The 57,671-nt window shown below is 49.1% G+C and carries 37 protein-coding genes (1 of these 37 running past the window's edge); 29 read left to right on the forward strand and 8 right to left on the reverse strand.

Features of this window, described 5'->3' with window-relative positions; translation table 11 throughout:
- Nucleotides 1-602: IS110 family transposase (locus DFP97_RS15045; protein ID WP_147275060.1), on the reverse strand; the 602-nt coding region annotated here is incomplete at its 3' end.
- Between the two features lie 451 nt (nt 603-1,053).
- On the opposite strand from DFP97_RS15045, the gene DFP97_RS15050 reads away from it, so the two are divergent.
- The 4 genes from DFP97_RS15050 (at nt 1,054) to DFP97_RS15065 (ending at nt 4,010) form a co-directional block, all read left to right on the forward strand.
- Nucleotides 1,054-1,590 carry a nucleoside/nucleotide kinase family protein gene (locus DFP97_RS15050; protein ID WP_114381025.1) on the forward strand — a complete coding sequence of 179 codons (537 nt, stop codon included), beginning with the start codon at nt 1,054-1,056 and terminating at the stop codon, nt 1,588-1,590.
- Between the two features lie 294 nt (nt 1,591-1,884).
- Nucleotides 1,885-2,646, forward strand: a complete 762-nt coding sequence (locus DFP97_RS15055; RefSeq protein ID WP_114381026.1) for a metallophosphoesterase family protein — start codon at nt 1,885-1,887, stop codon at nt 2,644-2,646.
- A gap of 246 nt (nt 2,647-2,892) precedes the next feature.
- Nucleotides 2,893-3,402, forward strand: a complete 510-nt coding sequence (locus DFP97_RS15060; protein WP_114381027.1) for an SMI1/KNR4 family protein — start codon at nt 2,893-2,895, stop codon at nt 3,400-3,402.
- Nucleotides 3,403-3,701: 299 nt separating this feature from the next.
- A complete protein-coding gene (locus tag DFP97_RS15065) occupies nt 3,702-4,010 on the forward strand; it encodes a VOC family protein (protein WP_147275061.1) in 309 nt (102 codons plus the stop codon).
- A 323-nt stretch (nt 4,011-4,333) separates the two neighbouring features.
- On the opposite strand, the gene DFP97_RS15070 is transcribed toward DFP97_RS15065, so the two are convergent.
- Nucleotides 4,334-4,705 (reverse strand): IS110 family transposase, encoded by a 372-nt coding sequence (locus tag DFP97_RS15070; protein WP_245976271.1) that lies wholly within the window; start codon nt 4,703-4,705, stop codon nt 4,334-4,336.
- Nucleotides 4,706-4,772: 67 nt separating this feature from the next.
- On the opposite strand from DFP97_RS15070, the gene DFP97_RS15075 reads away from it, so the two are divergent.
- Together DFP97_RS15075 and DFP97_RS15080 are read left to right on the forward strand one after the other, a co-directional pair.
- Nucleotides 4,773-5,852 carry a VOC family protein gene (locus DFP97_RS15075; protein ID WP_114381029.1) on the forward strand — a complete coding sequence of 360 codons (1,080 nt, stop codon included), beginning with the start codon at nt 4,773-4,775 and terminating at the stop codon, nt 5,850-5,852.
- Between the two features lie 371 nt (nt 5,853-6,223).
- Nucleotides 6,224-7,474, forward strand: a complete 1,251-nt coding sequence (locus tag DFP97_RS15080; protein ID WP_114381030.1) for an ATP-binding protein — start codon at nt 6,224-6,226, stop codon at nt 7,472-7,474.
- A 391-nt stretch (nt 7,475-7,865) separates the two neighbouring features.
- Here DFP97_RS15080 and DFP97_RS15085 read toward each other — a convergent pair whose 3' ends face one another.
- Nucleotides 7,866-8,660: an AraC family transcriptional regulator gene (locus tag DFP97_RS15085; RefSeq protein ID WP_181873535.1), complete on the reverse strand. Its 795-nt coding sequence runs from the start codon at nt 8,658-8,660 to the stop codon at nt 7,866-7,868.
- Nucleotides 8,661-8,882: 222 nt separating this feature from the next.
- Between DFP97_RS15085 and DFP97_RS15090 the strand changes: the two genes are divergently transcribed.
- The 6 genes from DFP97_RS15090 to DFP97_RS31925 all read left to right on the forward strand — a co-directional run bounded on the left by DFP97_RS15090 (nt 8,883) and on the right by DFP97_RS31925 (nt 21,018).
- The gene (locus tag DFP97_RS15090; RefSeq protein WP_147275062.1) at nt 8,883-11,402 is read left to right on the forward strand and encodes a hypothetical protein; all 2,520 of its coding nucleotides are present in this window, start codon (nt 8,883-8,885) and stop codon (nt 11,400-11,402) included.
- Between the two features lie 672 nt (nt 11,403-12,074).
- Nucleotides 12,075-13,646, forward strand: coding sequence for an extracellular solute-binding protein (locus DFP97_RS15095; RefSeq protein WP_114381033.1), 1,572 nt, complete (start codon nt 12,075-12,077; stop codon nt 13,644-13,646).
- A gap of 89 nt (nt 13,647-13,735) precedes the next feature.
- On the forward strand, nt 13,736-13,894 hold the full coding sequence (locus tag DFP97_RS30760; protein WP_181873536.1) for a hypothetical protein: 159 nt from the start codon (nt 13,736-13,738) through the stop codon (nt 13,892-13,894).
- A 92-nt stretch (nt 13,895-13,986) separates the two neighbouring features.
- Nucleotides 13,987-16,953, forward strand: coding sequence for a glycoside hydrolase family 78 protein (locus DFP97_RS15100; RefSeq protein ID WP_245976273.1), 2,967 nt, complete (start codon nt 13,987-13,989; stop codon nt 16,951-16,953).
- Nucleotides 16,954-17,055: 102 nt separating this feature from the next.
- On the forward strand, nt 17,056-20,790 hold the full coding sequence (pelA, locus tag DFP97_RS15105) for a pectate lyase (RefSeq protein ID WP_114381034.1): 3,735 nt from the start codon (nt 17,056-17,058) through the stop codon (nt 20,788-20,790).
- 93 nt (nt 20,791-20,883) lie between these two features.
- The gene (locus tag DFP97_RS31925) at nt 20,884-21,018 is read left to right on the forward strand and encodes a hypothetical protein (RefSeq protein WP_281270974.1); all 135 of its coding nucleotides are present in this window, start codon (nt 20,884-20,886) and stop codon (nt 21,016-21,018) included.
- A 69-nt stretch (nt 21,019-21,087) separates the two neighbouring features.
- Here DFP97_RS31925 and DFP97_RS15115 read toward each other — a convergent pair whose 3' ends face one another.
- Nucleotides 21,088-22,080, reverse strand: a complete 993-nt coding sequence (locus DFP97_RS15115; protein WP_220271163.1) for a pectinesterase family protein — start codon at nt 22,078-22,080, stop codon at nt 21,088-21,090.
- Nucleotides 22,081-22,287: 207 nt separating this feature from the next.
- On the opposite strand from DFP97_RS15115, the gene DFP97_RS15120 reads away from it, so the two are divergent.
- Nucleotides 22,288-23,325 carry an alpha/beta hydrolase family protein gene (locus DFP97_RS15120; RefSeq protein WP_245976275.1) on the forward strand — a complete coding sequence of 346 codons (1,038 nt, stop codon included), beginning with the start codon at nt 22,288-22,290 and terminating at the stop codon, nt 23,323-23,325.
- A 70-nt stretch (nt 23,326-23,395) separates the two neighbouring features.
- Here the strand turns inward: DFP97_RS15120 and DFP97_RS15125 are convergent, their stop codons facing one another.
- Nucleotides 23,396-25,696, reverse strand: coding sequence for a helix-turn-helix domain-containing protein (locus DFP97_RS15125; RefSeq protein WP_181873538.1), 2,301 nt, complete (start codon nt 25,694-25,696; stop codon nt 23,396-23,398).
- A 198-nt stretch (nt 25,697-25,894) separates the two neighbouring features.
- Here DFP97_RS15125 and DFP97_RS15130 point away from each other — a divergent pair, with 198 nt between their 5' ends.
- The 13 genes from DFP97_RS15130 to DFP97_RS15190 all read left to right on the forward strand — a co-directional run bounded on the left by DFP97_RS15130 (nt 25,895) and on the right by DFP97_RS15190 (nt 49,419).
- A complete protein-coding gene (locus DFP97_RS15130; protein WP_114381036.1) occupies nt 25,895-27,415 on the forward strand; it encodes an extracellular solute-binding protein in 1,521 nt (506 codons plus the stop codon).
- A gap of 310 nt (nt 27,416-27,725) precedes the next feature.
- Nucleotides 27,726-29,279: an extracellular solute-binding protein gene (locus DFP97_RS15135; RefSeq protein ID WP_114381037.1), complete on the forward strand. Its 1,554-nt coding sequence runs from the start codon at nt 27,726-27,728 to the stop codon at nt 29,277-29,279.
- Nucleotides 29,280-29,357: 78 nt separating this feature from the next.
- Complete coding sequence (locus DFP97_RS15140) at nt 29,358-30,311, forward strand: ABC transporter permease (protein ID WP_114381038.1); 954 nt, start codon at nt 29,358-29,360, stop codon at nt 30,309-30,311.
- Nucleotides 30,312-30,335: 24 nt separating this feature from the next.
- The gene (locus tag DFP97_RS15145) at nt 30,336-31,214 is read left to right on the forward strand and encodes a carbohydrate ABC transporter permease (protein WP_028608956.1); all 879 of its coding nucleotides are present in this window, start codon (nt 30,336-30,338) and stop codon (nt 31,212-31,214) included.
- A gap of 28 nt (nt 31,215-31,242) precedes the next feature.
- Nucleotides 31,243-32,643, forward strand: coding sequence for a family 43 glycosylhydrolase (locus DFP97_RS15150; protein WP_114381039.1), 1,401 nt, complete (start codon nt 31,243-31,245; stop codon nt 32,641-32,643).
- Nucleotides 32,640-33,755 (forward strand): prenyltransferase/squalene oxidase repeat-containing protein, encoded by a 1,116-nt coding sequence (locus tag DFP97_RS15155; RefSeq protein ID WP_114381040.1) that lies wholly within the window; start codon nt 32,640-32,642, stop codon nt 33,753-33,755. The genes DFP97_RS15150 and DFP97_RS15155 overlap by 4 nt, the downstream gene beginning before the upstream one ends.
- Nucleotides 33,752-35,002 carry an MFS transporter gene (locus DFP97_RS15160; protein WP_114381041.1) on the forward strand — a complete coding sequence of 417 codons (1,251 nt, stop codon included), beginning with the start codon at nt 33,752-33,754 and terminating at the stop codon, nt 35,000-35,002. Before DFP97_RS15155 ends, DFP97_RS15160 begins: the two co-directional genes overlap by 4 nt.
- A complete protein-coding gene (locus tag DFP97_RS15165) occupies nt 34,989-36,095 on the forward strand; it encodes a glycoside hydrolase family 88/105 protein (protein ID WP_114381042.1) in 1,107 nt (368 codons plus the stop codon). Before DFP97_RS15160 ends, DFP97_RS15165 begins: the two co-directional genes overlap by 14 nt.
- Nucleotides 36,096-36,801: 706 nt before the next feature.
- On the forward strand, nt 36,802-38,913 hold the full coding sequence (locus DFP97_RS15170; protein WP_114381043.1) for an S-layer homology domain-containing protein: 2,112 nt from the start codon (nt 36,802-36,804) through the stop codon (nt 38,911-38,913).
- A 223-nt stretch (nt 38,914-39,136) separates the two neighbouring features.
- The gene (locus DFP97_RS15175; protein ID WP_114381044.1) at nt 39,137-39,679 is read left to right on the forward strand and encodes a fibronectin type III domain-containing protein; all 543 of its coding nucleotides are present in this window, start codon (nt 39,137-39,139) and stop codon (nt 39,677-39,679) included.
- 63 nt (nt 39,680-39,742) lie between these two features.
- Nucleotides 39,743-41,884, forward strand: a complete 2,142-nt coding sequence (locus DFP97_RS15180) for a pectinesterase family protein (protein ID WP_114381045.1) — start codon at nt 39,743-39,745, stop codon at nt 41,882-41,884.
- A 128-nt stretch (nt 41,885-42,012) separates the two neighbouring features.
- The gene (locus DFP97_RS15185) at nt 42,013-48,258 is read left to right on the forward strand and encodes a pectinesterase family protein (protein ID WP_114381046.1); all 6,246 of its coding nucleotides are present in this window, start codon (nt 42,013-42,015) and stop codon (nt 48,256-48,258) included.
- A gap of 135 nt (nt 48,259-48,393) precedes the next feature.
- Complete coding sequence (locus DFP97_RS15190; RefSeq protein WP_114381047.1) at nt 48,394-49,419, forward strand: SGNH/GDSL hydrolase family protein; 1,026 nt, start codon at nt 48,394-48,396, stop codon at nt 49,417-49,419.
- Between the two features lie 421 nt (nt 49,420-49,840).
- Here the strand turns inward: DFP97_RS15190 and DFP97_RS15195 are convergent, their stop codons facing one another.
- Entirely contained in the window at nt 49,841-50,122 is a 282-nt protein-coding gene (locus DFP97_RS15195) for a pectinesterase family protein (RefSeq protein WP_114381048.1), read from the reverse strand.
- Nucleotides 50,123-50,347: 225 nt separating this feature from the next.
- On the opposite strand from DFP97_RS15195, the gene DFP97_RS15200 reads away from it, so the two are divergent.
- Both DFP97_RS15200 and DFP97_RS15205 read left to right on the forward strand, forming a co-directional pair.
- A complete protein-coding gene (locus DFP97_RS15200; RefSeq protein WP_114381049.1) occupies nt 50,348-51,451 on the forward strand; it encodes a glycoside hydrolase family 88/105 protein in 1,104 nt (367 codons plus the stop codon).
- Nucleotides 51,452-51,471: 20 nt separating this feature from the next.
- Entirely contained in the window at nt 51,472-53,046 is a 1,575-nt protein-coding gene (locus DFP97_RS15205; protein WP_114381050.1) for a glycoside hydrolase family 43 protein, read from the forward strand.
- 122 nt (nt 53,047-53,168) lie between these two features.
- Here DFP97_RS15205 and DFP97_RS15210 read toward each other — a convergent pair whose 3' ends face one another.
- Both DFP97_RS15210 and DFP97_RS15215 read right to left on the reverse strand, forming a co-directional pair.
- On the reverse strand, nt 53,169-54,017 hold the full coding sequence (locus tag DFP97_RS15210; RefSeq protein WP_114381051.1) for an AraC family transcriptional regulator: 849 nt from the start codon (nt 54,015-54,017) through the stop codon (nt 53,169-53,171).
- Nucleotides 54,018-54,311: 294 nt separating this feature from the next.
- A complete protein-coding gene (locus tag DFP97_RS15215; RefSeq protein ID WP_114381052.1) occupies nt 54,312-55,238 on the reverse strand; it encodes a helix-turn-helix domain-containing protein in 927 nt (308 codons plus the stop codon).
- Between the two features lie 231 nt (nt 55,239-55,469).
- Between DFP97_RS15215 and DFP97_RS15220 the strand changes: the two genes are divergently transcribed.
- Nucleotides 55,470-57,671 carry the 5' portion of a pectinesterase family protein gene (locus DFP97_RS15220; protein WP_245976277.1) on the forward strand. 795 nt of this gene lie beyond the right edge of the window, so 2,202 of the gene's 2,997 nt are visible here — the first part of the coding sequence; it begins with the start codon at nt 55,470-55,472; its stop codon lies off the right edge, out of view.

The following is a 57,671-nucleotide window of genomic DNA, read 5'->3' on the forward strand; positions in this document are numbered from 1 at the left end:
GTAGCTAATGAACGAGGGCTAAAAATCTCATCGAACGCTTGTCTGTATTCTGGAAAACGGATATCCAGCCAGCGGTGGATTCTGTTCTTAATCCGCCCTGATTTAACAACCCAGTGCTCTCTGTTTGTAACAATAACCCGGATGCGGCGGAATGTTTCTTCCTTTGGAGAGAAGGGCGTGTAGAACCCGCGGCTCACTGCATCGGCAATGACCAAAGCGTCCTTTGGGTCATTCTTTGAGGGGGAATTGTCTCTGTTCTCCTTATTGCGTTTGGTCGTCATTGGGTTGACAAGAACAACTGAAACCCCTTGTTTCATTAACCAATTGGCGATATTGAACCAGTAGTGAACGGTACTTTCCATTCCCACAACGACGTCATTCAAGTTGTGCATTTTCTGTAATTTACGAATGCTGCTTATTAAATGCTCAAAGCCCGCATGGTCGTTCGAAAACATAATTGGGCGCTTGGTGAGGACAATACCTCGGAAGTTAATAGCTTGAGCAGCATGTTTCTCCTTGGCAATGTCGATGCCTATGACAAGGGTGAAAGTAGAAATACGTTCTACACGTTGATTTTGAGCTTTAATTAGTCTAGACTTCATGTTAACGCCTCCTAAGGTGAGTTCTGAGGGCTACAACCCAGTACATACTCATCCTAGCGGGGCGTTCGTTTTTCTGCAAATCGAATCTACTAACACCTACAGGAATGTTAACGGGTACGATAGCACCATGACGAGCAGGCTGTCGGAATCATCGGCAGCCTGCTCAACTATCGGGCAGTGTAGAATTTTAATGGGCAATGGAAACTAGCATTAGAAAACTTTCTGGAGCACTTATAGTCTCAATGGGTTGTTCCGCTAACGGTTTACGATAGCACCATGACGAGCAGGCTGTCGGAATCATCGGCAGCCTGCTCAACTATCGGGCAGCAGGATAGTTTAATTCACTTCGCCAATACTTTAAATATAGAAAGTTCACGAAGTTCGTAAATAAGACGTTAGACGAAACTCTTAAAATAAAAATAAAGCAGTATGCCCCGGGGTTTGAAGAACAATGGAAAATATAAAACCTAAAATAATTGCAATTGCAGCAGTATCAGGTGGAGGTAAAACCACTATTACATCCCGTTTGAGTCAAGTGCTAAATAACTCAAAGACTTTATTTTTCGATGAATATGACTTAACAGGACCCGACGATATAATAAACTGGGTTACGCGGGGTGCTGACTGTAATGAGTGGGACTTAGAGCCATTAATTTCTGATTTGAGGAATCTTATTTCTTCAGAAGATATTGAGTTCATAATATTAGATTATCCATTTGCAAGACTACACGATAAATTGAAAAACATTGATCTGACTATTTTCATAGATACACCTCTTGACATAGCAATGGCAAGGAGAATATTAAGAGATTTTAGAAACATGAATGCAGATGCTATTTTAGGTGATTTAAGTAATTATTTATCTCGCGGGAGAAGCGGATATGAAAGTATGTTGAAGACTACAAAACCGAGTTCGGATCTGATTATTGACGGCTCACTACCTGTTGAGGAAATAGTTAACATAATATGCAGTGAGATAAATAGCTGATGTCAAGCATATTCGAGGATGCCAAGAGCTTCGTCTAACACCGCATTCACGTTTTGGGCTGACGCCCTTGGTCTGCCAGAGGGATTTTCGAGGGAGCGGAAACAGGCAGACAACCCTGCACTGGCTAAGTCTGATGACCCGGCAAGACCGATCGCTTCGCTAGATCGGACGGCAGCTTAAGCCGTTCGTGAATGCAAGAACGTTACACGCAAGCGGCCCAAAACCAGAAAATCAAAACCTTAATATCGCGCGCAAAAACCACACCTCGTCATCACACAGATTAGGAGGCTTGAAATGAATCATTCCTCGTCATATACAGTTGTAGTAATCGCAGATATTCACGGCAACGTGGCTGCACTCAACGCTGTTCTTGAGAATCTTCAAAACCGACCATATGACAGTCTGGTGGTCGCTGGCGACTTAGTGCTGAACGGACCACGCCCCGCCGAAAGTCTTGACATGATAAGGAATCTGGGCGTTCCCACGATTTACGGGAACACAGACCTGTTGGTCTTTGATAAACAGTACTCCGAGGAAAGACTGGACTGGGTGAGAGAGAAGTTAGGAACAGATGGCTTGAGCTATCTGAAGAGTCTGCCCTTTGAGTACAGAATAACTCCACCAGGAGGGCAGTCTCCGGAAGATGATCTTCTCATTGTGCACGCAACACCTACTGATGTGACCGGTATATTGGTTCTTCAACCTGTTCCGTTCAGTCTTCGGACGATGACTCCAGAAGAGGAGGCCAAGACACTTCTGGGGGATGCGAAGGCCAATCTGATTGTCGCAGGACACCTTCACTACGCAGCCTATGGCGTTCCGTGCGGTCAGCGATATAGCATCATTGATTCAGTTGGATTTCCATTTGATGGAGATCATCGAGCCGGATATGCAAGTGTGACATGGAATGGACAAAAATGGAATGTAGAGAATCACAGGTTGAGCTATGATTACCACAGAGTTGTAGAGGATGTCCGGCAATGTGGTGCGCCTTTTGGTGAGTCGTCAGCTCAAAGGATTCTTCAAGCCCGATTCAGACCGATCTTAGAGAATTAAAGACGGTAATGGTGCGCGCTTGCGGTAATTGGACTGGGATTTAGAGAAACACAAAGAAATTATGGAGAAGCTAAAGAATAAATTAATAGAACTGATGGATAAATACTATTTGTAAGCAAGCAAGAAGGCAAGTCCTTCATATAACACCGCCGCGGCGGGCTATTATCGACGACCTATAAAAACTTGCCTTCTTTGTCGCTCAACTAACGGATACGATAGTGTAAACCTGGAGAGGAATGAAATCGCCTGAAGAACATAGAGGAATTATTACGACAAATAGCTAGCTTACCAAACTGCAGAGTCAGTCCGCCAACTGGTTTGCCGCGAACAGATGAAGGATATAACCTTCCTCCAGATCTTAAACGTTTTTATGAGCTTTGTGGAGGCGTGATGCTTTTTGAAAACAAAGATTATAACTGCCAAATCGTTCCGCCTAACGAGTTCACCTTATCCAATCCAGTCATCGTAGGAGAACATGTTGAGGGGGACATATCTTCCCATTGGTTTATAGTTGTCCATGACGGAAATGGTGACTACATTTCTATTGATTTACATCAGAAGCGACTAGGGAAGTGTTACGATAGTTTTTGGGATAGACACGGAGTTGTGGGAGAATGTCCCGTAATAGCTAGATCGTTTACTGAATTACTGAATCAATTGGTTCAAAATAACGGTGAACGATGGTACTGGCTGAAAGAGGATTTTGAATCACTTGGAGATGCTTATGATGATATTGATGATGGATCGTTGCGCTAACGGGGAACGATAGTGGAATGAAGCAGATTGCAGCGGCAGTCTGCTTTTTTTCATTAAAGTAACTGGCAGTTATGTTCAATAACTCATAAATTCCATCTTCCTATATATTCCATCAATTGTTATAGTATTTGTATTAAACTGCGTGATAGCTTAATAGCTCTATTCGATCTAAAGTAGAAAGAGGAATGTAATGATGAGTATTCAGACAAATGGACCCGTTCTAAAGGGATTAGCATGTATCTACATCCCAGTATCAAATCCGTATGAATCTGCTCTATGGTACATAAAAAAACTTTAACATGGAAGTAGCTGGATACTCTCAGCCACTTATTCCAGGAAAGGATATGGTTTCGTTAAGAACAGGTTCAGGATATAATTTTTTCTTAATTAAAAGTAATGATAAGAGACCATTAAGTTTTCACAATAAAGAGGGGTATCATCAGCCTGCATTTTGCATACTTGTTGAGGATAGACAGGCTGTTTTTAAGAGTTTGAAAGCCATTAATGTAGAATTTGGAGATATCGTTTTAAGGGATAGAGATAGCTGCGGAACAGACTTAGAAATTTTGGACCCTGATGGTAACAAGTTTCAACTTTGCCAGCAATAATTATAAAAAAAGACAATTTTTTTATTGAACTACCATGAAAATTCATATCGCAGTGACTAGTAAAAAAGGCAAAACTAAAGAGAGACGCAGTTCGTTAATTTTTTAAAAAGTACAGCGCCTGAATGAAATCAATATTACTTTAGGTGAATTAAGGGTTAGGAAACCTCTGAAATGGTAACGGCAAACCCTAAGCTTTCTAGTCTTCGAACCGAATTGCATACAACAGCTGCTTGCTTTTTCTTATCAAAATAGTCTTCGCCTAAGTCCACATACATTTCTTTCTCGTCAGAAGGTAATACGCAATCGTAATATGGCTTGCACAACTACAATAGCTGCTCGTTTCCTTCCTTTTTTAGCAAGTGCTCGCCGATACATCGCACCAAGGTAGTTTTTAGATGCCCTACTGAATGCGCTGCTTCTGTTAATGCAGATCTTAAATACTTGTTTCCCTTTTTGCCTTTGGAAGACTTTCGTTTGCCTGCGCTCTCATTATGCCCAGAGACTAAAGCTGCCCAAAAACATAAGTGAGCGGCGCTTGGAAACTGTTTCTCAATGTTTGTTCCGAGTTTAGCTAGGATCTGTTCAGCCATCCGAGGAGCAATTCCTGGTATGGAGTCCAGGCGTTCAACGTCTTCCTGATATGAACTAACTCTCTTGGCAACCTCTTGATCTAACATTTCAATTTGTTCAGTCACCAGTTATGATTCCAAAAACGGTAAATTGATAAATCAAGAAAAAATATTCGAAAGGAATGATCGCGAAATGATAAATGCAGATTTGTCGTTGAATACGAAAATCGTATTTAATAGTGTAGGGTGTCTTTATTTACCTGTTGATGACAGCGAAACCATATCTAACTGGTATGAGAATCTATTCAACTCAGCGGGAACACGAACATGCGGCGTCATTTGGGAGACTACGAAAGAAAAAGGGTTGACCTGCAATTTCATGACGGATGAATGGGTTCCAGGAGAGCCTTATGAAATGTTTGCCGTACGTTTTGAAACTGATGCGATTGAAGAATTATACGCACGTCTGACCGAGGCTCAGGTCGAATTGGAGCCGATGCAACGAGACGAGAGCGGAGCCTCTTTCATTTATCGAGATCCTCAAAGAAACAAGTTTCAGGTATGGCAGCGTGCTGGCGCGGAAACACAACCATTAAGGGATGGTGTGCCGGCGTTTATAGGAGTTGCTATATTATTTTTCCCGGTTACTGATCCTGAAGTTACTCGCAAATGGTACGTCAACCTGGGTGTAAATATAAACGACTCGGGGCAACCCGTAACCGGACGCGGGGAAGAATTTCATTTTCTGAGATCGATGGAACCGGGGAAAACGCTGAATTTCTATACTGGCGCGGGGGAAATCCAGCATATGGCGATTGCCATGATCGAGATCAATGAGCTGGAAATGACGCATGGCCAACTCAAAGCGCAAGGCCATAAAGTCCAGGAACACATTCTGGACCGGGAAGGCTGCGGTTATCAATTCCAGCTTTATGATCCGGATGGGAACAAGCTGGATATGTGGGATTTGCAAACAATGGTTAGAAGAAATTTACAAAACCTGAACAGTCCAAATTGGAAGGACCGTTATATATTTGAAAACTGTTGTTTTTGGGTCGGTATCGACGATTTTTTCGCAATGACGCTCGAGCACGCGCCGGGGACTAGACACAAACGGATCACGGTTGTAAATCATGCCGTTATACATGAGACGGATCCTGACGGATTATTGGAGCTAGTGAAAGCGGTGGAAGCGTTTGGAGCACAATATGCGGAATGGGCGTTTGAAATCGTATATAAGGAAGGCGCAGGCGAATATGCTCATTTGGCATAAACTCTGCTAGGTTGAGGCAGCCGACCACAATGAGACGGCCACTGAAAAAGTAGGACGCCATATAAAAGTTGATGCAAATAGATCGTTTTTTGCCTGTGAAATGGCTTTAAACGGTCTTTTGTATGTTTTCTTTTTTCTTCAGAGTAAAAAATCAGCGGTGCTCAAAAAAATCTAGGACTTTTTTAGTGGCCTGCTTCAAAAGCGGCCTTTTTGTTTTGAGTAGAGAGGAAAAGGCAACAGGGCAGACTACAACCGTCCTTTTCTACATTCCACGACTATCAGTAACATTTTTCCAAAAAACTGTTCGACAAAAACTTCCACAATTCTGTTATAATTCGGTAAGCTGATCAATTTCCCGAGGAGCAACGTTGATGATAAAAGAACTGATTGTGAACGTTGGTATAGTGCTATTGCCGATTTTGGCTTATCAATTGGTTTTTATGGAAATTCGCCCCTTGAAAAAAAGGAGCCATCAACAAATTGTGATCGGCTTTTTTGCGGGAATTACGGGCATTTTGTGCATGAACTTTCCTTTGCATCTTAGTGAAAGTCTTATTCTGGTGGATATGCGGTGGATTCCTTTCACTATCGGTTTTTTGTACGGAGGCATTTTGGGGGGCGGGATTTCAGCGTCATTGATTTCGATTTATCGGCTCTCCCTGTTGGCGGGATTTTATCCAAGTCTAGGATTTTTGATAGCCTCGTTGCTCATCGCGGCGCCTTGTATTTTTTTGGAAAATAAATACACGCAATCTGGACGTTTTCAAAAAATTGAAATCGGTGTTGGACTGATTTCTTACGCTTACTTTTTAAGTCTCTCCCTATGGTATTTTTTCTCAGAAAGAACCTTTTTCGGTTGGGGATTTTATGCGGTGTTATTTTTATTTGCCTGGTTGTCGATTGTGCTCACTATTAACGTCATTGAAATTATTAGAGAGAATTTTTCTTTGAAAATGCAAATGCATCGATCCGAAAGGTTTGCCCTCATAAGCGAGATGGCGGCTTCCATCGCGCATGAGGTTAGAAATCCGTTGACGGTCGTCCGAGGTTTTCTTCAGCTTGGAAAGAGTTCAGCTGACGAAAAGCTTCGCAGGTACATGGAAATAGCCATTGCGGAATTGGATCGGGCCGCATCCGTGCTGAGCGATTACTTGGACTTTGCGAAACCGCAGTTAAATAATGTCGGTAAAATTAGCGTTTCAGAAAAAATGACCAGCGTTTTGAAAATCGTTTCGTCGTACGCATCTATGAACCGGGTGGAGATAACCAGCGGGATTGGCGAAAACCTGTACGTAAGCGGCGACAAAAGCAAGCTCAAGCAAGCGCTGATCAACATTTTAAAAAACGCTATCGAAGCCATGCCTGACGGAGGGACGCTTCATGTGGAGACATGTTCGTCGGGCGGAAAAGTGAGTGTGTTTGTTTCCGATTCAGGGGAAGGAATGACTTCAGAGCAACTCCAAAAACTCGGAAGCCCATTCTATACGACGAAGGCACAAGGAACCGGTTTAGGGCTGATGGTGACATTTCGCTTGCTGGAGGCGATGAACGCCACGCTGAAGTACGAGAGTGAGCCCGGAAAAGGAACTAAAGTGTGTATCGTCTTTCCGGAAGCTGAATGAACTGAAGAGGAGACAGCCCGCATTCGCGGGCTTTTTTCATTGCCAAAAAAAGAAGCGGATCGGATCCGCATTTCTCAAGGTTTCTTTGCGAGCACCATAGACCATGCGGTTTTTTATCATTTTTGTGAATGTTGAACAATGAAAACGGTATGAATGATCAGCCCATTGTTGCGCTAACGGTAGTTTAACGCAACCCAATCGTAAATAGATACGTCTAATTATGGTGAAGGAAGTATGGTAGAGATGGAGTAACACCGATTGCAAGTCAAAAGAAAAACTGTCGAGGTGGCTGGTCTTGCAAATTTAGCAGGACCAGCCTTTGTTTTGTAATTATAATTGAGCCAAACTTTTGCAATTCCTTTTCCCTCTCCTCTTTGATTGAAGGGGGAACTTATATCACCTCCTGGGCGTTCCTGCGGTATTCATTGGGTGTGATCCCATACTCCTTATTAAAGGCACGATAAAACGTACGCAAACTGTTAAATCCTGAGTCGAACGCTATCTCAGTGACCGGGTTCGTGGTAGATAGCAGCAGCATCTGGGCAAGGGCTACCCGCCTGCCATTCACATAATCACGAAATGATGTATGGAGTTGGTCAGAGAAGATTCGTGAGATAAGAAATTTGCTGATTCCCAATTCTCTTGAAACCATATCCAGGGTTACAGGCTCCAAGAAGTGAAGGTCCACATAGGCAAGAATTCTTTGAATACTATCCAGATATAGGGTGTATTCTATTTTTTTCAGGGATAATAACGGCAGAACATGTCCTAATATGACAGAGGTGTAAGCCTTGAGTAAACGGTTATCACAATTTTCCGTATAACGTTCGTATAATGCTTTCAGCATGTTCGAGACGTTATAAACCAAGTCCTCCTTGGGAACCATCGGGTTATTTGGAATAAGCTTCGTTAAATCTCCCGTAAAATCCCCCGGGAATGCAGCATCGAAAAAAACCAGCAGGATCCGACTGCTCTCAGTTGTTTTGTAGCTGTGGGGTTGATTGGGGAAAATAACCACTATGTCTCCTTCAGAAAGAAGATATTCCTTCTGATTGATGGTTATATAAATCTTGCCAGATAGGACTATTGTGATTTCAACATGTTTATGCAGATGAAGGGGATAGGTATTATCGGAGGATATAAATGTGTGAAACGATTGATGGCGATGCTGGTATTGGATTTTCACTTCTAAACCCCCATAAAGGTAATCGGATTTCCCTATACGCAGTGAAGTGTTTCTCATCTCTTTTCATAAAACCTTAATTCTATACTACAGCACAATGGACCAAGTACAAGAATTGGCGCAAAAAAATTTTTTTTTGGCAGGTGCGAAATACCTGAAAGGTATAAAATGATTGAAAGTAGCAGCGTGAAGCTTACTACATTATTGAAGGGAGCAGAAAACCAGATGAAAAGTAAGATTAAGGGATTCAGAAGAGCCTTGGCCGTCATCATAAGTATTGCGATTGCATTTTCAATGGGCTCGGTACGACCTGGCAGTTTGATTTCAGCACTGTCTAATGAAAGCGATTTCTCGGGGGCTTCCATCGTCGCTTTTCCCGGTGCAGAAGGTGGTGGCGCCTATACCAGTGGTGGTCGTGGCGGAGACGTATATATCGTAACCAACCTTGAGGATTATAACAAAAATGATGAACCTATCGAAGGATCCCTTCGTCATGGGATTGTAACTACCCCAGAAGAGGGCCGAACGATTGTTTTTAACGTATCAGGAACAATTGAACTGAAGGATGCCTTAAGATTTGCTAACATCAAAAACCTGACCATTGCCGGACAAACAGCACCAGGTAATGGCATTACCGTCGCAGGATGGGAAACCAATATCAGTAATTCAGAGAACATCATAATCCGGTATTTGTCTTTCCGTCCGGGTGCATCGAATGTATATAGCGGCAGTGATTCCATGGATGCTCTTTGGGGAAGAGACAACAACTACTTCATCCTTGATCATTGTTCCTTTAGTTGGAACACGGATGAGACCCTTTCCACATACAGGGGCGAGAACGGTACAATTCAGTGGTCTATTATTTCAGAAAGCTTGACGCTCTCGGGACATTCGAAAGGTAGACATGGCTACGGTGGTATTGCAGGCGGAGATAAAACCACCTTCCATCACAATCTTTATTTGAACCATACCTCACGTAATCCAAGACTCGGCGGCGGATATGGCGGTGCTGCAGATGCAAACCATGTAGCCGTGCTTCAATTCTCCAACAACGTGATCTATAACTGGGGCTTTAATGGGGTTTATGGCGGAGGCTATAATTTTACTAATTTTATGAACAATATTGAGATTGCGGGACCGGGTACAAGAGACAGTGTTGTCAATCAGGTTATTGATGCAGGCGAATCTAAGAAACTTGGCGGTTTCTACATCTCTGGGAATATGATTAACGGTGAGAAGACAGGCTTGTTGGGTGGAACGTCAGAGTACGTCAAGAATTCCGGCGACACCAGCGGTGACAGTATAACAACCTTTGCAACAAAACCGTATCTTTCCGCGGACAGCACAGGAGTCAATAACGGGATTACCAATCCAGCGTTTGACGATTATGTTCTAAACGGTGTTCAGGATGCTAGTGACCAATTGCTGAACACCATTTTACAGCAGGCAGGTGCAACCTATCCACGTCGTGATGCCATTGATGCAAGAATTGTTGCAGAAGTGGAAAAGGGACTCGGAAGATATATCAATACCGAGCATGAGGTTGGCGGATACATCTCGGACTTTGGTGTCATTGAAGAACAGCATGCCTCAGATTTTGATATGAATCAAAACGGTATTGACGACAAATGGGAAAAGGAAAAAGGGATCTGGGACACCGAGAATGCATATAAAATTATCACAGACAGCGGCTATACCTGGCTTGAGCTTTATCTGAGCGATCTTGTAGATATGGGTCACGCAGCTGAAAACCCTGATGCAACAATGACGAAACCGGCGAACAATGCGCAGTTCCGATTAAGCAAATCGATACCTGTGGAAATTAAAGCATCTTCCAAATTCGGACATCGTATTGATAAGGTAGCGGTATACAATGGCTCTGATTACCTGGGTGACGCTGTGTTAGATGGTAACAAGTATGTATATACCATCGAGGGACTTCAGGATGCTTCTTACTACATTTCTGCTAGAATTACGGACTCAGAAGGAAATGCGACTCAAACCACCGCAGCCAACATTCATATCAACACAGATGAGAGTACATTAGCTGATGGAGATTGGTCATCAGCCGACATCGGTACTCCAGACATCCCAGGTTCTGCAAGCATGACAAACAAAGTGATCACCGTAAAAGGGAACGGAAAACTTGGCTTGAGCGAGGGCAGCACGGAACAATCTGAAGAATCGGATGCTTCCAAAGATGACTTCCATTTTGTCTATAAGAAAGTGACTGGAGATATGGAGATCACTGCTAAGCTAGAGGAAATTGGATCCGTTGACAACCATGCGTTCAACGGCCTAATGTTTCGCGATGGCTTGCAAGATGACAGCGCAACCGCAGCCCTGGGACTTTCCTGGGTGAAGATCTCCAAAGCTTACTGCTGGTCAGTCTATTTGGCAGGAAGGGAAAAAAAAGGTGGAAACTTTAACGAATTAACCGAAACACTGGACAGCGCTTCTAAAGCCGAGAAGGCAGGCATTCAGCTTGTACCGGACATTCCATTCAAGCTCAGCGGTGTCGAACAGGGTTACTGGCTCAAGCTTGGCCGCAAGGGAGATACCTTCTCTGCTTATGGCTCAATAGACGGTAAAGAATGGACACTAATCGGTGAGAAAACCGTAGCGATGAAGGATTCGGTGTATGTTGGTTTTGCCGTAGACAGCAATGATATTGCAAATGATATTGAGCAGTTGAATTATGCGAAGTTCTCAAATGTTAGCTTTAAGGATAGCTTAAACCCATAAGCAATGAGGTTGAAATGGGATCACTTTAGCAGCCTCGACTACTCATTCAATCCTACGGCGTTTTGGATTCCTAACAACAAAAAGGTCAACCGGACCATTTCTCCGGTTGACCTTTTTGCTTGAACGCGTTCACCCGCTAATTGTCGCCAATGTCGAACATGAACATAAATCGTATTCGTAATAATCCATCAACATTTATTCCAAATTAATTATATTTCCTTAAATTGACTTTTTCCTAATATGCGAAAACTTAATTACTTTCTCAACTGATTTGAATGCATATTTTTGTTTCTAAAGATTTTAACACGGCGTCCTTTATCTTTATTACCTGAATTGCTGATGAAATATCGAGAAACTCACTTTTTTTGTTATTTTCCAAACAATCCTTAATATGATGAATAACTTGCTCAAAATCATCATTTATTATGGAAAATTTGTATACCTTTCAACAACTGCGAATTTATCTTCATAATTTAACGTTGTGATTACAACACCCCTTCAGGAAAAAACTGATATAACCGGCATAATCATTTCATCATTTTTGTCTGGAAACCCCGCAATGGATACAGGAATGCAAATCTGCGGATTATAGGCGTTTTCTCTTTTCTTGCGTACGATAGGGTGGTAAGTCAAGCATCCTATTGTCCATTGAAAAGAGGGGGTCACTAACGAATGACGAAAACAAGTAACGACCGTAAAAGAAGCTGGCAGTGGGTCGCGCTCGTAGGTTCTCTTGTATTGCTGGTTATAAGTGCGGCTTGTTCGGGCGGCGCCAAACCGGCGGACCCAGGCGGGAACGCAGATTCGAAGGCGGAGAGCGGACAATCTACACCCGATAAGCCTTTCGAACTGAGTATCATGACCGTGCTTCACACGCCGGAGCTTCCGGAGGATAAAGTTCTACGGTTGATTGAGCAAAAAACGAATACAAAGTTGAAAATTAACTGGGTGCCGAATGCCGCATATGAAGAAAAGGTGCTTTCGTCGATGGCTACCAATACTATGCCTCAAGCCATTTATGTAGGGAACGTGGCGATATACAACAATTTCAAAAAGCCGCTGCGCGAAGGACAATTTTGGGAAATCGGTCCTTACCTGGAGGAATACCCCTATTTACGCAATCTGGATCCGGCCGTATTGAAGAACAGTTCTGTAGACGGTAAGATTTACGGAATTTATCAGGCCACGCCTTTATCCAGGCAGGGGGTTATTTACCGGAAGGATTGGGCGGACAAATTGGGTCTGAAAAGGCCGGAATCAATCGATGATCTTTACAATATGATGAAAGCGTTCACAGAGCAAGATCCCGACGGCGACAAGCAGAAGGACACTATTGGTTTGGCGGACAGAAGCGACCTCGTGTACGGCGCATTTAAAACCGTCAGTTCGTACTTCGGTACACCGAATAACTGGGGGGAGCAAAATGGGGAGCTTCGACCGGAATTTATGTTTCCGGCTTACATGGAAACGATGAAATTTTTCAGAAAGCTGCAATCCGAAGGCTTAATTAATCACGATTTCCCGGTTACGAGCAAGCCGGATCACGAGGCTTTGTTCAAGTCCGGGAAAGCCGGCATGTTCATCGGCTGCATCTGCGCCGCCCCGGGGTATCAGCGGGACATGACCGCGTCGATGCCGGAAACCGTCTTGGATGTTGTAAACAGGATCAAAGGTCCGGGAGGAGAAGTTGGCGTATGGTCCGTTCCGGGGTATGGGAACATGGTCTTATTCCCGAAATCGACAGTGAAGAGCGAAGAGGAGCTGAAGAAAGTATTGGCTTTCTTCGATCAACTGATGAAACCGGAAATTTATAATTTACTGAATTACGGGATAGAGGGAGAGCATTATGAGATCGTAGACGGACAAGCGAAGGTGTTTAAAGACCCGGAGAAAGCGGCGATCAACGATCGGGAGGTTCGCCCGCTGCTAAGCTTGAGAATCGGCGGTCCGGATACAGTCGACGGGTTGGTCGGTTACGCGGATACGGAGTTGGCTCAATTGACTAACAATTCGATGGCCGACAATAACAACATTCTGATTAACGACCCTGCGGTGGCTTTCGACTCCCCGACGAGAGATCAGTCGGGTGTTCAACTCCAGCAGATTATAACGGATGCTACTTACAGATTTATGATGGGCAACCTGGACGAAGCGGGCTTTCAGGCTGCGATTGATAAATGGTTGAAAGACGGCGGCGGCAAAGTAATTGAAGAGATCAATGAGCAATATCGGACAACAAAATAGGTGGTAAGAGAAACGCGGAAGAGAGACTCTCTTCTTTCAGCTGCGTCATATCCAAAGGGGAGCCCGCCTATCTCGCAGGCACACCATACGTGGCGGAGGAGGATCCGGGGAACGGCGGGGGCGGGGGCGAACAGCCGCCGGAACCGCCGGTAGACGTTATTTACGAAGCGGAGGATGCGACGTTATCCGCCGCGATCATTGATAACAAGCATCCGGGGTACACCGTCCACAGGCTTCATCGACTATAATCCGAACGCGTCGGGCGGATGGATCGAATGAACAGCGAACCAGCTGACAGCCGGCTGTTTAAATGATTCGATCAAGAAAGGAAGTGTAGTTGTTGAAAAAGTTCTGGCATATCGCTCTGTCATCTCTTCTTTTAGCCGCAGTCCTGATACCGTGCTTTAGTACAGAGACAGCAGCATCCATCACTGGAAATGCAGAGGGAAACACTCTTACATCATTGGACAGGTCCTACAAATTCAACTTCACAAACCAAGAAAAACCCGGGTATCAGTCTGTCACCTATGATGTGTTAAAAGGTGGGGCCCCGCTGTATGACTCATCTGTCGGATATGGTTTTGTTAATGAGACCAGCGCTATGCCGCCCAGGGAAGTTCATATCGCTACCATTACTTCGGATGGAACGGGTTTTTACATTACGGAGCCTGTTTTTTTTGCAGAACCGAGTCAAGAGAAAGCTAATTATAATAACTACGGCATGGCTTTCCGTATTCAAGCCCCTCCCGGCGCATATAGCGTGTATGTGAAAACGACATCCGACGCTGCGGACACAACGGTAGCGGTGTCGGGAATGCAGACTAGCCGTCTGCTGGGCGGTGGCTCATGGGATTCAGCCAAGCTGGTGCCCAGAAAGTATATTGTTGAAGCACGCGGCAAGGAGTGGAAGTATACGTATGTAAATGGTCGGGACTACCTGGATATTGAGATTGAGCCTAACAAAACGATGATCCCCGTTGGCATTGAAGAAATTGTTCTGCAGCCGATCCTGCCAGTGCAGCGAGAGGACGGAACTCTTCCGACGATATTCACACTCGGAGATTCAACCGTCAAATCCTACATTTTCAACGAAACGCCAATGAGCGGCTGGGGCCAAGTCATCGACCCCATGTTTAACCTGCGTAAAGTGAATGTGATTAACTACTCCATGGGCGGGCGTTCGTTCAAGAGTGCTTACACTGAGGGCCGGCTGAATGATATATTAATGAGCGGCAAAATCGGGGATTACCTGTTCATTCAGTTCGGTCATAATGATGAGAGTACAGATGAGCTCAGACGTTTTGGCAGAGGGGCGACAGAAGCGATGTATGAAACGTATATTAAAGAAATATACCTTCCTGCCATCCGCGCCAGGGGCATGATCCCGGTTCTGGTAACACCGATGTCCAGAGTCAGAGGTGATGCGGCCCCGGGATATGTCTACACGAACTCATTTATGAATCGAAAGTTCCCCGATATAATGAAAAGATCTGCGCAAGAATCGGGAGTCACGCTTATCGATCTTAATTCGGAGAGTATAAAGTATTATAATGAGATCGGTGTGGAGGCGACGACCGCCATCGTCATGTCGATTGAAGCGGGAGAAACTCCCGGCATGACGAGCGGCGGAAGTTACGCCAACGGTCATCCATCAAATAAGGTTGACGGGACTCACTTTAAAGAAGCGCTGGCGAAACAATTTGCCCGGATCATTGTTACCGAACTCGTGAAAATGGGACAAGCCGGCGATACCACGTCAGCTGCACTTGCTTCTTATCTTAAAGAGGAAGTTGCATCAGCGGCATTAACAGGGGGCTGGTCGGAGGTTTTCACCGAAATGGCTGGCGATACAACGACCGGTGAAGATGCTTATTACCGCAATCAGATTGAGAAGCTGATTCAGCTGAAGGTGATGAGCAAGGACGCTCAAGGAAACTTTTATCCGGATATGGCGATGACCGTTAGCGAGTTCGTTGTATCGATCTCCAAGCTGATGAACGTGGAAGAATCGACATTCGCCGGTTACCCAAATGGGGAACTTTCCAGGGAAGTAATGGGAGCTATTTTGGATGACGCCTATCATGCGAAGTTCACCAGTAAGCCGAAGTACATGACCGATTATAATGGAGCGTCCGAGGCGCCAGGCGACCCGTGCTATGATCCGTATCTGGATCCGGCGAGCAACTGCGTGATGTACTATCCTCTAGTTTCCTGGGAGCAGATCACGGATACCGCGCAAATTGCCCCTCACTTGGTTTCAAAAGTGAAGGATGCATATGAACTCGGCCTCATCCGCTCCGAGAAAGGAATTTCCAGGGGGAAAATGGTTAACGGAACAGAGCTTGAACCGCAATTGACGGTACCCCGGGAGAAAGCAGCTAAAACCCTGTACTTCATGTGGGTTCTCCTACAAGCTATAGATGTTGAAAACGATGTCTTACCGAATACGCCGCCGGTTACGACACAGTCATCTTATATAGACGGCCAATATTTAAATGTTAATACTCCGACATTCACGTGGAGTTTCAGTGATGCGGATGCCGGCGATGCACAGCGTGCTTATCAGGTGCAAGGATCGACGGACAATTGGCAGACGACCGCTTTTGATACCGGGGAAGTGATCGAGACCAGAACGTCCTATGAAGCTTCAGCCATGCAGGATAATGATAATTGGAGCATCCGAATTCGGACGATGGATACCCGGGGGGCTTGGTCGGAATGGGCTTATCGCAGATTAGCCATAGATACCACAGCACCGACAGCCAAGGTGGTATACAGCACAGTGGCGATGACAAACCACGATGTTATAGCCACGATCGAGCCCAATGAGCAAGTGACGATAACCAATAACAACGGGGCTTCCAGCTATACGTTCAGTCAGAATGGCAGCTTTACGTTTGAATTCATGGATAGGGCGGGCAATACAGGAACGGTAGTAGCATCAGTAAACAACATTGACAAGACGGCGCCGACGCTTCGTATCGTGCTTGACAAGACAAAGCTCTTGCCGGTGAACCATCAGTTGGAAACCGTAAATGCCAGCATCTATGCGGACGATGGCATGTCGGGGATCGATTCGGTCGTGCTGGCCTCCATAACGAGCAACGAACCGGACGACGGCTTGGGTGGGGGAGATAAGCCAAATGATATACAAGGAGCAGAGTACGGTACTCTTGATACTTCATTTATGCTGCGCGCAGAACGTGCGGCTAACGGTTCCGGTCGCGTTTACACGATTACATACACCGCAACCGATAAAGCCGGGAATGAGACGACGGTTTCGGTAACTGTAACCGTACCCCGCTAACAGTCAAACGAGAAACCGCTATTGAAGTTTGTTTCTAAAAAGTAGGTCGCGAATTGCGTGTTTTCGACATGATGTTGACTATTCATTACGAGGAGGAAGTTTATGAGAAACAAGCTGTCGGCTATTGTATGCATGCTAGTATTGTTTTCATGTATTCAAATGGGAAGCCCCGTGGCTTCGACTGTAGCGTCCGCGGAATCGGAGATCACGATTTTGTCCGGCGTGCCGACCAATCTTACGGCCAAGCCCAGAAATAGTCAGGCGGATCTAACCTGGAATCCACCGGTTGAAGAGTATCCGGTTATCACATACAAGCTTTACCGGAGCACCAATCCTGCTGGTCCCTACACGGCAGTTGCCGATGTAACGGATACCGGGTACCGTGATTTCGGACTGGACAACGGTATAACCTACTACTATAAGGTCACTTCTGTCGGTCTAAGCGGGGAAAGCGCTCCTTCTGCGGCTGCTGCTGTTGTGCCGATGGCGCCGTTAAACGCACCAACAGGTCTGACGGCTATAAGCGGCGACGGTCAGGCGACAATCCGTTGGAGCCCGGTTGAAGGAGCAGAAGCCTATGATGTGAAGCGCAGTACAGAGAATGGCAAAAACTATGAGAGGGTTGTCAGCGGTGTAACGGGAACGGAATATACAGATTCAACGGTTAGCAACGGCACAAGGTATTACTATGTCGTGTCGGCCTCTAGTCCGTCGACTGCAAGCGCCAATTCCGCATCCGTTCAGGTAGTCCCTGCACCGGGCAACGGAGCGCCTGCGATTCCCCAAGGTGTAGAAGCGATTGCCGGAGACGCCCAAGTGGGCTTGACTTGGCAAGAAGCGAATGGAGCAGAATATTATACCATCAAACGCGGAGCCTTCAACAGCGGTCAGTATGAGACCATCGCTTCCCGTATCATTGGCACACACTACCAGGATGTGGGTTTGGGCAATGGCACGACGTATGATTATGTGATTACGGCGATGAACGCTCAGGGAGAAAGCTATTCCTCCGAACCGATCGCGGTAACACCGGCGGATGTTGTGGTTGTCGCGAAAGACGGAACGGGTGACTTCACAACGGTGCAGGCGGCAGTGGATGCAGCTCCGAACTACAGTGCGAAACGCCATGTTATTTATATCAAAAACGGCGTATACCGCGAGAAGCTGAATGTTCCGAGCAGCAAGACGAATCTGAGCTTTGTAGGCGAGAGCCAGGAAGACACGGTACTTGTCTATAACGACAACGCCAACACACTCGGCCCTGACGGAGCTCCGCTGGGTACGTCCAAAAGCTCGAGTCTCTTTATTTATCCTACCGATTTTATTGCGAAAAATGTAACGATCCAGAATGATTCCGGCCAGGGTACAGGTCAGGCCGTTGCCGCTTATGTCAGAGGCGATCGAGCTTACTTCGACCATGTCCGTTTCCTCGGATACCAGGATACTTTGTTCACCAATAATGGAAGACATTATTATAATAACTGCTTCATTGAAGGGGATGTTGATTTTATATTCGGTCAATCTACAGCAGTGTTCGACCAATGCCAAATCCACAGCAAACGCAACGGAGGAATGTTGACGGCCGCAAGTACGCCGGAGGATATACCGTACGGGTACGTGTTCCTAAATTCGGAGATTACCTCTGATGAAGGGATCCAGAACGTTTATTTTGGAAGGCCTTGGCGTCCGTATGCCGCGGTCGCATTCATCGATACGAAGATCGACTCGTCAATTGCACCGTACGGCTGGAACAATTGGAGTAACCAAGAAAACGAGAAGACCGCCAGGTACTCCGAGTATAACAGCCGGGGTCCGGGAGCGAATCCGAAAGCGCGGGCGGGCTGGTCGAAGCAGCTTACGTCGGAGGAAGCAAGTCAGTACACGGTACAAAATGTATTAAAGGGCAATGACAACTGGAATCCGCTTCGGATCGGCATTATTCCGTTAAGCGATGTATCTGCCCCTGTTGTAACACTCGATCCGTTGAATACTATCGTGAACAGTTCCACATTCACCTTATCGGGACGAGTGGACAAGCAAGCAGCCGTGACGGTGAACGGTCAGCCTATCGAGATGGCTTCCGATCTGACTTTCCGAACAACGGTGATACTGGAGCTTGGAGAGAACATTTTTGCCATTCAAGCGACAGATCCCGCAAGCAACATGACGGGTGCCGTTTCATTACGGGTCGTTTATGATAATACAGCTCCTGTCATCATGTTGAATAACCCGGAAGGAGAGAAAGTCGACAATAGCTATAATACGACTTCCAATCCTTATATGGTTTCAGGCCGATTAAGTGAAACGGGAACGGTGTGGGTTAATGGCAAGGAAACCAAAGTGTCCGGGGATTTGACTTTCGCAACGAAAGTCAGTTTGCAGCAAGGGAAAAATACAATTACAGTATCCGCTAAGGATATGGCGGGCAATGCCGCCGCACCGCTTACGATATATGTCGTTCTCAAAGGGAACAGCACACCGAATGGACCTGTGCAAATGACGAGAGCGATAGCAACGGACGCCCATACGATTGAAGTCACCTTTAATAGCAAACTTAATTACTTTGACGCAACCGATTTTCAATTATTGGCAGCGATGGGAAGCTGGGAGTCTCTCAATTCCGATCTTACGCCAAATTTGACTGTCAACGAGGTCAGCACTCGGGTGAACAAAGACGGACAGACGGTTGCCGTCGTCCGTATACAAGAAGCATTAAACCCGGATGCCACATTCCAGCGGGAGATCGTAGAGAATCCGTATCGTGTTCCATATCAGACAGAACCTTACTATTCTAGCGACCCGGTAAAAAACATTAAGCAAGCCGATTATCTTCTGAGCTGGCAGATGGAGAACGGCGCCTGGTTCAAAAATATGCGGGAAAAGTATAGCCGGGCCTGGGACGGCCAGGAAGCAAAGTCCGACTGGTATTCGAGTCAGCATGGCTATATCGGCACCATTGACAATAACGCTACAACCAATGAAATACTTTTCCTGACCGTAATGTACAAAGAGACAGGGGACGAACGGTACAAGGATTCCGTACTCAGGGGATTTGAATATTTGCTGGAAGCGCAGTATCCGAGCGGAGGGTGGCCGCAAGCCTATCCAGCCAGAGGTAACTATTCCGATTATGTTACTTTTAACGATAACGCCATGATTCGGGTTATGAATGTGCTAACCATGGTATCCAAGAAGCAATATCCGTATAATTCCGATGTGGCGTCTGACGAGCTTATTGTGCGGATTAATGAAGCTTTGGGCGCAGGTTTGAATTATATTTTGAAATCCCAGATCAAGGTTGAGGGCAATCTGACCGCCTGGTGCGCGCAGCATGATCCGGTCACTTATACACCCATGGGAGCCCGTTCTTACGAACATCCGTCGATTTCGGGCTCCGAGTCTGTAGGAGTCGTGAAATATTTGATATCTTTGCCGAACCCGTCTCCGGAGGTGAAAGAGGCTATTGGCGGCGCCTTGCATTGGCTTGATCAGGTCAAGCTGGAAGGCGTAAAATATGTATCCGGCGATCCGCAAGGACAATACTTCTATGAAGATCCTTCAAGCACGACATGGTACCGGTTCTATCAAATCGGCACCAATCTTCCAATATTCTCGGGACGCGATGGTGTGATTAAACATAACATTCTGGAAATTGAGCAAGAAAGAAGAGACGGTTACCGCTGGGCGGGCGAATGGCCGAAAAAACTGCTGGAGGTAGCTCATACCACCGGTTACTATGAAAATCGCGTGTACATTAAAGTAGTTGGCAACAAGTCGAGCAACTCAGCCGGTGAAACATTGGTCATCGGCCAATTGACCAGGGTCGAAGCACAATAGAAGCGAGATGGAAGCGCTATCAATTGGTGTTGCTATATCGAAGGTGATGTGAATTTCCTCTTCGGGGGCTCCCGCGTCGTATTCGAGGAAAGCGTGATTCATTCATTGGATCGGGGCTCATCCTCGAACAATGGGTATATCACGGCGAGCACGATGATTACGGAGCCGTTCGGCTACTTGTTCTTCGCGGTCTTCAACTGGTTTGAGTATAAAGGGGAAGAGGCGTAACTGCAGGTGTCGCTCGTACGAGAGGAGGGCTGCCCGTAAGTCTATAGACTTACGGGCAGCCCTTTCGTATTATTCGAAAGGATTCCATCCGTCGTCGCCAGCCAACACTATTGCCGGAGCGTACATAGCTGCTTCGCGGTCTCCTAATCTCTTCGACCATGAGACTCTTCCTCCAGTGCCCGCACCTGGTCCGGTGCTGCCGTACTCGCAATAGCTGGCGGTCGCCTCGGCCTCTGGCTTATTCCAATTATCCCAGCCGTCTTGGTGAATCTGTTCGCCCATCCAGCAGCAGATAAAGGCAGTCTTTGCGTAATTGCGCCATGGACGGCCAAGCAGCACCGTCCGCGGCGGCGCGTCGCTTGTCAGCTTGCAGTCGAGGAATACATAGCCGTAAGGGATGTTTTCGGGCGTCGATGCGGCGGTATACCACCCGTTTATTCCGCCTTGGTCTGCTGAAAGCCGGTTTTTCGAGAACAGCTCGCACCGAAGGAAGAGAGCCGTCGCCGAACCGAAAATAAAATCAACGTCCCCTTCTATGTAACAATCCTCATAATATTGCCGTGTGTTACGCGGGGATTGCCCGCCGCGCGGACCGGTGAATGACCCGGGTTTCATAGGCTCAGGCGGGAGCGGCCCCGTAAACAGCGTGTCTTGATATCCGAGGAACCGGCATCGCCGGAATATGGCCCGATCCCCGTCGACGTAGGCCGCCAGCGCTTGGCCGACGAGCCGTCCGGGCCCCGCGCTGTTTTCGAACGTGATGAGCTCCGCCGAGAAGTGATCGGCTCCAATAAAAATAGAATAAGAGCGGAACGTGCCGTACGGTTCGCCGTCCGGCATCGTTTTGTTAGCGCAGTCGTCAAAAGTAAGCATAACCTCTTGCGCATTCTTACCTTCCCCTAATAAGGTTATGAACGGTTTAGCAACATGGAGCTTTTCTTTATAGACGCCTGGTTTAATCCGGATGGTTACAGGACTCGCGTTGTTATCCGGAACGTGATCAATCGCGTCTTGCACCTTTGTGAAATCTCCATTTCCGTCCGCTGACACTTGGATGATCATATGTACATACAATCCCCTTTCCGAATATAATGATTTTTCTTGGAACTCCTCTATTGTATCAAGAACATGAATCTTTTGATCCGTCGTTTAACTGATTCCTAATCTCCTGATTATGTACGTAATGGTCACCCCGCGATAACGTAAACATATAAATGAACAAGCGTTGCCCGCGATGGATCAGGCGGGGCTTATTCGAGAAGGAGTTTGATGGCAGCGATGTGGAATCCGGATTCATTTGTAGAACAACTGCTTAACAAAGCACAGGCTCTTCGTGATAAAAAAATGTCCGATGGCGGTGATTGGAATACGCATCGTCTCCGCCTAAGGCAGCGATTGACTGAAACGTTAGGCGACTTTTCGGACTATGCAAACGTCCCGCTCGACCCTCGTGAATTGGAAAGGGCGGAGCTTGATTCCTTCATTCGGGAGCGGGTGGAATATCGAACGGCCGATGGCTTGCTTGTGCCGGCATATGTGGTGTCAAGGAAGGAATCGACGGGTCAACGACGGCCTGCGATTTTAGCGCTTCACGGGCATGGATGGGGCAGCCGCGAGATGGTTGGTTTGCTGCCGGACGGCTTGCCGAATACGAGTGTGCCGAGCGGACATGGGGGGACGGTGCTGGAATTAGCCGCAAGAGGATTTGTTGTGCTCATCCCGGAAATTGTCGGGTTCGGCGACCGCTTGCTTCTTCGCGACGAAGGGGGCGGCGAACCGAAAGCGAATTCTTGCTTTCCGCTTGCGGCCGCGCTTCTTCTCGCAGGGAAGACGCTAGCCGGTCTAAGGGTATATGAAGCTTCGCGAGCGATTGATTACCTAGCTATGCGGACGGATGTGGACGCAGACCGGATTGGCGTCATCGGTTTTTCGGGCGGAGGTATGGTTGCCTCGCTTGCGGCTGCCCTTGATGAACGTTTGCGCACGGTAGCGATATACGGCTACACGAATACGTACCGGGGGAGCATACTAAACCGCAGTCACTGTTTAGATAACTATTTGCCTGGCGTTCTTCAATACGCGGAAATGCCGGAGCTGCTCGGCCTTATCGCTCCCCGCCCGTTGTTTATCGAAAGCGGGAAGGAAGATCCTCTATTCCCTGCCCGGCATGTGATAGACGCGGTGAAAGTACTAAAGGACATCTACCGCAGCTATGGCTGCGAAGAAAGGGTGACGCTTGACTTGTTTGAGGGGGCGCATGAAATCAAAGGGCGGGCCTCGTTCGATTGGCTCCAAGCGATGGTCTGAGCATACGAATAGCGTATAAAAAACAGCCGTTTACCTGCTGCTTTTTACACGCTATTCTTGTTTTGATACCTTATGAATCAGGCTTGGCGTATTTCGCCCGGTATTGCCCAGGGGTCATATCCTCCTGCTTGCGGAATGAACGAATAAAGTTTTGCGGGTTATTATACGTTAGCCTCTCGGCGATGTTCTTCACCGACATATCCGTTTCGACGAGCCACTTTTTGGACATGTTCAGACGGTACTGTGATAAATATTCGCTGAAGGTCATGTCGGTCTCCTTCTTGAAGACGCTGCTTAAGTAGAAAACGTTATAATGCAAGCGGGCTGCGCATTCCTCGAGCGTAATGTCGCTTTCGAACTCGTTGCGGATGATATCGATGATTTGTTCTGAAATGTTCTGGTACTGAGACGATTGCCGATCCTGGAACACACGGATCATCGGAACGATGATTCGGGTTTTGTACCAGCTTTCGATTTCCGAGTGTACATACAGCTCAAGCAGCTCTTCGTATAGCGAGCTTTCCTTGATGTCCAGCTGTTCTAATCGGATCCCGGCTTCCTGCATGACGATCATGAGCCCGTTCAACAGCCGGATGAGCGAAATCTGATATTCATGCGGCGTACGGTCCTTAAGGAATACTTGCTCGAGCCATTGCTTGAGCAGCGAGAAGGCGAGTTCCTCATCGGCGAGTTTGATCGCATCGATGAGCTGATTCTCGATCTGCATCGGGTAGAAATACACCTGCGTATGCTTGCCGGAGTTCAAGCTGAAGTAAGGGATGATTACGCCCTTGCCCAGCTTCAACCGGTGCTTAAGCGATTCCAAGCCTTCTTGGTAGGCGCGCGCTGCGCTTTTCAAGCTCTTGAACGGCAGGCTTATACCGATGCTGACATCCAGATCAAGGTAGCTGCGCATATTTTGCTGAATGGATTCCGTGAGCTTATAGATATAATCATTAAAATGATCCGGGGACATGCTCTTCCCGCCGACCAGCGTCACTTGGGTTTGATCCACGATGACGGGAGGCAGATGATCCATGGCAGGGACGATCTCTTCTATAATGTTGCCTGCAGCGAACAATAATAAATCTAAATCCTTCTGCTCGTAGCGGGTTTCCTCGAGAATGTCGATTTGAAGCGTCAGAACGGCGAGGTGACTCCATTCCGATACCTGTTCGGTATATCCGAACAGCGCAATCTTCTCCTCAATTTCGGAGGGGCCGCTTTGGCCCTGAAACAGCTTATGCAGGAAGAACGTCCGCACTTGCTGGCTGTTCTGATGCAGCTCGTGACGGAGCTTCGTATTGGAGGCGAACAGATCCTGGATATGCTCGTCGATGACTTGAAGCTCGTTCTTCTTGTTCGCTTGGGTTTCCGGCAGACGGTCGGCGATCTGTTGGAAGATGGCCCGAATCGGCGTATATACCTTGCGGCTTCCGAGCCATACGAGCAAGACGCATAAACAAATGATCAGTAAGCAGACGTACAGCGTGAACCAACCGATCGAGTGCGCTTCCTTCGTAAATTCGGACATTTCCGTGAAAGAAGCATAGGTCCAACCGTTAAACTCGGATCGGACATAGGTCACCGATATCGTCTCGTTCCCCATGCTTGTCTGGAATTGACCGGCACGTCCCGTAAAGCGGGATGCATCGGATTCATGGATTAAGTCCGTCTCTGCCAAGGTCCTGCCGAGCATCGATATGTTGGGATGCACCAGAATGTTTTGATTCTCATCAAGCACCATGACCCTGCTTCCGGGGAGCTGATTTTTCAACATTTCCGCTAAGCTGCAGCTCGGAATGGTCGCAAGGGCGATGCCCCGTTTCGATAAGGTGTGAAGCGGCATCTTCTTAACGAGCGTTAAGGTGATTGGGCAGGCGTAGCTCGATGTGTCGCTTGCTCCAAGCGATCCGGTCTTCAGCATCACCCAATTTGTGCTGCCTTCAAGCTCGAGGAGACTTGGGAGCTCCGTGCCTTTAGAGAATTTCTCGAACGAAGACAAGCCCCGGTTATGAATCACCCAGTTCGAGGAGGCGTTGGCCAGAATAACGTCGGTCACCATCATCTCCGGCGATTGCAGGAGATTCAGCTCCTTCTTCATCTGGTTATAAAGCTGAAAGTCGTTATATGTCAGCGGGCGGTATAGCGCATCCTGCACTTGATTCGTGTTAATAATGTAATTTAGCGTATAGTCGATTGTCCGCAGCACCTGCTCTATGTTCCCGTTCAGTTGATTCATCATCTGAATATTGCTCTGATTGACATGGGTTTGGATCGAATCCGATGATTTCATGTAAGAGAAAAACCCGAGCGTAATGATCGGGGCTATGCTGATGGCAAATCCGAATAGGACCAAATTGGTATACATGCTAAATTTTCTCAATTTAATAGATTCGCCGCCTTTCGATAGATAACCCCATTGTATAAGATTAATGTAAACGCTTCAATATAAAACCTTAAGTAATCCATGGATTTGATCTTGTCAGCTGGAAACAGGGTACTCATGAAAAAGAATGCAGATTATGCCATAATTGATGATATAGCCAAACACGGGAGGAACGAGCCTATGAATCGGAAACCATCGATCTTTTTTATGCTAACGATTTTAGTGTTAATGACAGTGCTTACAGCATGCGGGAATCCGCTAGCGGGGGATGGAGGCGCATCGCATGAATCCGCTAACGTTGGAGATCGGGGCACTATCACGATGATGGCGAATCTTCATACGCCGGAAGTGCCGTCCAAGAAGATTCAACAACGGTTAGAAGAGATGATTGGCTCTGAGCTCGACATTCAATGGATACCCGATGGCAGCTACGAGGAGAAATTTAATGCTTCCATGGCTACGGAATCGCTGCCCGAGGCGGTATTTTTAAAGAATGCCGACATGCTGGACAGGCTGCGGGATCCGATCCGGAACGGGATGTTCTGGGAGATCGGGCCGATGCTCAAAGACTTTCCCAATTTGCAGAAGCTTAAGCTCGAGGTGCTGCAAAACACTTCAGTAGACGGCAAAATATACGCCCTATATCAAGAACGTCCCTTATCTCGCCAAGGACTGATCTATCGGAAGGATTGGGCGGACCGTCTCGGCCTAGAAGCGCCGCAAACGACTGACGAGTTCTACCATATGCTGCACCAATTCACCTTTGGCGATCCCGACGGAAACGGTCTGCAGGATACCTTCGGATTAACGGATCGAAGCGATCTGGTCTACGGCAGCTTCAAAACCGTCTCGACTTACTTCGGAACACCGAATGGCTGGGGTGATGAGGCCGGTAAGCTTTTACCTGAATTCATGTTCCAAGAATATAGGGATACGATGAATTTCTACCGTAAGCTGCATCAGGAGGGGATGATGAATCAAGACTTTCCTGTGACGGCAAAAGCAGACCAATTGGATCTTTTCATTTCGGGAAAAGCCGGCGTTTACATCGGGGCGATGGGTGACGTTTATAATCTCCAGATAAAAGCGACAGAAGTGAACCCTCTTGCTGTATTTGATGTACACAACCGAATCGCCGGACCTAAGGGAGAACGGGCATGGGCTTCTATGGGCTTTGGAACGGTTGTTTTGTTTCCGACCTCGTCCATACAGACTGAGGAGGAACTGCGGGAGGTCCTCTCGTTCTTCGACAAGCTCATGGAACCGGAATTCGCGAATTTGCTGAGATGGGGTATAGAAGGAGAGCATTATAACCTCGATAACGGAGTGGTCGTTCCGACGGTAGATATCAAAATGACGAATAAGGACGTCAAGCCGTACCAAGCAATTGAAATCGGGGGGCCTCTAACGATCATGGGTTATTTAAAGTCCAACTTTGAAATGGGTGTCAAAGATAAGGCAGAGACTTTGACGCTTGATAATAATTCAATTCTGGTTCATGATCCGACGTGGCCGTTCGAATCGAACACCTTCAATGAACGGGGAGCCAGACTTCAAGAATATATTCAGGATGCAACGTACCAGTATATTTTAGGATTGATTGACGAAGCCGGCTTTCAAGCGGAAGTGGATCGTTGGCTTAGCGAGGGCGGGCAGGACATCATCGATGAATATAATTTGTCGTATCGGAGCGCTCCCTGATCGTACCTTCAGCGCATATACGCATAACAAAGGTATCTTCCACAAGCGCTTTATTATGAATGCAATATTTGGAACTTATCGACCGATGGAGCGATGTTATGCTCCATCGGTTTTTCAGTGTTTCAGGAGGAACTTCCGCTACAGGGATAATCATCAGATTAGATCGGGGATATAATCGCGGAAATAGCGCGCGGGAACAGGGTTTTTACTGCCCCACAAATCCTCGGATTATATACGTAACGACCGTAACCGTCTTATATTGAGGGGGCAACGAAATCTCAACAACAATAATAATACGGAGGTCATAATCATGGCAAAGAAAAAAGCCAGCGCCCTGTTGGCGGTATTTACAGCGTTTGCAGTATTGACCGGATGTGCAGGTAATTCGGACGGGTCGAATAGCCCCGCAGCGGGGCCGAACAATAACACCCAGACGGCAACCGAGACACCGGCAGGAAAGAAAGAGCCAGTCAAGATTTCCATTATGGCTAATCTTCATACGCCGGAGGTGCCAGACGACACGATCGAGAAGATGCTGGAAGAAGCGACAAATACAGATCTTAAAATCCAGTGGGTTCCGGATGGAAGCTACGACGAGAAGATGAACGCATCATTCGCGACGGGCACGCTACCGCAAGCGACGTATATTAAAAACCAAACCTCGCTCGCTATGCTGCGAGACGCGATTCGGAACGACCAGTTCTGGGAAATCGGGCCGCTGCTCGATCAATATCCGAATTTAAAGAAATTGCAAAAGGAAGTATTGGCTAACACATCGGTAGACGGCAAAGTATACGCTCTTTACGCAGAGCGTCCGCTGTCCCGTCAGGGCTTTATCTACCGGAAGGATTGGGCCGACAAGCTCGGGCTTTCCGCGCCGACGACAACAGAAGAATTTTTTACGATGGTTGAAAAATTTACGACGGACGACCCAGACGGAAACGGCAAGGACGATACGATTGGGATGACGGATCGCAGCGATTTTGTTTATGGCGCATTCAAGACGGTAGCTTCCTGGTTCGGCACGCCGAACAATTGGGGAATGCAGGAAGGCAAACTGATGCCGGAATTTATGTTCCCTCAATATATGGAGACTTTGCAGTTCTTTAAGCGCATTCATAGTGCAGGCTACATGAACCAAGACTTCCCGGTAACGAGCAAGACCGACCAGCAAAGCTTGCTGCTCACAGGCAAAGCCGGCGTATATGTCGGTTCCATGGGTGACGTGGCGGGCCTGGATCAGAAGATTACTGAAGTAAATCCGGATGCGCTGCTTGACGTCCATCACAAGGTGAGCGGTCCGAACAGCGAATACGGCACCTGGGCGATCCCGGGCTTCGGCTCCGTCGTATTGTTCCCGAAATCCGCCGTGAAATCGGAAGAAGAGTTGAAGAATGTCCTTTCTTTCTATGATCAATTGATGAGCGCTGAGCTGATGAATTTAATCACGTGGGGCATCGAAGGCAAGCATTATACGATTGAAGACGGCAAAGTCATTCCTTCCACAGACACAGCGCTGACAGACCGCGAAACGAAGCCATACTTGTCGCTTCAAATCGGAGGTATTTCCACGATTGACGGAATGCTGGAGGCAAAACACATTTTGCCATCCAAGGCGAAAGCGGAAGAGTTGATCGTCGACAACAACAACTACTTAATCCACGATCCTGCAGCAGCGCTTGATTCCCTTACTTACAATCAAGACGGCGCGCGTCTGCAAGAAATCATTAAAGATGCTTCTTACAAATTCATGTTGGGCAATATTGACGAAGCCGGATTCCAAGCAGCGGTAGATCAATGGCTGAAGCAAGGCGGTCAGAAGATCATCGACGAATATAATGCTTCTTACGCTGCAGTGAAATAATGTCGTTATGTATGCCGGAGGCTGTGGGAAGCATGCGACAGCCTCCTCATTTTTCTATAGAGAAAGGGAGAAGAAATGATGCGTGATACAGCCGTTGGAAACGCGATGGTCACCAAACCGAAACAAAGTTCAGAACTAAAGAGGAGACTTATCAAAAATCGGGCGTTGTATCAAATGATCCTTCCGGGGTTCCTCTTCTTCGTTATCTTTAAGTATATTCCCATGGGCGGATTAGTCATTGCGCTGCAAGATTATCAACCCTATTTGGGCATTCTGAACAGTCCGTGGGTCGGCTTCGAGCATTTCGAGCGACTGTTCACCGAACCGATGTTTTTTACGATTTTACGAAATACGCTGCTGTTATTCTTTATGAACCTGCTGTTTTATTTCCCGATTCCGATCATTCTCGCCTTAATGTTAAATGAGGTCAGGCGGGAAGCGTTTAAGCGAATAGTCCAGACGATCGTTTATATTCCGCATTTCATGTCTTGGGTTATCATTGTGTCGATTTCATTCGTTATGCTTTCCATGGACCGCGGAATTATTAACGAGCTGCTGGTCTTGATGGGCTTGGAAAAAGTGAACTTCTTAATGAGCAATGAGTGGTTCCGGCCGATGTATGTGCTTCAGATCATTTGGAGAGAAGCGGGTTGGGGCACGATTATTTACTTGGCGGCAATGGCGGCAATCGATCCAGGACTGTATGAAGCGGCCCGTATAGACGGCGCTAACCGTTTTCGTCAAATATGGCACATTACGTTGCCGTCGATTCGCAGCGTCATCATGGTGCTGTTGATTCTGAAAATCGGGGACGTGCTGGAACTTGGCTTCGAACACATCTATCTCCTCTTGAACTCCATGAATCGCGAGGTCGCGGAGATTTTCGATACGTATGTTTATACAGCAGGTTTACGTCAAGGGCAGTTCAGCTACAGTACAGCGGTTGGATTCTTTAAGTCTGTCGTCGGTCTTATCTTGGTCATGGGCGCGAACTGGTTATCGAAGAAGGCCGGCGAGGAAGGTATTTATTAATTATTTTAAAAAGGTGGAGTCACCATGGTGCAGGATAAAACGCTGGGAAGCCGTATATTCGATGCGGTTAACTACTCTTTGCTTGTCATTATCGCTTTAGTTACTTTCCTTCCTTTCATTCATGTCATTGCCGGTTCGTTCACAACGGTGGGGGAGCTGGCGCAAAAGCAGTTCGTCATCATTCCGACGGTCTGGTCGCTCGACGCGTATAAGTATATCTTTTCAACCAACACGATTATGAAATCGATGGGCGTATCCATCGGCGTTACGATCTTTGGCACGTTGTTCAGTATGGTATTGACCGCGTTAATGGCATACGGCTTGTCGCGCAGAGATTTGGACGGGCGCAGAGGCATTATGTTTATGGTCGTGTTCACCATGTTGTTCAGCGGCGGCATGATTCCTTCGTTTTTAGTTGTGAAGGAGCTCGGGTTGATCGACTCTCTGGCTGCTCTCATCGTGCCAACGGCGATCAATGCTTTCAACTTGATTATTATGCGCAACTTCTTTCAGAATCTTCCGGATGGCTTGGAGGAGTCGGCAAAAATGGATGGGTGCAGCGACTGGGGGATTCTGCTCCGTATCGTGATTCCGCTTTCGATGCCGGCGATTGCAACCATTTCCTTGTTTTATGCGGTAACGTACTGGAATACGTATATGACAGCGATTCTGTACTTGAATGATGCAGCGAAGTGGCCGGTGCAGGTTATCCTCCGGCAAATCGTCATTCTCGCAAGCGGCTTGGCTGCCGATACCTCGGGCATGGATGACTTCGTGCGTCCGCCGGAGCAGACAGTGAAAATGGCTGTTATCGTGGTTGCTACCGTGCCTATCCTGCTTGTATATCCGTTCCTTCAGAAACACTTTGCGAAGGGCGCTCTGCTCGGATCGATTAAAGGGTAATTTCGGATTAGGAGAGGAGAAGGGCATTTTGGACATAACTCCGTATGCTCCAATTGTTGGAGGCAATTACGCCGACCCGTCAATGCTGCGGGTCGGCGATCATTACTATATGACGCATTCTTCGTATAAGCTCACTCCAGGACTCATTATTTGGCAAAGCAGTGATCTCATGAGCTGGAGGCCGGCGGCAGCCGCTTTGCAGCAATATATCGGTGACGTATGGGCCCCGGATTTCACGGAATACAAAGGCACTTATTATATTTACTTCCCGGCGAACCGGTCAAACTGGGTTGTAACGGCATCTCATCCGACGGGTCCGTGGAGCCAGCCGATCGATCTCGGCATCAAGGGCATCGATCCGGGACATACGGTCGGACAGGATGGCAAGCGGTATCTTCATATGTCGGGCGGATATATCGTCGAACTTGCCGAGGACGGTTTATCCGTCGCCGGTGAACCGCGTCATGTGTACGAGAGCTGGCGGTACCCCGACGATTGGGAGGTCGAAGCGTTCAGCTTGGAAGGACCGAAAGTGACGTTTCATAACGGCTATTATTATTTGACGGTCGCCATCGGCGGCACGGCAGGCCCGCCTACCAGCCATATGGCGGTATCGTCACGCTCGCGGACCCCTTTGGGACCATGGGAGCATTCTCCCTATAATCCGATCATCCATACCGAATCCGCTGAGGAGCGTTGGTGGTCGAAGGGGCATGGGTCGCTCATCGATTCGCCTGACGGCCAGTGGTGGATCGTGTACCATGCGTACTTGAAAGGCTTTCATACCTTAGGCCGGCAGACGCTGATTGAGCCGATCGAGTGGATGGAGGACGGATGGTTCAAGACGGCGCCAAGCAGATTAGATGTACCGCCGCCGGTCATTGCTCGAGAGCGTTTCAACGGCGATGCCCTTCCTCTGAATTGGCAGTGTGAGGGCTTCTCTCCATCAGACCGGTTCCGCACCGGCCCGGCAGGACTTTCGGTTGGGGGGGCATCCGCCTCCGCGCCGCTCCTGTATATGCCGGCGCATGAACGTTACGAAATCGAGGCGGAGGTGTCGGTCGAAGGGGACGCGGAAGCGAGGGTGCTTCTTTACTATAATGAAGAGGCTTATTTTGGCATAGGGTTGAACGCGGCAGGCGTGCGTCACTTCCGCTCGTTCAAGAACTACTCCACCATGCCCGGCGACACCAGGAAAGCATGGATTCGTATTCGGAACGATGCTCATATTGTCTCGTTATTCTATAGCTTTGATGGGATATCTTGGTCAAAATACGATAAGGTCATCGATGCTTCTGGATTTCATCATAATACGTTCGGCGGTTTTTTGAGTTTGAGAGTCGGTTTGGATACGGTCGGAGACGGGCGCGGGACGTTCCATTCGTTTACGTATGCACCGCTAACCAACTTAGAAGGGAACAGAACATGAATCGGCGATTGGCAGACCTATTAGCTTATGGCGACACCTTATTTGACGGCTTTTTCCAATGGCTGGAGGAGCAATATGACGAGAGGACGGGCGGATTTTTCTACGCAAGGAGCTCGAAGCAGTCCGGGCGGTTTACGCCGGATATCGAATCGACGGCTCAGGCTTTTAACATCATTGAACGCTGCGGTCTGCTCTATCGTTTAAGCAATCCTGTGAGGGAGAGCGCGATTCAATTCTTCCAATCTAAGCAGGATGAGGCGACCGGATTTTTCTATGATATCAATCCTAATATGAGGTTAGACGACGTTATGGTCGGCCGCGCAGCGGGTTACAGCTTTGGCGCGCTGCGGAAGTTCGGCGCGGAGCCGTTGTATCCGACGCGGCATCAGAGTGAGGCGACGCCCGCTTATATGGAGTCCTTGCAAACCTTCGGAGCTTGGCTGCGTTCGATCAGTTTAGCGAACAGCTGGCGCGGCTGCGACAAGCTGTCGCATTGCGGCGCGCATCTGGCAGCGATGCCTGCCGATGCAAGAGAGCCATATCAGCGCGAGGTATTTGATTATTTGAATCGTATTCAGAACCCGGAAACAGGATTCTGGGGAGAAGGAACCCCATACACGCAGCTTTCGGGCACTTTCAAGACGCAGCTCTTCTACAATCGGTTCGGCGTGCCGGTTCCGCGCAAGGAACAAATTTACAACTCTATCCTGCGTGTGCTGCGAACGGATACAGCTAATGATATGTGCTATATTCGAAATCCGATCAGCTTGCTATCCTCTATGAAGCTATCTATTCCGCCGGGCGAGCTGACGGAGATTGCGGACATTACGTTGACGAACCTGGCAAAGCTGAAGCGGGAGGACGGAGGATTCTCGCGGGAGCTGGAGCATTCTCCGCCGGCTCCGAACGTAGCGCAGGTGAAGCCGGGCGAGGAATATCCCGATATGCCGATTGCGGTTCCGCTCGGACTTGGTCTTGTTGAGAGCGACATGAATGCGGGAACCCAAGCGGTCTTGATCCGGTACACGCTGCGGGAATTGGCCGAGCTTACCTTGGAGCATCTTCCGGCGTCCGAAAACTGGTTCGCGGGAGAAGCGAGCGCGGCTGAATGATCAACACCGGCAAACAAACGGCTCGCCTGTCGGGCGAGGCGAATATTACACTGTTTAACCACGGCATCTATCAGTTCGGCAATGCCTTGTCGCTCATCCTTGTGAACTTATACTTGTGGCGGTTAACGAACGACCTGTGGATTAACGGCGCCTTTAATTTTATAGTGCTTATTACCGCACCGATCGCTGCGATGTATATCGGCAAGATCGCAAAGTTAAAGGACCGTCTGTTCGCATACCGGACCGGGATTTTCCTAACGGCCGTATTTTATTTGCTGATTGTGATTAGCGGAGAGCGGATGGCCGATTATTACATCGGTTTCGCCGTGCTGAAAGGTGTATCGACCTCGTTCTATTGGTTGGGGCACTTTACGATGATTACGGACGTGACGAATGATGATAACCGCCATAAATATTTAGGCTGGAATCTGATGATTACGAATCTCAGCATGCTGGCCGGACCGGCGGTCACCGGAGGAATCCTCGATTGGTCCGGCGGGATACAAGGGTATACGTACGTCTATTTGCTCGCTTTCGTGATGTTTGCCTATGCCGCGGTCAACAGTTTGAAGATGAAGCGTAAGCCGACGCATCATCGGACGTACTATTTGAAATATTCGATTTCGATGATGCGGAAGCACCGCGCATTCGGCAGATCGCTGTGGGGTTGGTTCTTCTTCGGCTTGCCGCAAGGGGTGCTTGGCTATATTCCCGCGATTTTACTGTATGAAGCGGTACCGAGGGAATCGTTCGTTAACTATATGAATGTGTTATTTCTAAGCGTAACGATCCTTTCCGGCTTCGCATTGGCCAGGTGGGGACGCACGGAACGCAATGCCGATTACTTGAGAGTCGCGGCGGCTGGGTTTCTGATCGGCTCGGTTCCCCTATACTTCGGCATCACGCTTTGGACGGTTATTGTGTTCATGCTGTTTTTTTCTTTCGTGAAGCCGCTTCAAAACAATGCGTATACCTCTTTCTACTATAAGCTCAGCAGCGAGCTGCCGCTGGGGGCTCACTTCCGCGTCGAGGCCGTCGTGCTTCGCGAGGTGTTCACGAATGCGGGCCGGGCCGCCGGCGTTATAGCGCTAATGATTACGACAAGTCTAGCGGAGACCGAGGCTTTTACATGGGTTTTGACGATCGTCGCTGCCCTGCAGCTGCTTATCGGCTGGCTGGCGTCGCCGCATTTTCCCAACTATCATCTATTTCTTGAAAGGAAGCTGACCCGTCATGAGTCCAAATGAAATTGCAAAGAAATCACCGCTGTTCTATGCGCAAGCCGCATGCGATTCTCTTATGTCATTATATTTGCCCGAGGAGCTGCCTCCGGAAGGGCGTTGGCATTATCACCAAGGTATCTTTCTAGAAGGGATGCTGCAGGTATGGAAGCATACGGGCGACGAGAAGTATCTCGAGTACCCGAAGCGGTATGTTGATAAGCTTGTAGACGAGGACGGCAATTTCTTCTTCGCCCGCGACGAGCTGGATGCGATCATGCCGGGACTGCTCCTGCTCACCCTGGATGAGTCCTTCGAGGACCGCAGATACCGCTCGGCCGCAGAGAAGCTGCGCCATCTGTTCAACACGCTGAACAAGACCTCCGAGGGCGCATTCTGGCATAAGGATAAATATCCGTACCAGATGTGGTTGGACGGCTTATACATGGGAGGCGTGTTCGCGCTCCGCTATGCGAATGCATACGGGGATGCCTCCCTTGTGCCGATGGTCATTGCATGGGAGAAGCTGATGCGCAAGCACATGTCCGATGAAGCGACAGGCCTCTTATACCATGCTTGGGATGAAAGCCGGAAGTTCCCATGGTCCAATCCGGAGACCGGTAATTCACCGGAGTTCTGGGGGCGGTCCTTGGGGTGGTATGGCTTGGCATTATCCCAATTTCTCGATATTTTGGCGGAGGACCACCCGGCGCGCCGCGAGTTGCTGGCAGCATTAGGCCGATTCGCAGAAGGCTTAATTCGATTCCAGGATGCGGAGACCGGTCTCTGGCATCAAGTCGTGGATAAAGGGGGCCAGCCGGACAACTGGCTCGAGACTTCATGCACTTCCTTGTTCGTATACGCCATCGTCGGAGCGGCGAAGCACGGGGCGGTCGGCGCCGATGCCTTGGACGCTGCTCGCAAAGGATACCGCGGCTTGATTGAACGGCTGCGTACGGATACGGAAGGGCGCCTGATTGTGCCGGATATATGTATCGGTACATCAGCCGGCGATTACCAAAACTATGTTACACGTCCGGTGAGCGAGAACGACCTGCATGGCTTGGGCGCCTTCATTCTGGCTTGCGTGGCGATTGCCGAAGCGGAAATCGCGTTATGAGGGGAACGTGACATTACCGCCTTCGGGGCGGTCGGCGACGGCCTGCCGGTTCGAAGATTACGAGCCGACCTTTACACGAACAACTGGGAAAAGAAAGGTACCTGGCATAAATGAAATCATAAAAATGACATTTTACATTAGATCTAATCATTTAGTGACAAAAGAAGTTACAGTGGACAAAGGAGGCCGTTGTGTGGTGTAAGCTGTGTTTTAATTATGTCGGTAGTTAGAAGAAAAGATGTCGAATAATTTTAACATAATTTGTCGTGTCTGGAATTGCCTGAACCCGTTAAGGTTCAGGTTTTTTTGTTTTTAATCAATCTTATCCATTAGTTTAAACCTATTCATGGTCGGGATATTTCCATCCGGGTTCCGCTACTCGAAAATGAAAGCGAATTACTTGCAATGTGCTTATAAAATCCGGGAAATCGACTTTGTATGCCAAAGAAGCATCCCCCCTATAATGGTTTATCGTTATTCTATCAAAAAAGCTTCCTTTAATAACACGATTATTACAAATGGTCAAAAAAAAGAATGAAATGAGCATGTGAATTGGGTAGAAGAGAAAGTAAAATAAAAAAGCAGCTCGTCTGTATGCGCTTTCAAAATAGAAAGTTACGGAATGGGAAGGAGTGGAGTCGACTTTTGTACTTTGTTTTATATGTTATATAAACTTCGATTCGATTCGTGAAAGGGAGTGTAGTCGGTGAGAAAGTTCTTGAATGTGGCTCTGTCGTCTCTTCTTCTAGTGGCGGTCCTGACTCCATGCTTTAGCAGAACAGGAGCGGCAGCAGCCATGACTGGTAATGCAGAGGGTAGTACTCTTACTTCGATGGAAAGTCCCTACAAATTCAACTTTACTAACCAAGAAAAACCCGGGTATCAATCTGTCACCTATGATGTGAATAACGGTGCACCGCTTTTTAACTCTACTGTAGGATACGGTTTTGTTTATGAGACGAGCGCCATGCCGCCCAGGGAAGTTCATACGGCTTCCATTACTTCAGATGGTACAGGATTTTTCATAACGGAGCCTAGTTTCTATGCAGAACCGAAATATGAGAAGGATAACTATAATAATTATGGCATGGCATTCCGTATTGCGGTCCCTCCCGGTGCTTATAGCGTATATGTGAAAACCACGTCCGACGCTGCGGACACAACGCTATCGGTGTCGGGCATGCAGACCAGCCGTCTGCTGAAAGGCGGGTTCTGGGATGCAGCCAAGTTGGTGCCCATAAAGTATACCGCAGCAGCGCGCGGCAAGGAGTGGACTTACACGTATGTAAACGGACGGGACTATCTCGATATTGAAATTGAACCGAACAAAATCAATACTCCCGTCGGTATTGAAGAAGTTATCCTGCAGCCTATCCCGCCGCAGCAGCGGGAGGATGGAAGTCTTCCGACCATATTTCTACTCGGGGATTCAACGGTCAAATCCTACACCTTCGATGAAACGCCGATGAGCGGCTGGGGCCAAATCATCGACTCCATGTTTAATCTGCGCAAAGTGAATGTGATTAACTATTCTATGGGTGGACGTTCGTTCAAGAGTGCTTACACGGAGGGACGGATGAATGATATTCTAATGAGCGGCAGAATCGGGGACTATGTGTTCATTCAGTTCGGACACAATGATGAGAGCACTGATGAGTTCAGGCGATATGGCAGAGGGTCGACAGAAGCGATGTATGAAACCTATATAAAAGAAGTATACCTGCCTGCAATCCGGGCCCGGGGCATGATCCCTGTCTTTGTAACACCGATGTCCAGGGTTAAAGGGGATGCAGCTCCCGGATATATTTATACCAACTCTTTTAAAAACCGAATGTTCCCCGATATTATGAAAAGGTCGGCGGAAGAAGCAGGAGTTACGCTTATCGATCTTAATGCGGAGAGTATAAAGTATTATAACGAGATCGGCGTGGAAGCGACGACAGCCGTCTATATGTCTATTGAAGCGGGAGAAACGCCTGGAAAGACGAGCAACGGAAGTTACGCCAATGGACATCCGGCGAATAAGGTTGACGGGACTCATTATAAAGAAGCTTTGGCCAAACAATTCGCGCGGATCATTGTGACCGAACTCGTGAAAAAGGGAAAAGCCGGCGACTCCACAGCTGCTGCGATTGTCTCTTATATGAAAGATGAGGTTAAACTTGCAGCCTTAACAGGAGTCTGGTCGAGCATTTTCCCCGAAATGGCTGACGATACTACGACCGGTGAAGGCGCATATTACCGCAATCAGATTGAGAAGTTGATTCAGCTGGGAGTAATGAGCAAGGATCCTAACGGCAACTTTAATCCGGATGAGGAGATGACCGTTGGCGATTTCATTCGATGTATTTCCAAGCTGATGAACTTGGAAAAATCGATATTCGCCGGCTACCCGAATGGGGAGCTTTCCAGGGAAATAATGGGCGCTATTCTGGTTGACGCGTATCATGCGAAGTTCACCAGTAAGCCCAAGTACATGACCGATTATAACGGAACAGCTGTGGTACCCGGTGACCCGGATTATGATCCGTATCTGGATCCCGGCGCCAGAGGCGTGATGTATTATCCTCTGGTTTCCTGGCAGCAGTTGGTGGATACCGCGCAAATCGCATCTCACTTAGTTTCTAAGGTAAAGGAAGCCTATGAACTGGGTCTTATCCGATCCGAAAAAGGAATTGGCAGGGGACAAGTGGTTAACGGTACAGAGTTTGAACCGAAAGTGACAGTCACCCGAGAAAAAGCTGCTAAAGCCCTGTACTTCATGTGGGTTCTCCAGCAGGCTGTAAATGTCGAAAACGATGTCTCTTTTCTAAAATAGGTACTTTTAAATGTGATTGAGATCATCTTAGGATCTTGAATTGCAGACTAAAGGCGAAAAATAAAAAGCGCCTCAGTAAGGCGAATGAAGGAGACTTTGGTAATATCTCATTATATATGAAAGCGATTACAAAGGTGGTGCATGGGGCGAAAAAATGGTTTTAAATTTTGTAGGCCACAACTGTTTTTTGTATTCAATCATGACGAAGAATTTGGAGGAGTTTATGAGAAAAAGTATTTCGGCTATTGTATGTTTGCTTTTATTGCTTTCATGGATTCAGATCGGAAGCCCCACGGTTTCGAGTGTAGCGTTTGCCGAAGATATTCCGAGTCTGTCCGGCGTACCAACCAATCTGATGGCAAAGCCCAGAAATAGCCAAGCAGATCTGACCTGGAATCCGCCGATTGAAGGGTATCCGGTCATCGCATACGGGCTTTACCGGAGCACCGATCCTGCAGGCCCCTACTCCAAAATTGCCGACGTAATGGACACCAAGTATCGTGATTTCGGACTGGATAACGGTACTAGATACTATTATAAGGTTACATCCGTTAGTGTTGGAGGGGAAAGCGCGCCTTCTGCCGATGCCGCCGTTGTACCGATTGCGCCTCTCGACGCTCCAACCGGTTTGACGGCCATAAGCGGCGACGGTCGGGCGACGATCCGTTGGAACCCTGTCGCCGGAGCTGAATCATATAATGTAAAACGCAGTACAGATAATGGCCAAAACTATGAGACGGTTGTTTCGGGTGTAACAGATCTCTAATATACAGATTCAACGGTAAGCAACGGCACCAGGTATTACTATGTCGTATCGGCCGCAAGCCCGATGACTGCAAGCGCCAATTCCGCATCCGTTCAGGTAGTCCCTGCGCCGAGCGGAGCACCTGGGATTCCGGAGGGCGTTCAAGCTGTGGCCGGCGATGTCCAGGTCATATTGACCTGGCGAGAGGTTAGCGGGGCGGTATCGTATACCGTCAAACGTGGTGCATTCGGCAGCGGTCAATACGAGACGATTGCGTCCGGTATTCCCGGGACGAGCTATCAGGATTCAGCCAGCGGCTCGACAGGAATTGTAAATGGCGTAACCTACGATTATGTAATATCAGCGGTAAACGCCCTTGGCGAAAGCTATCATTCTGAACCGATCGCTGTTACCCCGGCGGATGTTTTGGTCGTCGCGAAAGATGGAACGGGTGATTTTACAACGATTCAGGCTGCGATTAACACGATTCCGGCCAATAACACCAAAAGGATCGTTATCTATATTCGCAACGGCGTCTATCGAGAGCAAATTGTCGTACCGGCAAACAAGCCGTATGTAAGCCTTGTCGGCGAAAGCGCAACCGGAACGATTCTCGTCTACCATCTTAACGTGAATTCGAAGAAACCTGACGGTACGCCGTATAGTACGCTTGAAACGGTCACGGCCGTCGTGCAAGGCAAAGATTTTTCGGCTGAAAACATGACCATCCAGAACGACTCCGGTCAAGGCACCGGTCAGGCGCTCGCCGGTTTTCTAAGCGGGGACCGCGGTGTATACAAAACTGTCCGTTTCCTCGGCTTCCAGGATACAATCTACATTGAGAGACGGCAGTATTTCAAAGACTGCTATATCGAAGGCGACGTCGATTATATTTATGGTCCGGCGACCGCGTTCTTCGAAAACAATGAGCTGCACAACAATCGCCTGAACGGCGGTTATATAACCGCGGCAAGTACGCCGGAGACTACAACCTACGGGTATGTCTTTGTAAATTCGAGGATCACCTCCAATCCGGGGGTCAAGAACGTCTACTTTGGAAGACCGTGGCGTCCGTACGCTGCAGTAACCTTCATCGATACGACGATCGACTCATCGATCGCCCCTTACGGCTGGAATAACTGGGGTGATTCGACCAAGGAGAAAACGGCCAGATACTTCGAGTACAACAGCCGGGGACCGGGTGCGATTCCGAAAGCCCGTGCAGGCTGGTCGAAACAGCTAACACCGGAGGAAGCAAGTCAGTACACGGTACAAAACGTAATGAAAGGGACTGACAACTGGAACCCGCTGCGCACAGGCATCATTCCGTTAACTGACGCAGTTCCGAATACACCTCCGGTTACAACCCTGACATCCTATACGGACGGGCAATATTTAAATGTAAACACTCCGACATTCACGTGGAGCTTCAGTGATGCGGATGCCGGCGACGCACAGCGTGCTTATCAGGTGCAAGGATCGACGGACAATTGGCAGACGACCGCTTCTGATACCGGGGAAGTTGCCGGTACCGTGACGTCCTATAAAGCTCCCGCCATGCAGGATAACGAGCACTGGAGCATCCGAGTTCGGACGATGGATACCCGGGGGGCTTGGTCGGAATGGGCTTATCGAACATTAGCCATAGATACCACAGCTCCGACAGCCAAGGTGGTATACAGCACCACGGCGATGACTAATCAGGATGTTATAGCCACGATCGAGCCCAATGAGCAAGTGACGATAACCAATAACAACGGGGCTTCCAGCTATACGTTCAGTCAGAATGGGAGCTTTATGTTTGAATTCATGGATAGGGCGGGCAATACAGGAACGGTTGCTGCACCTGTAAACAATATTGACAAGACGGCGCCGACCCTTCGTATCGTTCTTGACAAGACAACGCTCTTGCCGGTGAACCATCAGTTGGAAACCGTAAATGCCAGCATCTATGCGGACGATGGCATGTCGGGGATCGATTCGGTCGTGCTAGCCTCCATTACGAGCAACGAACCGGACGACGGCTTGGGCTACGGAGATCAGCCGAATGATATACAAGGAGCGCAGTACGGTACTCCGGATACTTCATTTATGCTGCGCGCAGAACGAGCGGGTACCGGTTCCGGACGCGTTTACACGATCACATACAACGCAACCGATAAAGTGGGGAATAAGACGACGGTCTCGGTAACTGTAACCGTCCCCCGCGAACAAACAAACAAGTGAAACGCTAGTTATTCACTTTTGTTCGGCGAACAGGCGGTAATTATGTGATGCGCTATCAAATTAGAACTCATCAGTAGTGAGGAAATGAAATCGTAACACAAATCGATCTTATAAGTGGAGGCACTTTAATGCGAGGAAAATTATCTAAAATGCTATGCGCTTTGTTATGCTGCGCGATGCTGCCGTTCGGCCCTGCGGCCGCTTCGGCTGAAACCGTAACCGCCGAACGGATTCCCGCATTTCCGGGTGCCGAAGGCGGCGGGATGTACACGACGGGAGGTCGTGGTGGAGATGTATATGAGGTGACCAATCTGAATGATTCTGGCCCCGGTTCGCTGCGTGATGCGGTCAGCTCCGGGAATCGGACCGTCATTTTCCAGGTGTCCGGAACGATTCATCTACTATCGTCTCTCAGAATCGCCGGCTCGAACTTGACGATCGCCGGTCAAACCGCCCCGGGAGACGGCATTACGGTCGCCGATTACCAAACGACCCTTAGCGCGGATAATGTAATCATCCGCTATATGCGGTTCCGCGTCGGCGACAAGCACCCCAGCGAGGCTGATGCTTTCGGCGTGCGCGGACACCAAAATTTCATCATCGATCACTGTTCATTCAGCTATTCCGTCGATGAAACGTTATCGCCATACCAAAATAAAAACACCACCGTTCAATGGTCCATCATCTCCGAGAGCATGCTGCACTCAACCCACGCGAAAGGAAATCACGGATACGGCGGGATCTTCGGCGGGGAAAACGCCACGTTCCATCATAATCTGATCGCCCATCACTCCAGCCGTAACCCGCGTTTTGCCGCGGATGTAGGCCAGACAGTGGATTTTCGCAACAACGTGATTTACAACTGGGGCTTCAAATCCGTTTATGGCGGGGAGAACGCTTCGGTCAATATGGTAAACAACTACTATAAATTCGGTCCGGATACGAGATACGGATTTACCCGCAATCTGATCATGGACCCGCCTCCCGCCACAAGCAAATTCTATCTGGAAGGCAACTACATGGACGGTTCTCCGGAAGTCACCGCAGATAACTGGAGCGGGGTCAGCAGCGTTCCTGATGGGGTGAAGCTGAGCAGTCCGGTTCCGTTTGCCGAGCAGGTGTCGATGCAATCCGCAGAAGAAGCTTATCAGGCTGTTCTGGCCGATGCGGGAGCGTCACTTCCTATACGGGATTCTTTTGACGCCCGCGTAGTGAACGACGTCGTCAACCGGACAGGCCGTATTCTCAATTCGCCAAAGGAGGTCGGGGGAATCCTTGATTATGCTTCTGCTGCTGCCCCGGTCGATACGGATCATGACGGAATGCCGGACAGCTGGGAGCTGGCGAGAGGCCTTAACCCTGTCGATGCGGGGGATGGAAAAATCGTTGGTGCCGACGGTTACACCAACCTGGAGCATTATTTGAACTCCATATCGGGAAGCGGCTCGAAAAATCCGCTGGTCAGCGTTACAGGTCCCGCACCTCACGCGCTGGCCGAAACCGGAAGCCAAATCGTAATACAGGCTGCAGCATCCGATCCGGACGGCAGTGTAGCCAAGGTAGAGTATTACGCTAATGATGTAAAAATCGGGGAAACGAGTGCGGCGCCCCATTCCTTCATTTGGACCAATGCACCCGAGGGAACCTATTATTTAACTGCCCGGGCCATTGACAATACGGGGACCGCAACGAGCTCAACGGCCGTACCTGTTCATGTGAACGATCAGGGCAGTGTCACCCCTTGGGTTCTGAATGATATCGGTACAGTGGGCATTCCGGGGACAGCTTCGCTGAAAGAGGGTGTTTTCACTGTCAAAAGCGCGGGTCTCATTGGCGGTTCGGCAGACAGTTTCTCTTATTTGTACCAGCCGCTCCAAGGTAACGGAGAAATCATAGCGCGCGTGGATGATGTCAGCCCGATTACGGACGGCACGCAGGCCGGGGTTATGATTCGTGCGTCGTTGACTCCGGATTCGCCGGCAGCAGCTATGACAGCTTCTTTCGTCAAATTGGGTACGGCCGGAAGGTTTCTTGCGCGAACGGCGCAAGGGGCCGTAATGACAGAACAGCAGGTTGACGGCTTTGCGGCGCCGGGATGGGTAAAGCTGGTACGTATCGATAACCGAATTGATGCGCTTCTTTCGCAGGACGGCCAGTTGTGGACAGCTGTCGGTTCCCAAACGTTCGAACAGCTGCCGGAAACGGTTTATTACGGACTGGCGCTCGACGCGGCAAAAACAAACAATGACATCAATAACTATAATGCCAGCCATTTTTCCAATGTCCGTCTGCAGCAGCTAACGCCCCTTCCGGCGGCTCCTACGGGATTGAAGGCGACAGCAGGCGTCTCGGTAGAGTTAACCTGGAGCCCGGTCAGCGGCGCGACGGGTTATCTGGTCAAGCGTTCCTCGATACAGGGGGGACCTTATAGTGTTATTGCAGAGACGAATCAGAACACGTCCTTCACAGACAGCACGGTTACTGTCGGAACAACTTATTATTACGTGGTCAGTGCAATGAACGGCACCGGCGAAGGACCCAATTCGGGCGAAGTTAGCGCAACGGCGACCGGAACTGCCATCATTTCCATTTTAGATGAAAGCTTTGAGGATCAGAACATTGGCGACCAGCCTGCCGGTTACTCAGTTGTGCCGGATCCCCCTACAAGCACGAACTGGGTCAAGATTGATGCCATTCCGGAAGGCACAACGGGCAACACGTCACAGAAGGTTATACAGCTTTACGATCAAGGGAATATCAACACCAAACTGACAAGATCATTCGAACCGCAAACGGGACTGGTTACGGTGGAAGTGGACTTTATGCAGCCGCTAATCGCCGGTACCGCCAGGCCTATCGTCATTCTTGACAAACCGGCAGGAAATGTGGCGGTTGAGCTTCTGGTCGCCTCAACCGGGATACAGTACCGCTCGGCCAGCGGAAATCTGCCGCTCCCAAACTCAACGCCATTAACGGCAAAGAAGTGGTACCAGTTCCAAATCGATCTCGATGTGTCGGGCAAGACAGCCGACGTATATATCAACAATGAGATTATGGCTAAAATTCCATTTTACAGCACAAGGGTTGCTTCAATTGCAGCGATTCATTCCTTTACACCGGGAACTGGGAGGGGAAATCACTTTTGGGATAATGTGAAAGTTTACCTCCAGCCTGCGCCCGCTCCTCGCGGACTCGCCGCAACGATCGGCAACGAACAGGTCCAGTTGAGATGGAATGCCGCGAGTGGAGCGACTTCCTATAACGTAAAAAGGAGCTTGACCGACGGAGGCCCTTACACGCCAATCGCGCGAGATATCGCCGAAACGACCTACATCGACAGCGGCTTGACGAACGATACGACCTACTACTATGTCGTGACGGCCAACAATCCGGTCGGCGAAAGCGGAAACTCAAACCAAATCGCCGCGACGCCGATCTTGCTGCCGGATAAACCGGCGGCGCCAGCCTCCTTGAGCTCGGTTCCGCGAAACGCGCAAGTATCGCTGGAATGGGCAGCGGTAGAAGGAGCGACCTCATACACACTGAAGCGCTCCACCGTTTCCGGAGGACCATATACGAACGTGAAAACGAATATGACCGGCAACGCGTACACCGACAACGGTCTGGCAAACGGACAAACGTACTACTATGTCGTAACCGCCGTGAACATTGCCGGGGAAAGCGTGCCTTCGCAGGAAATGGTCGCAACGCCGGTCGCACCGCTCCAGTCCCCGTCCGGTCTGCAAGCGGCAGCCGGTGATGGGCAAGCAAGCATCACATGGCAGCCGGTTGCCTCGGCCGAATCGTATACCGTCAAGCGCAGTACGGTCAGCGGCGGTCCTTATACGTCTGTCGCGACCGGGCTGAGCGGAACGGCATACACCGATACCGGCTTGACGAACGGGACCGCTTACTATTACGTCGTATCGGCCAAGGGAGGCGGCACGATCAGCAGCAACTCGCCGCAGGTTCGGGTCATTCCGGCTCCCGCGAACGGTACACCGACCGCTCCGGCGTACGTTAAGCTCGAAGCAGGGAATACACAAGTACGCATCAGCTGGACGGCTTCCGACGGAGCGCTTTCGTACAATGTGAAAAGAAGCGCGGCATTGAGCGGGCCGTTCGAAACGATTGCGGCGAACGTCGACGGAACGGCTTATACCGACAACGGGGTGACCAACGGAACCAAGTATTACTATTCGGTTACGGCCTTAAATGCGAAAGGGGAAAGCATCGGCTCGTATCCGGCGGCAGCCGTACCGGCGCGGACCATCGTCGTAGCCAAGGACGGGACCGGAGACTTCCTGACGATTCAGGCAGCGATTGATGCGATTCCGGCCAATAACACCAAAAGGACCGTTATCTATATTCGCAACGGTGTCTATCGGGAGCAAATCGTCGTACCGGCAAACAAGCCGTATGTAAGCTTTGTCGGCGAAAGCGCAACCGGAACGATTCTCGTCTACCATCTTAACGTGAATTCCAAGAAACCTGACGGTACGCCGTATAGTACGCTCGAAACGGTGACGGCAGTCCTGCAAGGCAGCGATTTTTCGGCCGACAACATGACCTTCCAGAACGACTCCGGTCAAGGCACGGGTCAGGCGCTCGCCGGTTATATAAGCGGGGACCGCGGTGTATTCAAAAATGTCCGTTTCCTCGGCTTTCAGGATACGATCTACATTGCGGGCCGGCAGTATTTCAAAGACTGCTATATCGAAGGCGACGTCGATTTCATTTACGGTCCGGCGACCGCGTTCTTCCAAAACAACGAGCTGCACAGCAAGCGGAACGGCGGTTATATAACCGCGGCAAACACCGATCAGAACAAGCCTTACGGCTACGTATTCGTGGGCACGAAGATAACGGCCGATCCGGGCGTGACGTCCGGCTACTTGGGCCGTCCGTGGCGGGCATATGCGAACGTTGTGTTCCTGGACAGCTGGATGGATGCGTTCCTAGCCGGGCCAGGCTGGCATAACTGGGGCAACCCGGACAACGAGCTGACCGCGCGGTATGCGGAATACAATACGAGTGGCCCCGGCAACGATCCGGTTCACCGCGTCAATTGGCAGAAGCAGCTGACGCCGGAGGAAGCGAACGCTTATACGCTGCAGCAAGTACTGAAAGGCAGCGACGGGTGGGATCCGTCCGAAGACGCTGTCATTCCGGGCGCGCCGACGGCCGACCGCACGCTGCTTACGGACTTGCTGGATCAAGCGGACGTAGTTGTTGCCGATTATTTCACCGACGACAGCTATGCGGCGTTCCAAACGGCGTTAACGAGTGCGAAATCGGTTGCCGCGAACGCCAGAGCAACCCAAAGCGAAGTTGATGCAGCTGCCGACAGCCTGAAGTCGACACTGAACGGCTTGATCTATAAGATTGCGGCATCCGTGGATCCCGCCGCGCCGAATGGGAACGGCTGGTACACGGTGCCGGTTACCGTCATGTTATCGACTTACGGCAGTGCGGAATACAAAATGAACGATGAGGTTTCCTGGCATTCTTATACAAAGCCGATCGTTTTGGATCAGGAAGGCGCTTTTACGGTCAGCTACCGTTCCAAGAACAGCGCAGGGACTGCCGGAACCGTTCATACTGCGACAGCAAATATCGACAGGACGGCTCCCGTTACAACCGCAACTGTAAGTCGGGCGGCGCCTAACGGCAGCAGCGGCTGGTATACGTCAGATGTAACGGTAAGCTTGTCTGTATCTGACAATTTGTCGGGCGCGGCGAAATCGGAGTACAGTTTGGATGACGGAGCGACCTGGCAGCCTTATCTGTCAGCGTTAACGATAGATAAAGACGGCAAATATACCGTCAGCTACCGCTCGACGGACAATGCGGGCAATGTGGAAACGACGAAAACGATTGGCTTCAATCTCGATAAGAGTGCACCGACCATTACGGTATCAGGAGTGGTGTACGGCACGTACAGCGATTCCATGGATATTACGCCGATTATTACGCTCAGCGACAACTGGTCCGGAGTTTACGGCAGCAAGACGACGGTCACGTTGGATACGTATGGCATACAACAGGGAGAGAAAATTCAGCTGTTTACGCTGCCGCTTGGCCCGCACACTTTTACGGTAACGTCGAGCGACCTGGCAGGGAATACGAGCAGCCGAACCGTCTTGTTCCACACTACGACAAGTATCCAATCCATGCAGGCCTTGGTCACACACTTTACGAATGTCGGATGGATCGATAATGCAGGTATAGCCGCTAGCTTGCAAAGCATGTTGAAAGCGAATGAGTTAGAAGCTTTTGTAAACTTTGTGAAGGCGGAAAGCGGCAAACAGATTTCAAGTCAGGCCGCAGGCTACTTGGTTCGGGATGCCCAGTATTTATTATCCAAACAATAAGAGAATGTAGAGCGATCGAGGTTCCAATTTGGAAGAATGGTATAAAGCCCGGCTGTACGCCGGGCTTTGATTTTGAGGGCACGGCTGAACGTAAGAAATGATACGGTTTTGCAGCGTTACAGGAGGGAAGCACGAATGATTTATGGAAATGTTAGTCTCCACAATGTGGCGGAGCTTCTAACGGATGACGGAAACGGTGTTCTGCTTTCGCGAGTGCCTAATGCGCTTCGTCTATTGCTAAATGAAAAGGCGCAGAAGCGGGCATTAAACGGGGCTGGCGTTGAGCTTCGTTTCCTTCTGCATGGAGAAGAGGCGGTAATTGAATGGATGTTGGAACCAGGGGAAGGTATATCCCCCAAGGGAATTGCCGAGGTGTTTCAAGGCTCCTTCCAAAGTGATTATGAAACCACGCCGCAGATTGTTCGTCCTGGAGTTACATGTCTTAAAGTGAAGAGAAACCAGAAGCACCATAAGTTTCTCCAGGAGCAGTACCAAGCGGGACAGTTCCCATTTGACCCTTCCGTAGTTAGAGTCTTGCTGCCCCAAGACAGCACGATTCGCCTATTGCGTATCGACGGGGAGACCAGTCCTCCCCGTCCAGACCAGGTCCCGGAGGAACGTTATTTAGCTTACGGGTCTTCGATTACGTTCGGAGGGGACGCCGCGGTTCCCTCCGGAGGGTACGCGGCAAGAACCGCTGGCAGGCTTGGTGTTGACTTGATCAACCTGGGCTTTTCCGGAAGTTGTTATCTCGAAGAGGCAATGGCTGATTATATCGCAGAAAGGAATGATTGGGCGTTTGCATCCGTGGAACTCGGGATAAATGTCATCGGTTTGATGCCGGTTGATCAATTCGGACAAAAGACGGAATATTTCCTTCGACGCGTGTCCGACAGCCATCCGGACAAATGGTTGTTCTGTATCGATATTTTCACCTGCCACCGTGACCTGTTTGAAGAAGCGATCGTTCGGCAATATCGCGAAGTTTTGCAACAGAAGGTGAGAGAGCTGAATCGGCCTCGACTGGTGTATCTTTCCGGTCGAGAGCTTCTTCCGGATTGGAGAGGGTTAAGTGTGGATCTGCTCCATCCTTCCACGGAAGGTATGTTTGATATTTCTCTACGATTGGCTCGCCGAATACAGGGTTATAGAAATGACTAGAATGGCACTCCGATCCTAATTAATGGTATTGTTAACGACTTTCACCACATTTTTATTCTAGTCGTGAGCGGTTTGCTGCTTCCGATAGCGGTTCGGTGTAACACCGGTAATTTTCTTAAATGTTTAGTGAATTGGGCGATATTTTCGAATCCGACGTTTTCGGTCTGTGGCGGGCTGACGGACATTTACATACCAGAGAACAAACTACATTTCTCCATGTGAAAATGAATGTCTACATATGCTTTGGACGCATTTCCGCAGTGATTTTCTCAGGTTCGGATTCGTTCCCGGTAGCCCAAGTACGGCTTTCCGCTTGCTCTAATTTCGCTCAATGTCTCGAACGGTTGATTAATGTTTGTGATTCTGTAGCCGCTCCGTCACACGAATATTTCGCGCAGCACGTATTACGTTTCATTGCCTTTCAAGCAATCCGGTCCGCATCGATGAACGCGGCTACCGCTTGACCGGTTCGCGGTCCGGAGTCGTTCCGGATGGTAAGCCGCTCCTCTGCGTATGCATAAAAGCTTCCACTGCGAAACGTGCCGAGCGGCTGCCCGTCCGGCCCGAGTGTATGGGCGTTGTCGGAGTAGACGAGCACCGTCGCGTCTGCGCCTTCTCCGATCATTTGAATGGACGCCTTATTTTTCGGGCCGTATATTTTTTCGCGATATACGCCTTTTCCAATCTCAATGATAACAGGCATTAACTGATTCAATCTATATATTAATAATTTCGAAGGGCAAAAACTACCGACTCAACTGTCGATGCCAAGCAGAACAAATAAGTAATTTTCAGCAGGAGTGAACAGGGATGAACTTGGCTGTACCGGGAAAAGAGCATTAAAAGCAAAAAATGAAGGGAAATGAGCATAAAACCTGAACAATAAGTTCAGCTATTTTTTTATAATCTCAATTAGAGGTGATAAAGAATGAAGCATGAAACGCGATGGTCGATCCGAACGGCGGATACCATTGTCTCTCAGGCCGGAAGCGACAGCTTGCATCCGGAAATCGAGAAGCGGTGGGCATATGTGCCGGGAATGATGCTGATGGCGATCGCCCGTACGGGCGAGTATTACGAATTGGATTCCTATTATGAGTTCATGAAGCGGCATATGGATTTGTTTGTGAAAGAGGATGGCTCCATTCGGGGATACAGAGTGGAAGAGTACAATCTCGATCAGATCAACCAGGGAAAAAACTTGTTCAAGCTCATCGAGCGAACGGGAGATTCCCGTTACGAGCAAGCCGCGCACTCGCTTGCCGTGCAGCTGATCGGACAGCCCAGAACGACGGAGGGCGGTTTTTGGCATAAGAAGATTTACCCTTTCCAGATGTGGTTGGACGGACTGTACATGTCTTCTCCTTTCCTGGCCCAATATGCGAAAACATTTGATCGGCCGGATTTGTTCGACGAGGTTGCCCTTCAACTGTTGTTGGTGGAACGGAAAACTCGCGACTCGAGGACAGGACTGCTCTATCACGGCTGGGATGAAGCGGTCGAGCAAAACTGGGCCAATCCGAAAACGGGTTGCTCCCAAAATTTCTGGAGCCGGGCAATGGGATGGTATGCGATGGCTTTGGTGGACAGCCTTGAGCATTTACCGGCAGATCATCCGAAGCGCGGCACGATCATCGGAATTTTTGAACGGATGTGCGGCGCGCTGGCCCGAGTTCAAGAACAGGTGAGCGGCTTGTGGTTTCAAGTTTTGGATCAGGGCTTCCGGGAAGGAAATTATCTGGAGACTTCCGGATCCAGCATGTTCATATATGCTCTTGCCAAGGGGGCGAGACTGCAATATCTTGAAAAGCCTGCAAGGAAAGTGGCAGAGAAGGCGTTCGTAGGATTGCTCGACCGGTTTGTCGAGGCGAACAATTCCGGCGTCCATCTCCACTCGATATGCCACGGGGCTGGATTAAGTACCGACAGGGACGGCACTTACGGCTATTATATCAGAGAGAAAATCGTGTCGGATTCCCACATCGGCGTAGCTCCGTTCCTTCTGGCTTGCCTGGAGATGGAGAAATTATAGGAAGAGTAGGTGAATTGTGCATGCATAATACAACAGACGGGTTGAAGCAAAAGGCGTGGATTTCCGATCAGGGGGATGGGACTTTCGTGAATCCGGTCCTTCATGCGGATTATTCCGATCTGGACGTCATCAGGGTCGGTGAGGATTTCTACATGACCGCTTCGAGTTTTAGCCATATACCGGGACTACCGATCCTTCATTCGAAGGACTTGATTAACTGGACGCTGATTAACCATGTCATTCAGCGAATGGATTTGCCCGGATATGACAAGCCGCAGCACGGCAACGGGGTGTGGGCGCCGGCTCTTCGTTATCACGCGGGTAAGTTTTGGATGTATTACGGGGATCCGGACGTTGGGATCTTTATGAGCACGGCGGACGATCCCGCCGGAGAATGGGAGCCGCTGCACCTTGTCAAAGAAGGCAAAGGCTTGATCGACACTTGCCCCTTCTGGGACGACGACGGACAAGCGTATTTGGTGCACGCCTTCGCGAACAGCCGGGCCGGCATTAAACACAAGTTAAGACTTTGCAAAATGTCGTCGGACGGCAATCAGCTTCTTGACGAGGGACAAATTATTTTCGACGGAACGGAACATCATCCGACCTTGGAAGGTCCGAAGATGTACAAGCGAAACGGGTATTACTATATTTTTGCGCCAGCCGGCGGGGTCGCTACGGGCTGGCAGACGATTTTACGCGCTTCCTTCATCTATGGACCGTATGAAGATAAAATCGTTTTGCATCAAGGCGATACGGCGATCAACGGACCTCACCAAGGCGGATGGGTCGAATTGGAGTCCGGAGAGTCCTGGTTTCTGCACTTTCAAGACAAAGGGGCATACGGCCGAATCTTGCATTTGCAGCCTGTCCGCTGGATGGACGATTGGCCGTTGATGGGCATTGACCGCAATGGCGACGGCATCGGGGAACCGGTTGTTCGTCATCCGAAGCCAAACGTAGGAAAAGATTATCCTGCGGCAGCTCCGGCCGACTCCGACGAGTTCGACGGGGGCTCGAGCTTGGGACTCCAATGGCAATGGCAGGCAAACCCGAGTCCTGCTTGGTACTCATTAGACCGGGAAAGCCATCTCCGATTGTACCCTCAACCTCTTCCTGCCGATGCATTAAACTTATATCACGCACCGCATCTGCTGATGCAGAAGTTTCCCGCGGAATCGTTCCAGGCGGAAGCTCTTCTTGACTGCACTTCGTTGCAGGCAGGGGAGCGGGCGGGTTTGATCGTTTTCGGATACAACTATGCTTATGTCGCACTCCAGAAGAAGGAAGACGGTTCCGGGTTCGAACTGTTGCGGACGGAAGGCAACGGGACGGATGAAACCGTCTTCTGGACAACTGTCTTGACGGCTGGGACAGTCGTACTCCGTGTAACGGTAACCGGAGGAGCTTCCTGCCGATTTGAGTATAGCATCGGGGACGGCGGCGGGTTTGCCCCGTGCGGCGAGACGGTGTTTGAAGCTTCCAAGGGCCATTGGGTCGGCGCGAAGGTGGGTTTGTTTGCCTTGCGGCCTCAAGACGCTCTTGCCTGCGGATATGTGGATAGTGACTGGTTTCGCGTTACGCAGACCGTGTGAATTATTGCGGAAACAAACGAACTGAATCGTCGAACATTCCCCAGATGAAGAAAAATCGGCCGGTCTCGGGCATCATACCCGAGGCCGGCCGAACTCTATTTTTCTTGAATCATTAACGGATTTTACGCGTGACGTTTACGGTACTGAAGCGGCGTCGTTCCGACGATCTTCTTGAAAGTCTTATTAAAATGGGCGATATGCTCGAAACCGGCTTGCTCGGAAATCAGCTGCACGGAATTCCGACTGTTTACAAGCAATTTCTGCGCTTCTTTTATTCTCACTACCTGCAAATACTCCCGAAAGTGAAAGCCCGTCAGTCTCGTAAAAATACGGCTAAGGTAGGAGGGACTGATATAAAATTGCTTGGCAACCTGCTCCAGTGTAATTTTCTGATCGTAGTTGGAGTTGATATATTGCGCGATATCGGTCACCTTCTGGTGCATCGGGTGCTCGTACTCATGAGATTCTTGCCCTTGCAACGACTGCTCGATGCGGTACATCCGGATCAAAAGCTCGTTCATCAACGACCGGACCAATGAAGTATAGTAGTCCGCCTGAGTCTCGCATTCCTCAAGCATCTGGTGCAGCAGCCGCTCGATTTCCGTCTGATCCTTCAACGGGATTTTGATCAATCGGGAACACCCGCCCTTCAGCAATTCGCTAATGTGCGGATTTCCCCGCTCGTCGAAAGCCGGAGAGAAGCTGAGCAATATTCTCTCAAACCGCAATTTGTCCGAGCTTGCGGTGGAGTGGAGATCGTGAGGCTTGATAATCATCAAGTCGCCCTTCTTGACCGTAAATACTTTGCCGTTCAAGAAATATACCCTTTCCCCGTTCAGCAAATAATATAGTTCGAAGAACGGATGCTCATGAGGACGTTTCATGCTGCAAAATCCTGTGCGGGATATGTATTGGATTGAAAACATATTGCTGTCCTCGATAACGTATTTCTGCCTGAATTCATCATTCATGAACGATTTCTCCTTTCAGGAAGTCCGAATGCATTCCGTATGAATTTTTATACCACGCGTACGGGAGTTTATCAAGAGGTTGCGGCCACTCTTTACATCTTCTTCCGTTTCTCTCCACTTGCCTCTAGCTACAGAAACCATTGAATTGTTAACGAAACAGAGGAGCTTGAATAACCGCTACATTCGTTATTACAACTATTACAGATATCAGTGGGGACTAAAAAAAGATGACTCCTGTTCAGTACAGGAATCATCTCTTAAGTGTGGCATAAAGGGCTAACCCCTCTTATTTTTTTATGTATCTGTGCTTGAGTCAGGACTAAGAGCATTCGTATAGGATTTGGGCCGGTATTGTAACGGAGACATGCCGGTCCATCGTTTGAACTGCCGACTGAAATGGCTCTGTGATACAAAACCGAGCTGCTCTGAGATCATCTGGATTTTTAAATCGGTACACAGTAATAAATGTTTGGCTTGCTGCAGTTTTTTGTTCGTCATATATTGCCGTGGGGACACCTTGTATACCTTTGTAAAAAGCTTATGGCATTGTATTCGACTTAAACAAAACTGCTTAGCGATCAAGCTAATAGAAAAAGTAGGTGAGTAGAGGTTGTCCGAGATGTATTGCTCGATTCGGTGGGCGGTTTCCACCTCATATAACGAGTTTTCTTGTCGAGGTATCCGCGGTGGATCCGAATTCAGAAACTGTATATCAATGATTTCACTCAGTATCATGAGAATGACCGCCTGCAAGCGAAGTCTTTCTTTAATGAGAATAATATTTTCGATATCCGGGGGAAAACCGGTTGACGCCGTCGTGGCCAAGATGTTGTTCTTGATAAACTCGTCCAAATTTTCGAGTGGTAATCCCGAACGCGAAAATTGGCTAATGTTCCATTTTTGGAGGGGCTGGGATTGAAACAATAGGCGAAAATCCAAATCATCAATGTCAAAATGAATGGAAAGGTAAATATAGTTGTCGGGACCGGTATTCATCACATGATGGCGCAGGCCGGGAGGAATGATGAGCCAATCCCCCTTACCGAAAGTGACCGAGTACCCATCGACATATTGAACCGCAGTGCCGTCGTAGCAATACAGCAGCTCAAAGATTTTATGATGATGGTCAGGATAGGCCCATCCGGGCTCCGCAACGCGAAAATGAAAGCCGATGAGCTGCAGCGTACTCATAATATCCGGGAAGCTGACTTTGTAAGCCAAAGGTGTTTCCTCCCTCAAAAGTGGAAAATTAGGTTGACTCTATTATATCAAGCTCCGAATATAAAAAAAGCATTACAAAAGGTCAAAAAATAGAATAAAACCATCATTTGCATCGCTGGAAAGAAACTGCATAATGAAAGTGGTTGTGTAAGGGTTTACAAAATTTCATAAAAGAAGGGATTGTGACATGAGAAAACAAAGATGTATGTATGCGATCGGGAGGGAAAGAACATGATGAACAAGGTTGCATTGATTGTAGTGTCAACTCTTGTGGCCGCGGTCTCTTTATCGGGGATGGGCCTTCCTTCCACGGTTTCAGCGGAGGCTCTACCAGTCCCGCCAGGTAACACATCTTTCATTAATGATGATTTTAATGGAATTACGGATGCGGCCGTTACCAGCACTTCCACGGTGAAGTCGATAGCAGGCTACACCGCAAACGTAACCGGTCCAAATGGTTCGGTAAGCATTACTTCGTCAGGTAAGGACGGAATTCCATTTCCTTCCGACGCATTGCTTATTCGGGACGAGGACGGAGCGAATGGTTCGGGCACTGTTGGCTCCGGCTCCGGTTCCACAACCATTACGAAAGGGCTCGGAACCCGTGTATCGGATGGCATTCTGACTGTCGAGCAGGATATGTACTTCTACGGACCGAACAATGACATCAGCCGAGGCCGCAATGTAATAAAGCTGACCGGTGGCGTGAACAGCCAAACGAATATGTCCGATACGGTAATCCAAGTGGACCTGAAAGGCGGCAAGATTGCATGGGTGGATACGGGCGGCATCTATACGAACATAACACCGGCCAATCTAACCAATGCCGTATGGTACCATCTCAAAGCGGTGGTCAATTTGAACACACTGCATGTGGATTACTACGTGACGAAGGGGAATGACGGTACGCTTGTCGGTGAACTGAGGGAGCAGCCCTTCTACAACCGGACGCTCGGCAGTCGAGCCGGAGACTTTGCTGCGATCCAGTCTTTCAGCGCCTCCACCGGAGGTACTACCGCTGAGAACATTGTGCTTGACAATGTCCAGGTTTACAAGCTGAATGCGCCTCCGGATGCCCCCGTAGGCTTGTACGGCATTGGCGGGGACCGTCAGGCTGCACTATCTTGGTCAGCCGCGCCTAATGCAGTCACGTACGATGTGCTGAGGGGTGATTCCCAAGAAGGCCCCTTTACTATGGTTGGGCAGGGCTTTACAAAAGCCGCTTCCAGCTCGGAACCGTTCCGGGATGCAGGCTTGACGAACGGAGTAACTTATTATTATGTCGTTCGGGCGGTGAATCCTTACGGGACAACCGATTCGGCTCCATATGCCGTAACGCCAAGCGGCGAGAGGCCGGCACCGGTACCGCCTCAGGGGATTTCTATGACCGCTCGGGAATCGGCCGTCATGATCACTTGGAATGCCGTACCGGATGCGGCCACCTATACTTTAAAACGGAGTACAGCGAAGGAAGGGCCTTACACGGTAGTATCGGCGGTCATTCCGAACACGACAACAAGCTATTATGATACGGGCTTGAATGCTGATCAGTCCTACTATTATACGCTGTCCAGCACAAATATAGCGGGTACGGGAGAGGAGAGCCCGCCGCTAGAGGTTCATCCGAGCACACCGCTTGACGAGCCTGAATCACTTAAAGCCACTGCCAAAAGCGGCCAGGTGGATATCGAATGGAAGGGCTCGGAAGGAGCAGCTGTCTATAAGATTAAGCGCAGCACTGTTTCCGGAGGTCCTTATACAACGATTGGAACCACGGTATTCACCCGCTACTCGGATTCCACCGTTGCGGACGGAACGACCTATTATTATGTAGTCAGTGCGGAAAGAGCTTCCGCTCGAAGCATGAACTCTTCTCAAGCAAGGGCAGTTCCGTATACAGCCCCCGATGGCGCCCCATCCGCTCCAACCGGCGGTGTAGTCGAAGCCGCCTATGGTCAGGTTATGTTACGCTGGGATGTCGTTTCGGGAGCTACGGGCTATACCGTGAAAAGGGCAACGGCTTACAACGGACCATATACGCAGGTTGCAGAAACGAAACGGGCAGCTTTCACCGACAGCGATGTTAGTAACGGTACAGCCTATTATTATGTGATTCTAGCGAACAACCCGTTTGGAGAAGGACCCGGTTCCGAGCCGTTGATCGCTACACCCTCTCGGGTAATCATTGTGGCTCAGGATGGAAGCGGGGATTATCGTACTGTTCAAGAGGCGATCAACGCGGTTCCTGCGAATCAAACGGAACGAACCGTCATTTATATTCGCAACGGGATTTACCGGGAAAAGGTCATTGCCCCGGCCAACAAGCCCAACCTTAGCTTTATCGGGGAAAGCCGCAAAGGTGTCGTCATTACGTATGACATGAATGTGACGTACCACCCGGGCCTACAGACAGCCACCTTCGAGCTGAGGGGA

The organism is Paenibacillus prosopidis (assembly GCF_003337375.1).
Lineage (GTDB): Bacteria > Bacillota > Bacilli > Paenibacillales > Paenibacillaceae > Pristimantibacillus > Pristimantibacillus prosopidis.

Coding starts and splice junctions, on each gene's coding strand:
- DFP97_RS15050 (WP_114381025.1), top strand. CDS start 1,054: ATGGAAAATATAAAACCTAAAATAATTGCAATTGCAGCAGTATCAGGT.
- DFP97_RS15055 (WP_114381026.1), top strand. CDS start 1,885: ATGAATCATTCCTCGTCATATACAGTTGTAGTAATCGCAGATATTCAC.
- DFP97_RS15065 (WP_147275061.1), top strand. CDS start 3,702: ATGGAAGTAGCTGGATACTCTCAGCCACTTATTCCAGGAAAGGATATG.
- DFP97_RS15075 (WP_114381029.1), top strand. CDS start 4,773: ATGATAAATGCAGATTTGTCGTTGAATACGAAAATCGTATTTAATAGT.
- DFP97_RS15080 (WP_114381030.1), top strand. CDS start 6,224: ATGATAAAAGAACTGATTGTGAACGTTGGTATAGTGCTATTGCCGATT.
- DFP97_RS15090 (WP_147275062.1), top strand. CDS start 8,883: ATGAAAAGTAAGATTAAGGGATTCAGAAGAGCCTTGGCCGTCATCATA.
- DFP97_RS15095 (WP_114381033.1), top strand. CDS start 12,075: ATGACGAAAACAAGTAACGACCGTAAAAGAAGCTGGCAGTGGGTCGCG.
- pelA (WP_114381034.1), top strand. CDS start 17,056: ATGAGAAACAAGCTGTCGGCTATTGTATGCATGCTAGTATTGTTTTCA.
- DFP97_RS15115 (WP_220271163.1), bottom strand. CDS start 22,080: ATGATCATCCAAGTGTCAGCGGACGGAAATGGAGATTTCACAAAGGTG.
- DFP97_RS15120 (WP_245976275.1), top strand. CDS start 22,288: ATGGCAGCGATGTGGAATCCGGATTCATTTGTAGAACAACTGCTTAAC.
- DFP97_RS15125 (WP_181873538.1), bottom strand. CDS start 25,696: ATGTATACCAATTTGGTCCTATTCGGATTTGCCATCAGCATAGCCCCG.
- DFP97_RS15130 (WP_114381036.1), top strand. CDS start 25,895: ATGAATCGGAAACCATCGATCTTTTTTATGCTAACGATTTTAGTGTTA.
- DFP97_RS15135 (WP_114381037.1), top strand. CDS start 27,726: ATGGCAAAGAAAAAAGCCAGCGCCCTGTTGGCGGTATTTACAGCGTTT.
- DFP97_RS15140 (WP_114381038.1), top strand. CDS start 29,358: ATGCGTGATACAGCCGTTGGAAACGCGATGGTCACCAAACCGAAACAA.
- DFP97_RS15145 (WP_028608956.1), top strand. CDS start 30,336: ATGGTGCAGGATAAAACGCTGGGAAGCCGTATATTCGATGCGGTTAAC.
- DFP97_RS15155 (WP_114381040.1), top strand. CDS start 32,640: ATGAATCGGCGATTGGCAGACCTATTAGCTTATGGCGACACCTTATTT.
- DFP97_RS15160 (WP_114381041.1), top strand. CDS start 33,752: ATGATCAACACCGGCAAACAAACGGCTCGCCTGTCGGGCGAGGCGAAT.
- DFP97_RS15165 (WP_114381042.1), top strand. CDS start 34,989: ATGAGTCCAAATGAAATTGCAAAGAAATCACCGCTGTTCTATGCGCAA.
- DFP97_RS15175 (WP_114381044.1), top strand. CDS start 39,137: ATGAGAAAAAGTATTTCGGCTATTGTATGTTTGCTTTTATTGCTTTCA.
- DFP97_RS15180 (WP_114381045.1), top strand. CDS start 39,743: ATGACTGCAAGCGCCAATTCCGCATCCGTTCAGGTAGTCCCTGCGCCG.
- DFP97_RS15185 (WP_114381046.1), top strand. CDS start 42,013: ATGCGAGGAAAATTATCTAAAATGCTATGCGCTTTGTTATGCTGCGCG.
- DFP97_RS15190 (WP_114381047.1), top strand. CDS start 48,394: ATGATTTATGGAAATGTTAGTCTCCACAATGTGGCGGAGCTTCTAACG.
- DFP97_RS15195 (WP_114381048.1), bottom strand. CDS start 50,122: ATGCCTGTTATCATTGAGATTGGAAAAGGCGTATATCGCGAAAAAATA.
- DFP97_RS15200 (WP_114381049.1), top strand. CDS start 50,348: ATGAAGCATGAAACGCGATGGTCGATCCGAACGGCGGATACCATTGTC.
- DFP97_RS15205 (WP_114381050.1), top strand. CDS start 51,472: ATGCATAATACAACAGACGGGTTGAAGCAAAAGGCGTGGATTTCCGAT.
- DFP97_RS15210 (WP_114381051.1), bottom strand. CDS start 54,017: ATGAATGATGAATTCAGGCAGAAATACGTTATCGAGGACAGCAATATG.